This is a genomic window from Paenibacillus sp. sgz302164, from assembly GCF_056120505.1.
Genome location: NZ_JBVYOL010000022.1, coordinates 57,672 through 115,342, shown reverse-complemented (window position 1 = coordinate 115,342; position 57,671 = coordinate 57,672). Strand labels below are relative to the sequence as shown.

Below are 57,671 nucleotides of genomic sequence, written 5' to 3'. Positions count from 1 at the left end.
GATTTTGCTATGGATCGTTGTACATACGGAAGAAACGAATGTTTCGGGTACGTCGCTTCTCAGAGATCGGGAGGAAACGATTAATAACGTCGCCATTACGACCAGATACGACGAAAGTCATTTTTATATTTCAAAAATGGATCCGGCCAACGTGCAGGTTGTGCTGCGCGGCAAAGATGCCGCCGTGAAGAAAGTGACGACAAGCAACAATTACAAGATCGAGCTTGATCTTACGCAGGTTGGCGACGGCGATCACAATCTTGCGCTCAAGCCGATAGGATTTCCTTCGGACGTCGATGTGGAAGTCATTCCGAAGACCGTAAACGTCGTCATAGAAGAGAAGCAAATGAAGGAAGTTCCTGTCGTCATCAATGTCAAAGGCACGCCGGCTTCGGGGCTCAAAGCGGGGCAGCCGATTGTGAAGCCCAACAAAGTCTACATTACCGCGCCGACGAGCAAGCTGGAGCAGATCGAGAATGTCCGCGGCGACGTTTCCGTGGATAAGGCCCAATCTGCGGTTACGAAGCAGGTCAGGTTGCAGGCTTTTGACAAGGAGGGCAAGGAAGCTGCGGTTGACATGAATCCGCCGGTCGTCGATGTGGAGATACCGATTACGAGCCCGTTCCAGACGGTTCCTCTGCAGTTGAAGGCAAGCGGAGAGCCTGCCAAAGGCTTCGCCATCGCCTCGATCACGCAGACGCCGGATAAGGTAACCATTTATGGCTCGCAGGACGTCGTCGACCACCTTGAGTTCTACCAGGGACCGCAATTCAGTGTGCAGGATATGAATGAGACCAAAGAATATTCACTTGATATCCCGCTCAGGAATAAAGTAACTCAGGTAGACCCGGCTAAAGTAACGGTGCATGTAGAGATTGTACCGTCGGTTACGAAACCGATATCGAACATACCGTTGACCATCATCGGCCAAAACGAGAATTACAATACGAAGGTGGTCGTACCGGAACCAGGGCAAATCGAATTGACGGTGGAAGGGGCTCCCGCCATTATCGATCTGATCAAGACCCAGGATATTCAGGCGATTGTCGATGTCAGCAATTTGCCGCCTGGAAAGCATGAGCTGAACGTATCGCTCAACCTTCCGACCTTTGTGAAGAAGGGTGCTCCGCAAGATATTAAGGCGACTGTCGAAATTAGTGAAAAAACGCCGCCTAAAACAACAACAAATCCATAATGCTCGCAGATGAAGAGGGGAAAACATTTCATGGGGAAATATTTTGGTACAGACGGTGTCCGCGGTGTAGCTAACCAGGAATTGACGCCGGAATTAGCTTATAAAATCGGCCGCTGCGGCGGCTATGTGCTGACGCGTCAAGCTCAGCATCCGAAGGTGGTCATCGGCAGAGACACCCGTATTTCGGGTCCGATGCTGGAAGCCGCGCTCGTCGCAGGGCTGCTTTCCATCGGCGTTCAAGTCATACGAATCGGCATTGTAAGCACCCCTGCGGTCGCTTATTTGACCAAGAAGCTGGGCGCGGATGCGGGCGTCATGATCTCCGCTTCGCATAATCCGGTTGAGGATAACGGAATCAAGTTTTTTGGCGGTGACGGCTTTAAGCTGTTGGATGAAACCGAGCAGGAGATCGAACAATTGATCGATGCCGGAACAGATGAGCTGCCAAGACCGGTAGGCGGAGAAATCGGAACGGTTACGGACGATATGGAAGCGAAATTTGCTTACCTGGAGTTTTTGAAATCGACGGTTTCCAGCACGTTCAAAGGGTTCAAAGTTGTATTGGATTGCGCGAACGGTTCTGCTTTTGAATTGGCTCCCAAAGTGTTCCGCGACCTCGGAGCGGAAGTTGTGACCATCGGCGCGGCTCCGAACGGCAAGAACATCAACGATCATTGCGGGTCCACGCACCCTGAGCAGTTGAAAGAGGAAGTTGTAAAACACGGCGCCGCCATCGGTTTGGCTTTCGACGGCGATGCGGATCGCCTGATCGCGATCGATGAAACGGGCGCCGAAGTGGACGGCGACTATATTCTCAGCATTTGCGGCGATGCGTTGAACCGCGCCGGCAAGCTGAACAACAGCACGATCGTTACGACGGTCATGGCGAACATCGGCTTTTTTAAAGGCGTTGAGAAGCTCGGTCTGACGGCGAAGCAGACTGCGGTCGGCGACAGATACGTGATGGAAGAGATGCGCAAAGGCGGGTACAATCTCGGCGGCGAGCAGTCCGGCCATGTAATTTTCCTTGATTATATTTCGACCGGTGACGGCATTCTTACTGCGCTTCAATTGATGGATACGATCGTGCAGTCGGGGCAAAAGCTTAGCGAATTGAAAACGATTATGCGCAAATATCCGCAAATTCTGGTTAACGTCCGGGTAGCGGATAAAAGCAAGCTGAAAAACAACGCGATCATCGATCAGGCGATCCGTAAAGTGGAAGACGAGCTGGGCGACAACGGCCGCGTGCTCGTTCGCCCATCCGGGACAGAGTCGTTGATCCGCGTTATGGCCGAAGGGCCGGATAAAGCGCAGGTTGAAGCTTACGTCAACGATATCGCCAAAGTCATTCAAGAGCAGTTAGTGTAGGTCTTGAGGAAGCTCCCCTTTTCGGAGCAGTTGCCGGGAAGGGGATTTTCATCATTTTTTCAAAACAGGTCTGCTTGTTTGTAAAAATCTGTTGCATTGAGACATGAAAATGAATAAGATGTAATTATGTTTTCTGAAAGTTTTTCATTACCTTTTACTCAAGAAGGAAAGGCAGGGCAGAGGTCGGCATAAAGATTTACAAGCGCCAGAACTCGGGAGCGGGACGGAAACAGGTTATAAAACTGCGCAAACGAGTTGACGAGGTGAAGGTGTTCGAAACATTCGGCGGGGACCTTCCGGTATTGTTGAGTACCGTAAAGTTGGAAGGCAAAAACGCTTGGGCGACCAGGCTGACAAGATTCCAACATCACCATAAAAGTTGAATTGAACTTATTCGATGATTGTATAGATTTTTTTGGTATGGGCAAAAAACGTCGTTCTTTGAAAAAAAAAAGTCCTTGATGAAGGGCTTATTAAACTATGGAGGTTTAACACACTATGTGCGGAATTGTTGGATATATCGGAAAGCGTAACTCTCAGGAAATATTGTTGGAAGGTCTCAAGAAACTTGAGTACCGCGGCTATGATTCGGCAGGAGTGGCTGTTTATACGACAAGCGGTCTTCAGATTCAGAAAGCAAAGGGGCGCATTGCGAACCTCGAGTCGAAGCTGGAGGAAGCTCCTTTGAACGGAAGCGTAGGAATCGGGCATACGCGTTGGGCAACGCACGGCAAACCGTCCGACATTAATTCTCACCCGCATACGGACAATTCTTTGAAATTTTCCGTTGTGCACAACGGCATTATTGAGAACTATCTTAGCTTGAAGGAAGAGTTGATCGCCAAAGGTCATGTGTTCGTTTCGGAAACCGATACGGAGGTTATTTCCCATTTGATCGCCGATTTGTACGAAGGCGACATCCTCAAAGCGGTGCAAAAGGCGGTCAAACGGATAACTGGAGCTTTTGCGCTGGGCGTTCTTACCGAGTATGAACCGGATCGGCTGGTAGCTGTTCGACAAGCCAGTCCTTTGATCATTGGAATTGGCGAAGGAGAAAACTTTATCGGTTCGGATATCCCGGCTATTTTGGAATATACGCGCAATGTGTTTATTTTGAATGATGGCGAAATGGCGCTTTTAACGCGTGATGGTGTCGAATTAATGACGTTGGAGGGGAATTTTATTTCCCGAGAAATGTTTCATGTCGATTGGGACATTATTACTGCGGAAAAAGCCGGATTTGATCACTTCATGCTGAAAGAAATCCACGAGCAGCCTAAAGCGTACCGTGATACTATGGGAAGCCGGATTGCATCGGATAACTCGCAAGTCGCTTTGAAGGAATTGACGATAACCGCTGAAGAAATTCGCAATATTAGCCGCGTTCATATTGTTGCCTGCGGAACGGCGTATCATGCAGGGATGGTCGGCAAATACGTGATCGAGAAGCTGGCGCGCATTCCGGTTGAAACGGATGTCGCTTCAGAGTATCGTTACCGCTCCCCGATCATTACGAAAGATACGCTAGTGATCGTTGTCAGCCAATCCGGCGAAACGGCGGATACGCTTGCCGCCCTTCGCGAAGCCAAACGCTGCGGAGCACACGTGCTTGCCATCACCAACGTTGTAGGCAGCTCGGTTGCCCGCGAAGCGGACGACGTTATCGTGACTTGGGCGGGGCCCGAGATTGCGGTAGCATCCACGAAGGCGTATACGTCGCAGTTGATCGCATTTTATTTGTTCGGCATGCATCTAGCTCAAACTTTGGGCACCCAAACGGCTGATGAAATCAAACAATTGATCGCGGCCATGAAGGAACTGCCTGAGCAAGTGGAAGCCATTTTGGGGCAATCCGAGGCGCTGAAAGCCGTTGCCGAAGATATGGCGAAGCACGATAATCTTTTCTTCATCGGAAGAGGATTGGATTATGCCGTTGCTCTGGAAGGTTCGTTGAAATTGAAGGAAATTTCTTACATTCACTCGGAAGCTTACGCTGCAGGCGAACTTAAACACGGCACGCTGGCGCTGATCGAAGAAGGCGTTCCGGTAATCGCGCTTGCCACCCAGCACGAACTGCTTGAGAAAACCGTGAGCAACATTAAAGAGGTCAAAGCTCGCGGAGCGAACGTGCTAGGCATCGCCGTGGAAGGCGAGGAAGAACTGCAAAAATCAGTCGACAGCACGTTCGTGATTCCTAAGACTTTGGATTTGCTCGCACCGGCCCTGGCAGTTGTGCCGCTGCAATTGCTGTCATACTACGCATCGCTCTCCCGCGGCAACGATGTTGACAAACCACGCAACTTGGCGAAAAGCGTGACGGTGGAGTAAGAGGCTTGTGTGGTTTTGGTGAAATGTCTGGTGATAAAAAAGTCGTGAACCAGTAAAAAAAGTCATGAACCAGTAAAGAATGTCGTGAACCAGTAAAAAATGTCGTGAACCGCTAAGTCAGTCCCGGTGACCTAAAATCATCGGGACTTTTTTATTAAGGGGTGATACATATCGAAACGATCGGCAGTTGAATTAGGACGATCAGGAAGCTAGATAAAATAAATCAAGTTGATTTCGCAAATCGAATTGGGATTTCGCAGGCGACACTTAGTGAATTGGAACAGGATAAGTATAAAACCATCAACTGATACCGTCCTCTCAATTGTCGAAGGATATGGAACAAATGTTGAATGGCTTCTTGTTGGAGAGAAAAGCTACGAAGAAGACAAAGCATTTGAGGTCAAAGGCGTAAATGAAAAAGAAGCTGATTTACTGATTCTTTTTGATAAATTAAAGGCATTCGATCAGGATGAAATAATTGAATTCATAAAACTGAAAATAAGGCGGTATTAACGTTTTCGATATCTACCTCGATCTCCCCATCGGTTTGTGATGGGTTTTTTTGGCGAAACAGGAGTTTTCATTTTGTTTATAGAATAAGTCTTATGTATTATACGACTTTACGTTTGAAATATGGAAGGCAGGGCTAAGTAGATGTTGACAGGAGAAGTACGGAATAAAGTTCAGAGACATTTAAGTTTGTGTCTGAACATTATAGTCGGTACCTGAACATTATAGTTAGTGCCTTGTCATTAAAGATAGTGACTGGTGAGTTGAATACCTCATTAAGAGCCCCGGAGATTTCGATTTCCGGGTGTATTATTTTTTTGGGGGGTTACAACACGAAATTTGGCCTATGAATAATGGAAATGGTATTTTGCTTGTTTCCTACGAGAACAGGATGAGCACGGAGAGAAGATCTATCCTTTGGGGGGAAGATGCCACCGGCTATCTCATGTATGCTGATGATGGACACATGTCCATTGTGCTTATGACTGCCTTTCGTCTTCACGCAGCACAGGTATTTGATCCTATGTCCAGGTGAATTGAGTTCACGAAGCGGGACGAACTGATGAACTGTGGAGATCAGAAGGGGGAACCACCAGAATATATTTTACAAAATAAGGAAAAATATAAGCATCATGATGTTACGCACTGAATCCGAAATAATCAATTATTTTGCGAATATAACGAGGATGATCTGTTTTTGGGAAAGCTTTTATACAAACAAAGATCGATCCTTTCTTTCACAAAGTTCGGAAAAAAGGAATTTCTTTGACTAACTATCCACCAATCAGACATACTGATGGTTTGAAGTACGAACGAAAGGTATACGTAGTTTATGGCCACATAGGGAAAAGCTAACGAACCCAATTGAATAAAGGAATGTGATTCATAGTGAAGCGAGACTATAACTTAAATAAAAATTTCCCCATACATATTTCGCGCTGGATGCCTAGTATCTTTCTTGAACCATTCCATTGGCACACTTCGTTTGAGGTCGGATACTGCATTGAGGGAAAAGGACTATTTTACTTTGAGGATAGGCGTTATGAGATTAATACAGGTGATGTATTCATTGTTAGCCATATGGAAAAGCATCGGGCGCAATCCGATCCTTTAAAACCGAGCCAATTTCACTTCTTAAAATTTGAAGGGTCTTTAATTGATGGAGGGGATAATGAGTTGTTAGCCCCGTTTTTTATGAAGTCAAAATATTTTATGAATAAAATTGATGGGAATCTGCAGATAGCTATACAGATTGGAAAGCTTCTTAGTGACATTTGGAATGAAACTAAGGAACAGGATCGAGCGTATACGAGCATGATTCGAGGATTGTTGATGCAGGTGTGTACACACCTTTTCCGCCATTATGCAAAAGAAATACCAACGGAAGAGTGGAACCGCTCGTTGCAGGCATATAAGAAACTGCAGCCGGCTCTGTGGCTGATTCATAATCAGTATCATGAAAATATACAGCTTAAGGACATAGCTGCAAGTTTATCTTTAAGCCCATCCCGGGCCTATCATTTATTTAAAGAAACGATGGGAGAAGGCTTTAAAGAATATCTAACAAAAATCCGTATTCACGAGTCCAAAAAAAAATTGAGCGACCCCAATGTATCGATTACCGAGATTTATTTGACTTGCGGCTTTCAAGGTCATGCCTCTTTCTACAGGTCCTTTAAGCAAATTGTTGGAATGACCCCTAAAGAATTCAGAAAATACATGATAACTTCATAGCCATAGCTATTTTTGAGAATAAATTAAACAAATTGAGGAGGACTCATTAAAGTGAATGGATTAAAATTTAATTGTAGAAATGTTGTACAACCATTCCTATAAACGCTTTCAAGTTGAAACGTTAAGGTAGTTTATCTTATTGAAATCAACTTAGAATTTACTAGACAAGAGGTGAGAATTTAAAAGTGTACACCAAAATGAAGCGATTGAGGGCGGATAAAACATTGTATTTCATGCTGTTGCCTTGCCTTGTATTTTTTATCCTTTTTCATGTATGGCCGATCATTGGTATGAAATTGGCTTTTTATGATTACCACATTCTAGGCGACAATGTGTACGTAGGGCTCAAATACTTCAAGCAGCTATTTAGCACTCCGGTTTTTTTTAATGTTTTACAAAACACACTAATTATTAGTGCGATGAAATTGTTTCTAATTTTCCCGCTTCCGATTACATTCGCATTGATGCTTAATGAATTTAATAACGGGAAGTTCCGGAAGGCAATACAAGTTGTGTCGTACTTGCCACACTTTTTGTCATGGGTCGTTATAGCGGGGATTTGGTTTGAATTTTTATCTCCATCTACGGGGGCCGTCAATGAATTTTTGAAAGCGCTTGGATTACCGGTTAAAGATTTTCTCTTAGATAATACTAGCATTCGCTGGGTACTGCTCGCAAGCGAGGCTTGGCGTAGTATCGGGTGGGATTCGATTATTTACTTAGCAGCGATTATAGGCATTAGCCCAAGTTTGTATGAAGCTGCTTATGTAGATGGAGCGAGCCGTTGGCATATCGTGACTCGAATCGTGTTGCCTCATTTGTATGTGCCAATGGTCACCATTTTCATTCTGAATGTAGGGTTTATTATGAATGCCGGATTGGATCAGGTGCTGAACTTTACCAACGCTTCTGTCGAGAGTCATATAGATATTATCGATACGTACGTCTATCGTGTCGGTCTGATTAACGGACAATATTCATTTGCGACAGCCGCTAATTTGTTCAAAAGCTTGATCGGTGTCATTCTTATACTTTCCACCCATTTTATCTCAAAGAAATTAACCTCTAAAGGGGCATGGTAAGGAGCTGATTGATCATGCCGGAAAAGCAAATCACTTTTTCTAAAGGGGTTATAGCGCTTATCCTTACGGCCATTACATTAACGATGTTCGTACCGGTTGTGAACTTGTTTGCCAGAGCATTATCGCATCCCGCCAAGGTTCATTTGTTACACGGGTATGAAATATGGCCAAGAGGCTTTTCGCTTATTAACTTTCAAGTGGTTCTGAGCAACCCGATTGTAGGGAAAGCGCTGTATAATTCCCTGTTTATTACGATTGTCGGTACTAGTTTGAGCATTTTCTTTACAACGCTCTCCGCGTACGTATTGACCAGGAAAAATTTTGCTGGAAAAACGCCGATCATGATTTTTCTCATTATTATTATGATCTTCGAGCCGGGGATCGTACAGGAATACATGGTCGTTAAAGATTTGCATTTGCTCGACAGCCTGTGGGCTATGGTCCTGTACCGGATGATTAACGTGTATTACTTGATCATCATGATGCGTTTCCTGGAGGAAATTCCCGACAGCTTGATGGAAGCTGCCAAAATTGACGGCGCGGGGCATATGACGTTATTTTTGAAAATCGTCTTGCCGCTGGCGCGTATTCCTCTTCTGACGATCGGAATGTTTTATGCGGTTGCAAGGTGGAACGAGTTTTTTAAATCGAGTATCTTCCTGCCCAGTCGCGATAAAACGGTACTGCAGGTTCTCCTTAAACAATTCATAGTGGATAGGGATTCGTCAACAATCATAGGTGTATCCGACATATTAAAGAACAACAATATAGCTCAGTTAGATTTCTCGTCATTGAAAGCGGCAACAATAATTATTGCGATGATTCCGATTCTTATGCTCTATCCAGTCATCCTCAAGTATTACACCAAAGGGGTCATGGATGGTGGCGTTAAAGAATAAAACCATTAAAAATTAGGGGGGTCCAAGAAATGAAAAAAATGTTTACCTTGATTGCAGCAATCTTAATCGTTACAACGACCGGTTGCAGCACTGGAAAATCAACTGCTCCGAACGATTCGCCGAAAGGTCAAGCCGATAAGCCAGTAACAATTTCAATTGTCGAAAAAGATTTACTGCCTGATGATAAACTGCTTAAAGGTATTGAAGATGGCATGAAGGCTGAAGGCAAAAATGTTAAATTGCAGCCCGTACAAGTGCAAAATGGCAGCTATGCACAAAGTCTGGGACTACAATTGCAAAGCGGAAACATACCCGATCTCATTTACTTCCAGGGTGGGGATTACCAATATGCCGTTACACAGAAAATTCTTGAGGACTTGACGCCTTATATCGAAAAATCAACATACGTGAAGGCTGCTATGAATCCGTTTAATAAGGAAAGAACGAAGAACTATCCGTACCTTGTCTGGTTATCTCCAACAGATAACGTGGTGCCGGTGATACGTCAAGACTGGCTAAACAAAACCGTTTCGGGTAAAGATTTGCTCGCCAACCCGACGATAGATAACTATTATAACTTCTTTAAGGAAGTTAAGGAAAAAAACAATGCGAAGTTCGCTTATACGACTGCCGGAAACTTGGATGAATTGGATGCGGTATTTGGCCAAGCATTTGGGTTAACATCTACGTGGATCAAAGGATCCGATGGCAAATATGCTTTCGGTAAAACGACATCTTTTGAAAAAAACAAATTGGAATTTTATGCGAAACTGTATAAAGAAGGATTGCTTGATCCCGAATTCCTTACAAAGAAATTTGATACGAAGGAAAAAGCATTTTATGACGGTCAGGCTGCTATTGTCGCAGGGAGACAAGGTGCTTCTATCAATATTATTAATAATAAGATGATTACTCAAAATGGCGACGGCTCAAAAATTATGCCGCTCCCGCCTGCCAAAGGAGTAAGTCAAGGTTACTCTCCAGTTGACGTAACTAAGGAAAACCGCGGTTTCGCGATCGCAAAAACGTCAAAAAATAAAGATGTGGCCTTCGCTGTATTGGAGTTTCTGGCAAGTCCTAAAGGGCAAATGCTTGATAAGTTCGGAGTTGAAGGCGATCAATATAATATTGTGAATAATAAAATTAAATTTACAGATAAAATTGCCGAATGGTTTCCACGCTTTGTAAACAATAATGTTAATTTCAAACCGGAGAAAGAGGTAGATCCATCCACACCCTATTTATCGGAAGCGGCAATCAAATCTTTGGATATGGTGTCTTCATTTGCTACTAATGACAACAGCTTCATTATCCCTGAAGATCTGGCTGCCAAATGGGATGCTTGCAACGCGTTGTATCGGGAATTTGCCGCGAACATGGTATTAGGAAAGAAAACGAGCGCCGACTTCGATGCGTTTGTGCAAGCTTGGAATGCGGCGGGCGGCAAGGAAATCACAGAATTCGCGAATAAAACGATCAAGTAAATAGCTAAGGCGGTGTATGAGGCTTTAGATTCATACACCGCCTTTAAAAATGGGAGTGTGAATCATGGTTTCGTTTGCGGATCGAGTAAAGGGAGTCATCTTCGGTACGGCCTTCGGTGATGCGATGGGGGCGGTAGTGGAGAAAATGACTTACAGCCAGATAAGGGAAACGTACGCTAGAGTCGAGACGACTAGAACAAAATGGTGGAAGGCTGATTGGCCGGACAGCGCCAGGCTTGGTAGAATGCGAGGCCATGGCATCGTTACGGACGATACACTGATGACGCTTGCATTAATGAATGTTTACTGTACAGAGCGCCGACATCTGGATGCCTACGATATGGCTAACGAATTTGTCAAAGAAATAGGGTTTCGTCCACGGTATATTCCGGAATTCGGCAGGGAAGCTCTCATCTTGGATCGATTGTTTTATCCGGAGAAACATATTTATAACCGGCATTTGCTCGCGAATTGCGAGCCTCGTGAAGGCGGTCACGGCAATATGGTCAATTGCGGTGCTGCCATGTATATCTCTCCAATTGGAATTGTGAACGCGTGCAATCCGAAGGCTGCGTATGATGAAGCGATACTCTTCGCCTCCGGTCACCAGATCAGCTATGGGCTGGAAGCGGCAGGAGTTATGGCCTGCTGCGTTGCCAAGGCGTTTGAACCAGGTGCGACCGTTCAGGATATCGTAAATACGGCATTGCATTATGCGAAGGATGGCACGAAGCGGGCCATTCGAGACATTTGTGAGAAAGCGCTGGAACTTCGGTCTGTGAAGAAAGACCGCGACTACGTCGTACGGGCATTTCATGAAATAATCGCACGCTACTCTCCGATGGGAGACGATGTGAATCGCAGCATCGATAAGGTAGGCACTATATCAAATCATTATACTCCTAGCAGATTGCTCTCGATTGAGGAGTTACCTCTGGCACTTGGTTTCATTGTTTTGCACGAAGGAGATTTCCTGGAAGCCGTCAAAGACGGCGTAAGCTCGGGGCGCGACACGGACTCCATCGGCGTCATGATCGGCGCTATTCTCGGAGCGATGCAGGGCGTGCAGGCGATGCCAGGCGACGAAATCAATGCGCTGGAGGAAGCGAGTAAGCAGGATTTCAAGACGCAGTGCGACCGATTCATCGAAGCGGCTTCGGCCATCATTCAAGAAGACATAGAGCTAAGTGAGCGCAGGCAAGAGCAGCTTCGTTCAATACAATAAAGGCGGTGGACTTATTATGATTCCTACTAATTATTTGGAAAAAGTATACTCTGGCTACCTCGGTATGAATATCGGCATCCGATTGGGTGCCCCGGTCGAGCCGACCATCTGGACTTATGAACGTATTCAAAATACTTACGGTGAAATTACCGATTACGTCAAGGAATTTAAAAACTTCGCGGCCGACGACGATGCGAACGGCCCCTATTACTTCCTTCGTGCACTCTATGACGATGCCGTAGATCGGGATGTGACCCCGAACGATGTCGCTCGCGCTTGGCTGAACTATGCCCGTGAAGGCGTCGGCATGTTCTGGTGGGGCGGCTATGGCGTCAGCACCGAGCATACCGCCTTCATTAACTTGAAGAACGGTATCCCGGCTCCGCAAGCCGGTTCTATCGAACAGAATGGACTCATCATCGCCGAACAGATCGGCGGACAAATTTTTATCGACACGTGGGGGCTTGTGAACCCTGGCAACCCTAAGAAAGCCGCTGACTTCGGCGAAGCCGCAGCCCATGTATCTCATGATGGCGAAGGCGTGCTGGGCGCGAGATTCTTCTGCGCGGCGATTGCCCAAGCGTTCCTGACCTCGGATATTAACGAGATTATTGAAGCAGGGCTCGCACAAATTCCTGCGGAGTCACTCTACGCGCAGGTAGCTAGAGCAGTGATGGCGTTCCACGCCGAGCATCCGGGCGACTTCCGCGCCTGCCGGGATATGCTGGAAAGAGACTGGGGCTACGATAAATACAAAGGCGTCTGCCACATCATCCCGAACGCAGGCGTCTGCGTCCTCGCGATGATCTACGGCCAAGGCGATTTCAACCGCACCGTCGAGATTGCAACCATGTGCGGCTGGGATACCGACTGCAACGCAGGCAACGTTGGCACCGTGCTCGGCGTAGCCGTCGGACTGGAAGGCATCGCGGACAAATACCGCGAGCCGATCAACGACTCTATCGTCATGTCGGGTATTTCCGGATATCTCAACATTCTGGACATTCCGAGCTATGCCAAGGAGTTGACGATTCTCGGCTACCGTCTGGCGAAAGAACCTTGCCCGCAGGAGCTTCTGGACAGCTTCAAGGAGAACGAAGTCTACTTCGACTTCGATCTGCCGGGCTCGACCCATAACATCCGCGTGTCCGATCCGTTCTTCTGCCAAGCGCGTCATTCTACGGAAAGAGCGTTCAAGGGAACCGGCTCCCTCGAAGTGGTTTTCGATCGCATGGTCCGCGGGGAGAAATCCAAAGTGTTCTATAAGCCGTTCTATACCCGCGACGATTTCAGCGACGAGCGCTACTCGCCGACCTTTGCGCCGCGTGCATATTCCGGCCAGAAAGTGTCGATGAATATCTACCTCGATCAATGGAGCGGCAACGAAACGATGGGCATCGCCCCTTACGTCCGCTTGGCCAAGAGCAAGAAGGAGCTCGTTCAAGGCTACATCAAGCTCGTTAATCAAGAATGGATTCATGTCGAGTTCGAAATCCCGGATTCCGAAGGCGAGCTAATCGACGAAGTCGGCATCGTGCTTGAGGCTTATTCGAAAATCAAACCGAAAAGTCTAGGGCGCATCTTCATCGACGAATTCTGGATTTATGGCAAAGCAAATTACAGCATCGATTTCAGCAAGCAATCGATGGACTTCGGCTGCGTGACACCATTTGCCCACAACCACGGTGCTTGGAGCCTTGTAGACGGTACGATGTACCTGATGACCGCCGAGCCTAGCGAGGCGTATACAGGCAGCTACTTCGCACGGGATTACTCCGTGTCGGTGAAGATCAACCCGCAGATCGGCGACTCGCATCTCGTAGCCATCCGTGCCCAGGGCACTATGCGCGGTTACCACGCAGGCTTCGACGGGAAGGACCAAGTCGCGATCTATATCAACGACTTCGGATACAAGAAGCTCGTGTCAGCCAGCTATGCTTGGCAGCTCAATCAGGAGTATGATTTGAAGGTAACAGCGCAAGGGAATACGATTACGCTCAGCATTAACGGCGAGCAAGTGCTGACGCATACGGACGATACATGGGGATATGGCATGTATGGGGTAAGTACGCTAGGTGTTGCGAGAGCTTATTATAGCGATATCAGAGTGACGGAGATATAGGCCAATGGGGAATATTATTGTCCTGGGTAGCGCCAATATGGATATGGTGATGCGCACGAGCCGCATCCCCGAAATTGGGGAGACGATGCAGGGAGAGGGCTTCTTCCTCTCCCCCGGCGGCAAGGGAGCCAATCAAGCCGTCGCCTGCGCCAAAATGGGCGCCGACACCTGGTTCATGGGCAAAGTCGGCGATGACCTCTTCGGCCAGTCTTTGCTCGATGGCCTCTCGGGCTATGGCGTTCACACCGACTACCTGATGCGTGAGCCGAACGTCACTACAGGCGTCGCTGCTATTACGGTGTTGAACGGCAACAACAGCATTATCCTGGACGGCGGTGCTAACCATCGCGTCACCCCGGATTACATCCACGGCTACAAGCAGGAACTGCTCTACGCTGCCGCCGTCATGCTTCAGCTGGAGATTCCGATGGAGACGGTATATGAAGCGGTTCGTATGCTGAAAGGCAAGGTGCCGATCTTCCTGAATCCGGCTCCTGCTGTCCCGATAGATGACGAGATTTTATGTGGAGTGGATTATTTCATACCAAATGAAATTGAGTGTCGATTATACACGAATATCGATATTCGAAGCATCAAAGATGCATTCGAGGCTTTGAAAATCTTATGTGACAAAGGAGTTCGGTTCCCTCTTATTACACTCGGAGAAAAGGGAATCGTATACTTTAACGGGACTGAAAATGTTTACAAAGATGCCCTGAAGGTAGTGGCAATTGATACAACCGCAGCCGGTGATACTTTCTCGGGTACGCTGGCTGCGATGATCACAGCAGGTAAAAGCATGGATGAAGCGGTAAATCTGGCACAGAAGGCTGCGGCTATCGCTGTGACTCGTTTAGGAGCGGCAGGAGCAATTCCCAAGCTTGAGGAGATTATAAGTTGAAAGTGCTGCGAAGGGAGGGTTCTGTATAATTTTAGGGAGCATTATGACTAAACGGACACTAAGGGTGATGCGAAATGACATTAACGAATGCTACAATAACCGAAGTTTTTCAACTTCCCAAGCTTGTGCCCAAACCTCGCTCGATGCGTCAGATCTGGCTAAAGGACGTGGGTTTTGACGAGGCACCGCAATATAACGAGCGAATGGGTTTGGTCGAGTTAGCTGACTTCCTTGAAGTAGCAGGTGAGCGGCTGGATTTTGTCAAGATTGCTACAAAACAGGTTCTTGAATCCCCTGTGGACTGGCTTCGACGTAAGATCGAGACATACCAAAAGAACGGGGTTGAGCCCTATCTAGACCATACTTACTTCCTTTATGCCTATAAACATGGCGTTGTTGAGCAAGCGATCGAAATAGGGCGGTCGCTGGGATTTCGAGCCATTGAATTCATGAACACCTTTGGAGATATCTCGCATGAACAGTGGAAAAAGTGGCGACAGCTCGCTTTGGACAATGAGATGAAGATCATCTATGAACATCATCCGGAAAAGAATTGGAACAGCACAAGTGATGATGTACCATCCACGGGGGAAGAAATTATTCGTAATGCAATGCCGTTCTTCGAGCATGGCGCGTTCGCACTTCTGATAGATCACGAGGAGCTTGAGTTACAAGGGAACAGAGCGACGACGGAAATAGGCAAAGTCATCGATGAGTTTGGTCTTGATAAGCTCATTTTTGAGGTCACATCGCCCAAGGAGGGGCCGATGAGGTGGCATGACGATTTGAATAGATATGTCAGCACTTTTGGACCGGACATCAACGTGGCTAACATTATGCCTAGCCAGGCCCTCTATGTGGAACGCATCCGTCAAACAACATCGGCGAGGTAAATGCGGTGACCGCGAGGTCGAATCTGAATGAAGTCGGCAGGGTATAGCCTAAGCCCGGTTCCGTCAAGGGAGATCCCTTGACAAAAATATACTTAGGTTATGCGTAGTCATTAAGCAAGCGTGGATATAAAATAGGCTGGGTCAAAAAACATAAATGGCCCGGCTTAACTTTCTATTTCTACATTATTACTGGGGAACTGAATTCAAGGGACTTGCAAGTTTTCAAAGGAGAGAGGTCGGGCTTTGCCGCCCCCTCCTACTCTATTTTATTTCCGAGCTTCTTTAACTGGGGAAGGTGTTCTATTCTGATATTTATCAAGTTTTCAGTTTGACTATTTCATAATCACTAGTAAGAAGGAGCAACTGTTGTGGAGAGCATTCTATTGATAGGCTTAGTAAAAATCATACTCATAAATATTGTATTAAGTGGAGATAACGTCCTTGTCATTTCTTTGGCGTGCCGCAATCTTAGAGCAGATCAACAAAAAAGGGCTATCTTTTGGGGGAGCTTCGGTGCAATTGCTATTAGAATCTTATTAACCGTTGCTGCTGTTTGGGTATTGCAAATCCCGTTTTTACAAATCGCTGGCGGGATGTTGCTTGTTTATATAGCCATAAAGCTTCTAAAAAACGACGAAAACGAAGATGAATTACATTCAAGCGACCATTTATGGAAAGCAATTAAAACCATTATTTTTGCAGATTTGATTATGAGTCTGGATAACGTTCTGGCAGTGGCGGGAGCAGCCGGAGGGAGTTTCTTGCTAATTGGATTGGGACTTGCTATCAGCGTTCCTTTAATCATATGGGGCAGCCAATTGCTAATGCACTTCATGCAGCGCTTCTCGATTATTGTAGTCCTTGGCACAGGATTGTTAGGTTATACGGCGGGAGAGATGATCGTTGACGACAAGGGAATCAACCAATGGTTTGTATCCATGTTCCCTCAAATGCATTATTTTTTGCCAGCAGTATTAGCGGTAATTGTGATAGTTGTCGGAAAGCTTCAAGCAAAAAAAAAGAAATCACAAAAGAGAACATTGAACAGTCTGCATAATTCAATATAAATATATTGGTCATGAGTGAGTAGTGTCCCGGAGTGCTAAAGGAGTCTGATTAAGGCATCATCTAATGGAAGAGTAACGGTAGTAGTGACATTAAAGGACCCAAGAAGGTAGGTGGACTCTTAGAACAGCTCCATAAAGTGCTTGGAATAAGAAACGAAAGAAGATTAAGCGAGGTATATTACGTAATTCTATTACTACCCCATTCATCGATTGTTAAAAAATTTATTCCCATTGAACATATCGATAAGGTGAATGATGGTAAGCAATATAACATTTATGCTATCTTAACTAAACCTAGAGTTTACATAAAGCAAGGAAGCATAGAAAAACTCGGAGATACCCTAAACTTTGAATTATATATGTTCAAAAATGGAAAAAGGGAACAGATAGTAATTAAGAATTTCTATCTTGGCCGTGACACAGAAGAGATTGAATTTGAAATCTCAGATAATGAAGAACAAATTAATATTACAATTAACGGTAAGAATGAGATTCCTTTTCGTGCTGAATGGTTCTATCAGCAGTACTGCTATCAAAACAATATTATTTATGAATTGGAAGTTCTATATGTTGGTCAAGCTTTTGGGAAGAATGGAGAAAAGACTGCTCAAGAAAGGTTAAAAAATCACTCTACATTACAAAAAATACTAACTGACTACTTTGTAAATAATAGGGATAAAACTTTATTTGCACTTTTAATGGAAATGACTGACCAACATCATCTTTCAATGGACGGCATAACGGACACCTATCAAAAGAGTGATGAAGAAGACTTGGCGCATATGGAGCAGGTCTTGAAAGCCCAACATACATACAGGCAGATTGTTAATATCACAGAAGCTGCGATAATAAACTATTTCAAGCCGGAGTATAATACTAATTTCATTGATAAATTCCCTTCAGATACACATACAGGGTACAAGACATACTTTGACTTAGATTATAATATTCTCGTTGTAGAGCTTGATATGGAACTTAACAATTTTCCGCAAATTGTTTTATATACAAAGTACAATAAAATAAATAATCCATGGGATTTTATTGAGTATAAGCTATATAATGATCCAAATAGAACTGTTATGTATGATATATTTAGTGACTCAAACGAAGTTGAGTAGTAATTTTCCAAGACTTTGAAAAGTAAGTATCCGTTCTGCTTGGAAACGATGACTAATCCTTAATTGTACTATGAAGGATAAGTTGGTTTTCAAAAAACGATAACTAATTCATCATTAGAAAAAAGGAAAATATACTAGTGGAAACTTACTGTTCTTCTCCAATAAATCATTGGTGTTACTTAGTTTTGACTATCACTTGGTTCACAACTTTCTTTACAAGGTAATTCCTGGTGGTTCACGACTTTCTTTTTTTTGCTTTTATCACATGCCGTGGCAAACCCAGTAAAATCAACAAAATTAGTTCACGACTTTTATATCACCTGACATGAAAATTGTCCCGTTATAAAAAACTCGGAAAGTAGTAAAGAAACTCAAAAAAGTCTCGATGATAAATACCTTCATCGGGACTTTTTTCTTTATGAAAGGTAGATGGGGATGGCATCTACATTAAGCGATGTTCTTCAGCGGATCGTTGGTTATAATTGGTACGTATGATCAATTTGAAATTTTGAGAATATTATTTAAACCACGCTGTCTGCTTGCTTCACTTGTTTCATTTGATTCATTTGATTCAACAAGCCCGATTTCTGTCTTTTATGATAATAAACGTAGGAGCCTGCGATTATAATATAGCCGATAATGAAACCCAATCCGCTTGAAAGGCCGTCCACAGCGATGGTTGAATACATAGCGCCCGTCAAATCGAAAACCAATCCGGCATACGCCCATTCCTTGATTCGTGGAAAGCCTGGGACAAGAAGCGCTACGACCCCTAATAATTTGGCAATTCCGAGAAATGGAAGGAGATAAGCAGGGTAACCTAAATGCTTGAAGAGTTCAACCGCATCAGTTGAAGATATAGTATCGGCAATCGCGCCCATACCCATAAATACCACTACCAGCCCGGTAAAAATCCAGTAGGGAATCATAATTTTTTTCATTGAATTTCAGCCTCCTTAGTTTACATCAATCATTTCTCAGAGACGGTCAAGCGTCGATTCGGCCTCCTCGATTGCGCCGTACTCCTTAACCACTTTTTACAGTTCCTCTTGGACTAAACACTTGGCAGGATTACTGCTTAACGGCATCGTTCACTTCCTTTCTTTGTAATCCCGCGATAAGCTTCCAATCGGTCGAATCTCTCCTCCCAGAGGGGGCGATAGGACTCAACCCAGCTCGGCTACTTCCCCTGCAGAAAAGGAGCCTTGACGCAGCAGTTCAACAATACGCAGCCGATTTGGCTCAGCCAGAGCACTCCATGTCGTATTCATGTGTCGAATATACTCTTAAAGGAATATGTCTGTCAAGGAATATTTGAGTAATAATTTTTGCTCCCTTCATTGCTCACCCAAGAAGCAGGTTGTATTACGGCTCCTCGATGAAACGCTTGGCGCTGAATCATGAGCCGGATACAATGTCACCTTTAAATTTTTAAGAGGAGTTCATTTTGAATATTCCTTGACAGGTATATTCCTTGTTGGTTATATTTGAATTGCAGGATGAAAGTTACCCTGAATAACGGAGAAGATTAAACAAGAAACTGTTAACTACAGAGGTGAGCAGCATGTCATGAATAAGTCCGCAATGGACATCACGACACTGAGTGCTTTAGCTGAACCGAATCGTATGAATATCGTTCAATTGCTGCGCGACGGTCCTCTGACCGTTGGCGAAATCACCGATCGGCTGGGGCTTCACCAACCACAAGCGTCGAAGCATTTAAAAGTGCTTAGCGATAGCGGGATTGTGGAAGTACGAATCGATGCGAACCGCCGGATCTACAAGCTCCGGTCTGAGCCCTTCCAAGCGATGGATTTTTGGCTGCAGTCCTTCCAGCCTATTATGGAAGATCGATTTGATAACTTGGACAATTACTTGCATGAACTGCAGAATAAGGAAAAACCATAACATCATTTGATTAGGAGGAGCAGTACCATGTCAAAAAATGAAATGGTCTCGAGCGTAGAGAACGATCGCGTCCTGGTGTTGGAGCTCGTATTCGATGCGCCGCGCGATCTCGTATTCCGGATGTTTAAGGAAGCTTGGGCGAGCTGTTAGAGTCGCTTAAATAAAGTTTAGTTAGAAAGAAAATGTGGGCTTGACCCGTAAATTATTCCATAAGAGGAGTGTTTAAATTATGATTAACAAAATTGGCCAAGTTATGTTGTATGTGAATAACCAAGACGCATCCAGAGATTTTTGGACAGAAAAACTTGGTTTCGAGGTCATCGCGGAAGTAACCAATGGTCCGATGAGATGGATCGAAGTCGCCCCTAAGGGTGCAGCAACGAGCATTGTTCTTCATAGTAAAGAGTTCGTTGCCAAAATGAACCCTGAAATGAATCTTGGAACGCCATCTATCATGTATTTCACAGACAATTTTGATGAGTTGTATAGCGATCTGAAAAACAAAAATATCAACATTGGACAAATTGTGGAACTTCCCTCCGGCAGAGTTTTTAACTTCGCAGATAATGAAGAAAATTACTTTGCTGTATCGGAAAAGAAATAAAATAGTTGAATAAGTTACGACAGCAGCTAATCAAAACGATCAGCTGCTTTTTTCATTGCCGTATCAGGCAAAATGGGTGTTTTAAGAATGGAAATTTACCGCTGGAATAAGTTTCATGGCGGTTCTTGACCATTACGTTACGTAATGGTTTATAGTGAAGATACCGGTGATAAGCTAGCAACCAGGAAAGGGGATGATCATGCAGCGACATTGGAAAGTCGGAGAACTTGCGAAAATGGCGGGAGTAACGATTCGAACTTTGCGTTTTTACGATCAGATCGGCTTGTTTTCACCATCCGGCTATTCGCAATCCGGATACAGGCTCTACACCGAAAAGGACATTTCGCGCCTGCAGCAAATCTTGTCCTTGAAAGAGATGGGGTTGTCACTGGAGCAGATTAAAGCCGCTATGACCGGAGATCAACTTAGTTTTTTAGACATTGTCACTCTTCAAATGGACCGCCTGAAAGAAAATATCCGCTCGCAGCAGAAGCTCTTGCACGAGCTTGAGAACGTATCGAGCCGGATACAGCGGAACGAACCGTTTACCATCGATCATTTCACTGCCATCATGCGGACGATGCGAATAAATCATGAGAAGTTTTTCGCCGAGAGGAAGTCGAACATGAATCATCACCTCGACCGGCTTAGCGAATATTTAGACAAACATCCGGAAGAACCCGGATAAGGAGGATATGACTATGAACGAGCGATCTGCCAAGCATTCCACTTTCGTTATCGAAAAGAACTACAAACATTCCCCATCCCGAGTATTCGCCGCATGGGCCGGCCAGGCCGCCAAAGAATCGTGGTTTCCGCCGGCTAACGAGTTCGACTTCCGCGTCGGAGGACGCGAATTCAACCGCGGAGGTCCGCCCGGGGGCCCGGTTTACACATTCGACGCCTGCTATCAGGAGATCGTTCCGGACAGACGCATTGTCTACTCGTACACTCTCGACATGGAAGACAGGCGAATGTCCGTCTCCGTGACGACGGTAGAATTTGAGTTCACGGACGGCGGCACACGATTGATCTATACCGAACAGGGCGTATTCCTGGACGGTCTCGATACACCTGAACAGCGCGAGCACGGAACGAAGGAGTTGTTGGATCGTCTTGGTCAGGCGCTAGACGGCCAATGAACAATGCTGCGATCGAATCGAATAGTAAGGCCGGACTGAAGGAATGGATCGGACTTGCCGTGCTGCCGTTGCCCGCCTTGCTCGTCTCGATTGACGTGTCCGTGAACGAAAAGCATGCATTGAAAAATAAGATTATGAATCTGGTTAACAGCCAGTGACAGAGAAACCGGTAGTGCGAATTATTGCATTACCGGTTTTTTGCAAGGAAATTCTTAAGTGTATCACCTTCTGGTATTCGCGATTGGGGAGGAAACTTTTTGGATTTATGCAGCGCGCCTACTCCACAACGTACTTGCTGGATACCAGCGGCAGGATCCGGGAAATATATGTCGGTGCCATTAATACTCTTTTTCGCTGAGTTTACTCCTCCCGTTGTATGATTTAGGGAATACCTATCGGGAATACTTGAATTTTAATACATAGCATCTTATAATTCAAATATTCAGTTGAATAAGGAAGGACGGTGGGTTTTATGGAAGACGCTCAATTGGCCGAATTATATAAAGAACAATTATTTTTACAGTACGCCAGAATCGGGAAATGCTTGTCCAGTGAGAGAAGACTTGAAGTGTTGAGTTTGCTGTCAAACGGTCCTAAAGCTGTAGAAACTATAGCCCTTCAGACTGGGATGAGTGTTGCCAACGTGTCGCGTCATCTTCAAATATTATTGGATGCTAATCTGGTGAGATTCACAAAAAAGGGAACCTACGTCATTTACTCATTAGCAAATCCGGTGGTCGCAGAGTTTTTGAAATCCTTATGGAAAGTCTCTGAACATCAGCTTTCTGATGTACCGCGTATCAAGCAAGATATGTTGCAACACTACAAAAATGTTCGTACCATATCCAAGAAGGAAGTATTGGATCGGATGAAAACGGGCACGATTCTTGTATTGGATATTCGGCCTAAAGACGAGTACGAGACGGAGCATATTGATGGAGCGTTATCTGTTCCAATGGAAGAACTTGATGACTATCTTCAAGATTTGCCGCAGGATACCGAAATTGCAGCTTACTGTCGTGGACCATACTGCGTGTTCACCACGCAAGCCGTTGAACAGATGCAGAAAAAAGGTTTCAAAGCCTATCGCATCGAAGAAGGCATCCAGGAATGGCGGACCAGTTAAGGCGGTTCTTCTTAATCAAAAAACGCAGCCAAGATGCTGCGTTTTTGTATGCTCAAAAACTACAATCAGGACTAATAGCAGAAACCGTCTTAGAGAAAGCGACGGATCTATTCGCAGGCAGAGGTTGGATCTTGACGAAAAAAAAGAATTATTATTATAATTCAATTATTCAATTGAATTAATTTGAAAAGAGGTAATTGAAATGGAATGGAGAGAAGTTACAACATTAGAAGATTGGGAGAACATCTTAGAGAAGTCAGCCGAGCGCGGTCAAATCATTTTGAAGCATAGTACAACATGCCCCGTTAGCGCCAATGCGCTTAAGGAGTATGAAGAGTATTTGAAGAAGACACCAAACGGTAATTTGGATTACACGCTTGTTAAGGTAATCGAGTCGCGTCCGGTGTCCAATAAAATTGCGGAAGATTTAAGCGTGAAGCATGAATCCCCCCAAATCATCTTCATAAAGGACAAAGCGAAATACTGGTCTGCTTCACACTGGTCGATCACAACTGAGCATATTACGGCGGTATTGGATTAAAGCACAATGATATGTCAAACACTATGAAAGCGCCACATGCTTATACGATTGGTGTCGCCAGGTGTTTGTCTCTGCTGACATGGTGTTTGTGGACAGCATTAGACTAACAACTACATTATTCAACTATATAATTATATAATTGAATACATTTTTATTTTGTCATATACTAAAATCGTTCCACAACCGAACTGTAGGAGGTAAGATACAATGAAAATGATGAAAGCTATACAAATTCCGTCCAAGGGCGAAAAAATGAAGCTGGTCGAAATCCCGGTGCCTCAACCTGGAGAAGGGCAAGTGCTTCTTCGTGTAGAAGCATGCGGGGTATGTAACGGGGACTCGGTGGCCATTGGAGGGAATGCCCCTGAGTATCCGCGGATTCCGGGTCATGAAGTAGTCGGTATCGTGGAGGAGCTTGGGGCAGGTTCGACGAAATGGAAAATTGGGCAGCGGGTAGGCATTGGATGGCATGGGGGCCACAACCATGTGACGGGTCTAACCATGGACGGCGGCTACGCGGAATACATGGTTGCTTTTGAAGATGGGCTGACTAGCATTCCAAATGAAGTATCCTCCAAAGAAGCAGCTCCGCTGATGTGTGCAGGCGAAACTACGTTTAGCGCACTGCGAAACAGCAAGGCTCGACCAGGTGATCTTGTAGCCATTTCCGGTATTGGAGGACTCGGGCACCTTGCGGTACAGTACGCAAAGAAAGCAGGCTTTCAAACCGTTGCCATCTCTCGTGGCGGGGATAAAGAGAAGTTGGCACGAGAGCTTGGAGCGCATTTTTACATTGATTCCGAAAAAGAAGATCCGGCCCAAGCGCTAAAAGCCTTAGGCGGAGCCAAAGTCATTCTCGCTACTGCGCCAAATGCTAAAGTTATTTCTTCCTTAATCAATGGGCTTGGTACAGATGGCGAACTCATTATTGTAGCGGGTTCTGGGGAACCTTTGGAATTGTCTGCCATGGACTTTTTAAAAGGTCCTAATACAGTGCGGGGTTCGTTTACCGGACAGGCTAAAGAAGTTGAAGCGGCGGTTCGCTTCAGTGTGCTGACTGATGTACGGCCTATGATTGAAGTCTTCCCCTTGGAACGCGCTAGCGAAGCGTATGATAAAATGATGTCGGCAAAGACACGATTTCGAGCCGTGCTGAGCATTTCTGAATGATTCTAAACGAAGGGAATGTGACTTTAGAAACGCGAGAGCTACTGGATATATGGGGTGCTGTCGACCTGATGTACAACTTCGTGGACAAACGAGTCTACTATCCGCGCAATAGCGCATCACTGCGTAATGATTTCGCACGTCCGGGTGTGAAAATTATCTGCCACAGCATGTAGAACTTGCAGCTTATTGTAGAGGACCCTTTTGTGTGAATACAACGGAGGCCGTGGAACATATGCAGAATAAGGGATTTACTGCCTATCGAATCGATGAAGGGGTGCAGGAATGGAATTGGAAATGAATGTGAATGACCCGGTGATCATTATCGGCGCAGGTTTAAGCGGCCTACGTACGGCATCATTGCTCACAGCACGAGGCATCAAGTGCAGCGTGCTAGAAGCACGAGGACGTATCGGTGGAAGAGTCTTAAGCAAAGAGGTTGCAGACAGGCCTGACCTCGGCAGGTTCGATCTAGGCCCGACATGGTTCTGGCCACAGTATGAGCGAACGATTACCAAGCTCGTTAAAGAACTCGGTTTAGGGACATTTGAGCAGTACAATGAAGGATTCATGCTTTCTGAGCGATCTCGAAATAAACCCGCACAACAATATGTGTTGCCGGAAGGAGCTGTTGAAAGATCGGTTCGGTTCATTGGAGGTGTTCAGTCCCTCATCGACGCCGTAGCAGCCACACTTCCTCCAGGGACGATCCAGCTTAACACGCGAGTGACTTCGATCCGTCAGGAAGGAAACGGAACCATCACACTTGAAGCAGATGACAAGAGGGACAGTATCCGTGCAAGTGCAGTCATTATCACCTTACCGCCCCGGATCGTAGCACGAACCATCACCTTTTGGCCTGGGCTCTCTCCCGAACTAATGGCTAGCTTAGTCAACAAACCCACGTGGATGGCAGCACAGGCTAAAGCAGTTGCGATTTACGATCGTCCATTTTGGCGCGAAAAAGGGCTTTCTGGTCTCGTATCCAGTTGGGTAGGACCTTTGCAGGAAATCCATGATGCATCGCCTGATACAGGCGCAGGTGCACTTTTTGGTTTCTTTGGGATGCCGGCGAAGTCGCGGCAAGAGCTAGGGGAGGAAAAAGTCCTCAAACTCGTCGTGGAACAGTTGACCCGGCTCTTCGGGCCGTCCGCTGAAAACATGAGTGCCCTTCTTTATAAGGATTGGTCCATTGACCCGGAGACGGCGGTTGATGAAGACGCCGAACCACTTCGCGACTACCCAAGCTATGGTCCGCCTGTAGGCACGCAGAATTGGGGAAAGAAGATCATTTTTGCAGGCACAGAAACTGCTTATGAACAGGGCGGACACCTTGAAGGCGCGCTTCAATCAGCCGAGCGAGCGGTATCTGAACTCATTGAGCTGTACAAAACGAATCGATGACATGCTCGATCCAACGAATTCAAGGTGGAAAGTTTACGCTTGACGAAAGGGATGTTTGATACTATAATTCAATTAATCAATTGAATAAGAGATGATTTCTACAACGAATGGAGGAATGAAACATGTATAGATCGGTTATCGTAGGAACAGGCCCTGCAGGATTGACAGCAGCCATTTACCTGGCTCGTGCCAATATGAACCCACTTGTCATTGAAGGGCCAGAACCTGGCGGGCAATTAACCACAACGACGGAAATTGAAAATTACCCCGGATTTTCGGAGGGGATTCTGGGTCCTGAATTGATGGACAACATGCGAAAACAGGCCGAACGATTTGGGGCCGAATTTTATACAGGTTGGGTAAATAAAGCGGATCTGTCCGAACGTCCGTTTAAATTGCAAGTGGAAGGAAAAGGTGAGATTGTAACCGAAACACTCATTATTTCTACCGGTGCGAGTGCCAAGTACCTTGGAATTCCAAATGAACAAGAGAATGTCGGTCGTGGTGTCAGCACATGTGCCACATGTGACGGGTTCTTTTTTCGGAACAAAGAATTGATTGTTGTCGGTGGTGGTGACACCGCGCTGGAAGAAGCGAACTTCTTGACACGCTTCGCTTCTAAAGTCATTTTGGTACATCGGCGTGACGAACTGAGAGCTTCTAAGATCATGCAAGACCGTGCGCATGCCAACGAAAAAATCGAATGGGCACTTAACAAGACGCCAGTTGAAGTCATCGCCGGCGACCGTGGGGTAACCGGATTGAAAGTCCGAAATAACGCAACGGGTGAAGAAGAAGTGATTCATGCCAACGGGGTGTTTGTGGCTATTGGGCATCATCCGAATACCGGCTTTCTGGATGGGCAGATTACAACGGATGCGAATGGCTACATTATCACTGCTCCAGGTACGACGGAGACCAATATACCCGGCGTATTCGCTTGTGGGGACGTACAGGATAGCCGCTATCGTCAAGCCATCACTGCGGCCGGCAGCGGCGCTATGGCAGCCATCGACAGCGAAAAATTCGTTGAATCCCACGGATACTAAGAGCAGTGAATATTATGGTCACTCTATATATCCTGCTTGCGGTTGTTCTCATATGGATTATTCGTCAAGTTGGGCCGGTTCATTACCTGTCGTGTCTAAAAACGAATCTAAGGGATAGCTTAAACAAATTACCCTCCTCAATTAAGCTGCTTGATGTAAGGGATGTTACGGATTTCGATAAGGCGCATATTCCGAACTCAATCAATATTTCATTAGGCCGGCTGCCCTTTGTATGGCAAAAAGAATTATCCCTTGAGGATGAGGTTATGGTCTTGGCTGATGGTTGTTTCGAAAGCAAGAAGGCCGCCCGGCTTCTTCAACGAAAAGGGTTCCGCAAATTATATACGGTGCATGGGCCGGTTTTGAATCAGCTTAAGTTGTTTCAACTTGAAGATTAATATACGCGCTTGGTTGAAACTCCAATTCGGGGGTGGACGAACATGGGGGTGACAACATGAAAGAGCTTCATGAATTAACTTCGCTGGATATGGTAGAAGCGTTTCTGGAGCAGCATAAGTTGAGTTTCCTATACGTATCCAGGCCGGAGTGTAATGTGTGTCACGCCATTTTGCCTAAGCTAAGGGAGCTGCTCGAGCATTATCCGCAGATACACCTGGGCCATATTAACGCCAATCAGGTCGAGGAGGTAGCGGCAAGATTTTTGATTTTTGCAGTCCCTGCAATGCTTTTGATGATCGAACAAAAAGAATATGCAAGAGCGGATCGGTTTGTTCGCTTTGACCATTTAAATGAACAAATTGAACAAATTTATGAAATAGTTACTCAAGATGATAAAGTGAAGTAATTTTCAAGCAACAGCAGCAACCTTGGAATTAAAACTTTGGCTGCTGCTGTTTTTTTACTCGTACCCGCTAAATGAGTGTTTTGGTCATTATAAAATCTATTTGTTCTTCATCACCCATATAGAAAGAGTGGGCTCCTGTTTGAACAAACTCCATTTTTTTATAAAAGGCAATCGCGCTCTCATTTTTTTCCCAAACCCCTAGCCAGATCTTCTCTTTATTCCGTTCTATCGCTACTTCTATAGCTTTATTTATTAGATATTTCCCAAGCCCCTGTTTATGGAATTTTCCCCTTATATAAATCCTCTCGATTTCAAGCGAATCATTGCCCATTATTTCGGATTGAGCATCATTGGCGTTTATCTTTAAATACCCGGCAATTTCCTCATTAGAATAAATAAAATAGAATTCCGAAGAAATATTTGATAATTCTTTTTCTAATTGGTTTAAGTTAAATGCTCTTTCCAAGTAGGCTTTCATATTTTCTGGTGAATTTTGATTCTTGAATGTCTCATCAAATGTTTCTACACTAATTTCTTGAAGTAAGCCCAGATCTTTAAACGTGCACTTTTTTATAGTTACAGTCATTTTATTTGGCCTCCTTTTAAAAAATCAATAATTTCTCTTGTTTCCCTTTTTTACAAACTCCCAGTCTTTTTCTACATTTTTTCTGACTCTTTGCAGCAGGTTAAAAATGGTTTCTACTTCGCTTTCGGAGAATCCGGATAGTGCGACCGTATTGGAATAATCGTTTTCCCTTTTTATTGCAGGGTAAACAGCCTTCCCTTTCTCCGTAGGAAACAGTTTTTTTATCTTTTGGTTATAGGGATCATCATTCTTTTCAATAAATCCAGTAATCTCAAGTTTCTTTATAGCACGAGCGGCTGTCGTTCGATCTACCTTTATCATTTCGGCTACCTTTTCTTGAATAATTCCCGGATTTTCACATATTCGCACGAGGTACAAGTACTGTCCTTTTGTAAGGTCATATTGTTTAAATTCAATATTACTTATAGAATCCAATGACCTGGCAATCATTCCAACCTCACGTAGAATTTCCTTCATAATTTGCAACTCCACTACAATTGTATTTTTCAAATGACGTAAGAAAATAGTACATCATTTTTGTTGTATTTACAACAAAAAAATAGTCGCAGAGTACCGGCGTCATGCCGATGCCCTGCGACTTTTCGGTGTGTCTTAGTTCAGTTGGCTGCCTCGTCGGCCGAGGGACCGTAGAGGCCCGGCACCGGAATATCGAGAAGCCGCAAATAAACCCCGAGCTGCGCCCGGTGGTGGACCATGTGGCTTAATCCGAAGGTGCGAAGCGCGATCGCCCGCGGTTGGCGCAGGATGATATGATCGCCGTTCCGCAAGGTCCATTCCTCGCCGAGCGTTTTCTCGTCGCACTCGGCTAACAGCTTTTCAAGCTTGACGACGTTCGCGTCGAATTCCTCCAGCACGTCTTCGCGTCTTTCCAAAGGTTCCCGCCGAAGCGGCACGGTCGAAAGATCGAATTCCGGGTACTGAAAAATCGCGACTTGCCAGTTCAGCAGGTTGATCAGGTGCGTAGTCAGCCCGCCTAACGTCATCGATTTCACGTGCGGCTTCCACGTCATATGCTCCTCGGGCAAGCGTTCCAGAATGCGGCGCGTAATGGCCAGCTCATGCATAGCATCTCCGATGATTAGTTGTTTCACCATAGATTCCCTCTCCTCCCTTATATGACTAGCATACTATAAACCCGGTCGAGTGGAAAGGCTTGTCTCGGTCGAACCGAAATGCATGTTACATTCGTTCGTCCCGTGTATCCGTTTATTTTCTGAATTCATCTTCATTGGTGCCGGCTGTCCTATCGGGTCTTTTCATTTCGGCGGGCGGGGCCATAGGAACGTTTTTACAAACAGACGTTTTGTTTCGGATATCATATCTTTTTTCCAGGTATAGAAAAAGTAAATAGGGGGAAAAGCCTTTGAAGAGTTTAGGAGGATATCCATAGTATTCCTCGAATAATTAAATCATTGACCTTTGGGTTGTTGAGAATCAGCCATTATAAGTATTTTCGGGAGGTGCTAGGGAAATGAGCCAATTACAGCGATTGACTCCGCTGCTTAAGAGCTTCATGGAGAAAGGCGGACCGGCCGGGTGTGCCTGCACCATCGTACGACGCGGGGAAGTTTTATATCAGGAGAGGTTCGGATATGCTGATTTGGAGAAGAACATAAGGATACAGCCGGATACAATTTACCGGATCTATTCGATGACCAAAGTGGTTACTTGTGTCGCTGCTCTTATGCTATATGAGAAGGGACTGTACTTGCTGAACGATCCGCTGGATGAATATCTGCCAGAATTCAAAAATCCACAAGTGTACCGGTATAATGAACTCGGTACTGTGTCCGTCTCTCCCGCAGCGGCCCCGATACGGGTCAAGGATTTGTTCACTATGTCGTCCGGGCTTACTTATGGCGGCGACGGTACGGAAACTGAAAGGCAGACCCGAAAAATCTTTGAGAACAATGTAGCGACTTTGGACCCCCGGGCGCTGTCCAAAGCACTGGCGGCCATTCCATTGGCTTTCGATCCCGGCACGAGCTGGAAATACGGTACAAGCCACGATGTCTTGGCTGCATTGATTGAAGTGCTGTCCGGTCAAACGTTCGGAGAGTTTCTGCAGAAGGAAATTTTCGAGCCGCTGGGAATGGCAGACACCTCATTCCGGATACAGGAAGAGAAGCGGGAACGCTTATGTGTGATGTACGATCGTTCCGAAGATGGGACGCTGACTCCAAATACCCGCATGGACACTCCTTATCAGCCAGGCTGCCGCCATGAAAGCGGTGGAAGCGGGCTGTTGTCAACGATCGGCGACTATAGCAGGTTTGCGCAAGCGTTGGCAAGAGGGGGCGAACTGGACGGGATTCGGATTGTTAGCCCGAATACGGTTCGATTGATGGGGACCAATCATTTAAGTCCGCGGCAGCTTACAGATTTCAATTGGTCGCATATGAGCGGTTACGGCTATGGTTTAGGGGTCCGTGTCATGATCGATCGGGCAGCCGGCGGCAGCAACGGCTCGATCGGCGAATACGGCTGGGCCGGTTTGGCTGGTTCGTGGTTATTGATCGATCCGGCAGAGGAGTTGTCCGTCGTGTACATGCAACAGATGCTGCCGAGCCTCGAACCCTACATTGTTAACCGGATGCGGGCCGTTGTTTACGGGGCTCTGGAGTAGAGTTACTAAACATTGTTGACTTTTAATCGAATAAACGTTTATCATAAATTTATGAGACATAAAGATATGAATAAGAGCGAAGCGATATTTCAAGCAACGATACAACTTCTGAATGAGATTGGCTTTTCCGATATATCCATGTCAAAGATCGCGAAGCGAGCCAACGTATCCCCGTCGACTATTTATGTTTATTTCGAAAACAAGGAGGACATGCTCGCTAAGCTGTATTTGAATGTTAAACAAAGAATGAGCTCGTGTATGTTTGCGGGAATAGATGAATCTATGCCTGTCAAAGCTGGATTCGAACTAGTGATTCGGAATTATATTAAGTTTATTACTGATCGTACAGAAGATTTTCTATTCCTCGAGCAGTTTAGCAATTCACCGCTTGTTGAGAATTTGAACCTTGAAGATACCAGTCAGATGTTCCAGCCGTACGATAAATTAGTTGAGAAAGGCAGGGAACAGCAGCTGCTCAAAGACTGCGATAACAAGCTGTTGTACGTACATCTTCAACATCCGATAGCAGCATTGGCGAAGCAGCATTTCAAGGGAGAGTTTGAATTTACTGAGAAAAATATGAAGGACTTGGTTCAAATGAGTTGGGATGCGATTAAATCTTAAGCGCGTCCCATTTTATTTTGCCTCATAATGAACGAACATTCTATTATTTTAATAAAAATTGAAAAAGAAGAAATGCTACTGACATACAGTTGTCATTAGCGTGTTTGTATAGTTAGATTAAAATAAACGAAGGCGGATAAGAGCAAAGGGGAGAGGGGGAGCAGCGCTTGAAAAAAACAGAACGTTTGTTAGCGATTGTGTTGGAACTGCAGCGGAGCAATGTGCGGAGAGCGGAGGATTTGGCTGAAACATTTGAGACCAGTGTTAGAACGATCTATCGTGATATTCAGGCGCTTTGTGAGGCCGGCGTACCTATCGTAGGGTCACCCGGAATAGGCTATTCCTTAATCGAGGGCTACTTTCTACCGCCTGTCAGTTTTACTTTGGATGAAGCAGTCACCTTGTTGATCGGCGCTGATTTTATCGAACAGCGCTTTGATCATCATTACATCAGAAATGCTCGGTCTTCGCGGAGGAAAATTGAAGCGATTTTGCCTGGGCCAATCAAGGAGGAAACTGAACGGGTCCGCAGCGGTATCCGCCTTCTCAATACGAAGGAACGGAATGTGGGGCGTGAGAAATTAAACATTGAAACGATCCGCTCCGCCATATTAGATGGAAAAAAAATCCATTTCGGATACCATAAAAGATTGACTGATACCGATGGGAGCCGTGAAACTGCTCGAACAGTTGCACCTTATGGTTTGATACTCGTTGACGGGTCTTGGATGTTAATAGCTCATTGTGACTTGCGCCAGGACCTACGTCATTTCCGAGTCTCGCGGATAAAAGATCCTGTCATCACGGATGAAAGGTTTCAGCTCCCAAGCAGCTTTAATTTGCACGATTATCGGCAAACGGATGACCGCAACGTCAAGATTCGTGTGCTCTTTGATGCAAGCATCGCGGATAAAGTGCAGAACACGGACAACTACTATATGGAGGATGGCGAACTTCATGCGGATGGATACTATGTGAATTATCGCGTACGTCACCCCGAGGAACTGCTGCATTGGATACTCGGATGGGGGGCAGGTGTCGTAGTTATTGAGCCGGAATCGTTCAAAAATCGAGTGAGAGAAGAAATTGAAAAAATGACAAAACGCTACTGACATGATGTTGTCAGTAGCGTTGTTGTATGCTTGGATATATCAAAACGAAAGGAGGTTGCAAGAAATTGATCGATAGAGCAACTGATTTTGTGTTTGATGAGAGCGACATGACTTGTTCCAAGCGGAGTCGTTATTGGATCGGTATAGTCTCTGCATCGCATGTCAACTATGGGGTAGAAGAAGGGATCGCGCAGACTTGCAACGGGAAGGCTGGTTCGCTCGGAAGAATGCGGTCGGGGGATTGGCTCATCTACTACTCCCCGCGAACGGATATGAAGGGAGGAGAATTCCTGCAGGCATTTACGGCTATTGGCCGGGTCGCTGACGATATCGTATATCAATTTAAAATGAGCGACGACTTTATTCCATATCGTCGGAATATGGGTTATTTGCCTTGCCGCACTGTTAAAATCGCCGGTTTGTTGGACAAGCTGACGTTCACCAGAGGGAGACGCAACTGGGGATACTCATTTCGCTTCGGGCAATTCGAAATTAATCGGGAAGATTTCATGACCATAGCGAATGAGATGCTGGGGGCCGGCTGGGAAGAAACAACTTCGGAAGAATCAACGAACTTATTACTTGGAGGGAAACCATAATGAAAACCGTATTGTATATTACTGCTCACCCGCTCGATCAACATGCTTCGTACAGCCTGGCTGTCGGTAAGGAGTTTATCGATACTTATCGCGAAGCGCACCCCGAGGACGAAGTCATCCATCTCGACTTATTTCAAATGGACATCCCGCCCTTGGACGCCGATATCCTAAATGCAAAAGCGAAATTATTTGAATGGAGAAAGTCCGGCTCCGGCACCCCGTTCGATCAGTTGCTGTCTGATGCTGAACGAACAAAGCTCGCCCGGCTTGATGAACTCTGTGATCAATTCATCGCAGCGGATAAATACGTCTTCGTCTCGCCGATGTGGAACCTTACGATCCCGTATGTGCTGAACCATTATATCAATTGTTTTGTTATTCCCGGAAAGACATACCGTTACACCGAGACCGGCCCTGTCGGACTTATAACCGGCAAGAAGGCGATTCACATCCAGGCCAGCGGCGGAGTCTACTCGGAAGGCCCTGCCACATTCATGGAGTTTGGACATAGTTACTTGCGAACAATCTTGCAGTTCGTCGGAGTCACTGATACTCAAAGCATTTTTGTCGAGGGAATGGCAGAAATGCCGGATCGAGCCGGAGTCATCAAGGAAGAGGCTATCGTGAAAGCCCGGGAAGCTGCGAAGAGCTTCTAATACGTTGCAAGAAGCACCACAAAAATAGCTGCAATCCCGGGTTTCTGGGGATATGCAGCTTTTTTTATTCTAAGCCGCTGTCAGCATTTAAATCCCGAGACTTTCTTTCAAGATCTCCAAGCCTTTTTTCAATTTCTCCAAAGAATTTGTAGACGAAAGCGCTATTCTCAAATAATGATCATGCGTACCGGCCCCACTTAAAAAGCGATCGGATTGAAAAACCTGAATTCCTTTGTTCATAAAGTAACTCTCCGTGTGTGTTGCACGAATATGGTTCGATAAGGGAAGCCACCTATAGAAGCTTAATGGATGGCCGGTGTGAAGAGACTGAGGGAAAAACTCTGTAAATATATCGTTAGCACACTGCGCCAGCTCCTTCTTTTTCGCGACAATTGCATTTGCTTTTCCGGATAAAATAAGTTCGGTTATGATCTCGGCATCTAACGAAGAGGTCTTGACATTAATGTTAAAAATCGCCTTCATTATCTTCTCTTTGTATGCATCGCTAAACACCATATATGCCACTCGGAGGCCGGAACAGATGGACTTGGAGGTACTACAAATATAAACGGTTTGTTCTTGGAGAAGTTGAAACATAGGCTGACCATAATCATCCATAACACCGGCTGTCAAAAAGGCATGAATATCGTCTTCAATTAAAATTAAATTATGCTTTCGAATAATGGCAGCTAATTCTTTTTTACGGTTTTCCGGAATCATTACAGTCGTGGGATTAGAACAAGAAGGCATCAAAAATACGCCGTGGACATTCAGTTGAAGGCATTGATTTTCAAGCTCGTCAGGGAGCATTCCGTGCTCGTCACCGGGAACCGGAACTAGCTTAATACGAAACATTTTCGAAATCTCAATAAAGTTTGAATAGGTATAAATATCGACTGCGATCCGTTTTCCCGGTTCAAATAGAGCTAACAACGTAATTGCCAGCGCATTCTGTGCTCCAGAAACGATGGCCATATTTTCTGTGTCCGCATGGATGCCAAAAGCTTTCATCCAATTTTGAGCCGCTACTTTTTGATGTGGAATTCCTGTAGGATCATTGTAATTAAAGAGCAGCTCCAAATAACGTTTCTCCATCACTTTTTTTGCAGCTTCAGCGACAGTCGTATTCGTTTGCTCAAATGATTCGACAAAACCAAGATCAATACATTCATTTGAAATTTTACCTTTTGAAATTGTGATGGAGCGTGCCGCGTTGGGCGAAACAAATGTACCGCTCCCTGTAACAGCATAAATTAAGCCTTTAAGTTCGCATAATTTGTAAGCGCGTGTAATGGTCGTAAAATTTACATCTAAAAAATCGGCCAACTCCCTTTGCGGCGGTAATTTTGTACCGGGAGCTAAAAATCCGTTTGTAATGTCATGTTCCAGTAATAAGGCCAGCGAAAGATAGATCGGACGGTTCAATGCGCCTTTGTCGGGTTTCCACGACATTGGGTAATCAGTAAAGGAGTTTATCGGCATACTGTACCTCGCAAAATTGTAATTCATACAATTATACTATTGATTATGAGCCTGCTTATTTTTGCCGGTTCGATGGAATTCGTTGCTGTCAATCTGCTGCTTGGGGCCTTTCATCCGTTAGGTGCACTGTTCCTCACTTTAGCGGTAAACGCGCGCCATCTTTTTTATGGGATATCCATGCTTGAAAAGTACAGGGGGACCGGGCTGAAAAAGCTCTATCTGATTTTTGGTTTATGCGATGAAACGTTCTCCATCAATTACACAGCAAATATAGCGCAAGAAGTGAATAAAGGATGGTATATGTTCTTCGTCACCGTGCTTAATCATAGCTATTGGGTCCTTGGGGCTACAATTGGCGGGCTGTTTGGTTCGCTAGTGCAAGTAAATATGGAAGGGCTTGAGTTTGTTATGACGGCTCTATTTGTTGTCATCTTTATCGAACAATGGATGAAAGAGACAGCGCATCGCAGCGCGTTATTGGGTCTGGGATTATCGCTTTTATGCCTTTTTATTTTTAATAGCGGCAGCTTTGTCATTCCTTCCATGATCATCATTCTCTTCGTACTTACTTTGATGAGGAAGCAACTGGAGAAGAAACCAGGTGAACGTACATGTCAATGACTTTATTAGAGCAAATGATTACGATTGGAATGGTTGTTTTGGGAACGATGATGACGAGATTTATTCCGTTTATTATTTTTCCTTCAGGCAAGCCTACTCCAAGCTATGTGCAGTATCTCGGCAAAGTATTGCCCTCGGCAGCTTTGGGGCTGCTGGTTGTCTATAGCATTAAAGATGTCAAATTTTTATCCGGCAATTATGGAGCGCCCGAATTGATTTCAATTGCTGTCGTTGTTTTTCTCCATATTTGGAAAAAGAATATGTTTTTATCCATTGCAAGCGGCACTCTATTCTATATGATTTTGGTTCAATTTTTATTTTAGCTGGCTGCTATAGTTAAAAGAGACAAGGAGCAGTTTGCCGCGGCAAGCTGCTTTTTATTTTGTATGCGAAAAATCAGACGGAATTGTGCAAAAGGGGCTGGAATAGGCCGTCTCATGCCAATTGAATTCATAAAATGTACACATTTTGTTCATGATTTGGAATAATATGTTTGAAATAAGTGATTTTATTTTTTTGAAACGTGTCTACATATAGGAGGGGGGAATTTATGAAGGAGAGTGTTTTATGAAAGACGAGGAAGAAATATTTAAAACAATCCAACCTTTTTTCGTCGAGAGATCCATATTCCCGAACCTGTCGAAAAGAGAAAAAGAAATTTTGCTTTACTGGATTTCCGACTATAACTACAAACAAATTAGCAAAATGCTTTATATCAGCGAAAGTACGGTACGCACTCATATTCAAAATATCAATAACAAGCTAAATGCAAACTCCAAGGCTTCAATTACGATCAGTATACTGCTGGAAATAATAAATAATTTCCTTTAGCGATAGTGCCGCAGCTCGATAATACTGCATGTGTAGTATACCGAATTGGCTTTGAAACAGTTATTCTTTAGATAGTCCTTTTCAAATAGACGAAGTTAGGATCGGATACAGAGAGGAATTGATTCCCTGGTTGCCCAGGCGCTTAATTCCTATTTTTCTTATGCACTTTTAAGAGTATTTTCGTCCATCTCTTGATTGATAACAGTATATTTTATGTTAAAAAACATTACATTGAATTCATTCGGGAGCATGAATTCAAAAGCATTCATGTCAGGATTTCTCGAAAAAAATCCAGGGGAATTGCTCTAAAAAACGAATATTAAAAGCTGGATATCATTGAAATATCCGCTTATTTAACGGGTTTTGTTGTAAACACCAACGAGATCGTTATTTTCTTGTTGAAAAATACAGCCCTATGGGTTACATTATTTATATGTTAGATTAATTTACGTAATTTCGAGATCGGAAGTGTTTTTGCTAAATATAAAGAAAAACATAACATCATAAGTGATGTTATAGTCGGAACAGGAGCGTGAATTTCAATGAAGAAGAAAATTGTCTTGGTAGGAAACGGGATGGCTGGAGTCAGCTGTATCGAGCAATTGCTGAAGCTGGCGCCCAGTCAATATCAAATTACTGTTTTTGGGAAAGAGCCGTATCCGAACTATAACCGCATCCTGCTCTCTTCTGTGCTGGCCGGCGACGCAGGTATGAAAGATATCGTCATCAACGACTGGTCCTGGTACGAAGAAAATAACATTACGCTGCATACAGGCCATACCGTTAGTCATATCGATGCGAACCGCAAGCTCGTCAGCACGGACGGCGGAATAACGGTTCCCTACGATGAACTGATTCTTGCGACCGGATCGCTGCCTTTCATGCTTCCGCTCCCCGGCGCGGATAAAGAAGGCGTTATTGCTTTCCGGGATATTAAAGATTGCGAAGCGATGATTGCAGCCGCCAAGCAATACAAGAAAGCGGTCGTCATCGGTGGCGGTTTGCTCGGTCTGGAGGCGGCTCGGGGTTTGCTGAACCTGGGCATGGAAGTGTCGGTCGTTCATATTAATGAATACCTGATGAATCTCCAGCTTGACCGGACCGCTTCACTCTTGCTGCAGCAGGAGCTGGAACGCCAGGGTATGAAGTTCCTGCTTAAGAAAAACAGCGAATCGATCCTTGGGAAAAAGCGCGCGACAGGCCTTCGTTTTACCGACGGGTCGGAAATCGAAACCGATCTGATCGTGATGGCGGTAGGCATTCGTCCGAATACTGCGCTGGCGAAAAACAGCGGTATCGAGATTAACCGGGGCATCGTCGTCAACGATTTCATGGAGACGAACGTCCCTCATATTTACTCCGTCGGCGAATGCGCTGAACATCGCGGGGTCGCTTACGGGCTGGTCGCTCCGCTTTACGAGCAGGGCGCTGTGCTGGCCAAGCGGCTTGCAGGCGTTGAGACAGCCGGCTATCAAGGCTCCGTCGTATCGACGAAGCTGAAGGTGTCGGGCGTGGACGTATTTTCGGCCGGAGAATATGCCGACAAACCGGGTACGCGCGCCGTTCGCGTTCAGGACGATTTCGAAGGGATATATAAGAAAGCCGTCATTCGGGACGGCAAAGTGATCGGCGCCGTCCTGTTCGGCGACATCAGCGACAGCTCCCGCCTGTTTGCCATGATCCGCAACGGCGAGGATGTAACCGGCAAGGAAAAGACGGTGCTTCTTGGCGAAGGAGGCGGCAAGGCGAAATCCGGCGCGGATTTGATTGCGGGGATGAATGACGAGGAGATCGTATGCGGCTGCAACGGCGTATCCAAAGGCGCCATCGTGAAGGCGATCCGGGAGAAGGGCTGTTCCAGCGTCAATGAGATCAAAGCATGCACCAAAGCGTCCGCTTCCTGCGGCGGCTGCAAACCGCTTGTGGCCGATGTGCTCACCTATGTGCTCGGAGCGGACGGCGTAAAGACGGTAAAGGAAGGCATTTGCGGCTGTACGCCGCTGGGGCGCGACGAGGTCGTGGAGGCGATTCGCAGCATGAGATTGACAACCTCGAAAGAAGTCATGAACGTGCTGGAATGGTCGAACGCGGAGGGGTGCTCCAAATGCCGTCCGGCGCTTAACTATTACCTCGGCATGGTATGGCCGGAAGAGCATGAGGATGAAAGAGAGTCCCGGTTCGTGAATGAACGCAATCATGCGAATATTCAGAAGGACGGCACGTACTCGGTTGTGCCGAGAATGTATGGCGGCGTAACGACGCCGAAGGATTTGAAGAAAATCGCGGAAATCGCGGAAAAATACGAAGTGCCGCTCGTTAAAATGACAGGCGGACAGCGAATCGACTTGCTTGGCGTGAAGAAGGAAGACTTGCCCGCCATGTGGGCCGAGCTGGATATGCCTTCAGGCTACGCTTACGGCAAATCGCTTCGCACTGTGAAAACGTGCGTAGGCTCGACATTTTGCCGGTTCGGCACGCAGGATGCCATCGGCATGGGCATACAGCTTGAGAAAAAATACGAGCGGCTGTACACGCCGGCCAAAGTGAAAATGGCTGTCTCGGGTTGCCCGCGCAACTGTGCGGAAGCGACGATCAAGGACTTCGGCGTTGTCGCGATCGACGGCGGTTGGGAACTGCATGTCGGTGGAAACGGCGGGACGAAGCTTCGCGGAACCGACCTGCTGTGCAAAGTCAAGACCGAAGAGGAAGTGCTGGAATGGTCGGGTGCTTACCTGCAGTACTACCGTGAAACCGGGAAGTACAACGAACGGACTTCCGAGTGGGTGGAACGCGTAGGCCTGGATACGATCAAGGCGGCGTTGGAAACGAAAGAAGACCGCGCTAAGCTAGTGGAGCGAATCGAGAAGACGCTGAAATTGATGAAAGATCCATGGAAAGAAATCATTGAGGAGCAATCGCTGCACAAGACGTTCGTACCGCTGGAGGAGCAATCGGCAGAGTCGATTTTGAAATAGAGGAGATGATGGGGATGAAGCGGATCCATATTGGAAATATATCGGAAATCGTTGAAAAAAGGTCGAGAATTGTCCGCATCGGGACGTTGGAAATCGCCGTGTTCAAGCTTTCGGACGGCACTGTCAAGGCTATTGAAAACCGTTGTCCGCACAAAGCGGGCAAGCTGTCCGAAGGCATAGTGTGCGATCACCACGTATTTTGTCCGCTCCATGACTGGAAAATCGATCTGCACGACGGGCTCGTTCAAGCACCCGACGAAGGCTGCGTAACGACCTTCCGGGTGGAGATCGACGCTGCCGGCGGCGAGTTGTATCTTCACATTGCGGAAGAAAGTATCCTGGCCTCCTAGCCTGGAAAAAGGTGCCGAATCATGCGACGAAACGAATCTGCCCTTGCCCTGGGACTTTCGACAATGGCGATGATGGCCTCGTTCGTCATCTGGAGCGTATTTTCTCCGATTGCCGGACAAATTCAAGAAATGTTTCATCTTAGTACGGTTCAAAAAAGCGTATTGATCGCTGCGCCGGTGCTGCTCGGATCGATTCTGCGAATTCCGATGGGGGTTTATACGGATCGTTTTGGAGGCAAACGGGTATTTGCGGCAACGATGCTGTTTCTTGTTATTCCGCTGCTGGCAGCCGGATGGGCGCAATCCTACCTGCTGCTGCTGATCTGCGCGCTGTTTGTCGGGATGGCCGGAACGACGTTCGCCATTTCGCTGACTTATGTTTCGAGGTGGTTTCCCGCCGAGAGGCAAGGTCTAGTGCTCGGATTGGCCGGGCTCGGCAACCTGGGCGGAGCGGCGGCAAGTTATGCGCTGCCTTTTGTGTTTAACAGCTTCGGCTTGCCCTGGGTATTTTGGAGCCTGGCGATCATGATTATAATCGTAACCGCAGTCTTTTGGAGCGGGACGAAGGACTTGCCGGCTCCGGCCCGCGCGAAGACGTTCAAACAATCGATGGCGGTGCTTAAGGAACAATCGACATGGTATTTATCCGTATTTTATTTTTTGACATTCGGCGGTTTTGTAGCTTTCGGGGCGTACTTACCCACGCTGCTTCAAGATTTGTTTCAATTGTCGGCAACAAGCGCCGGTATGAAAACAGCGGGATTCGTCGTCATTGCCACGCTGATCCGCCCGTTGGGCGGATATGCGGCGGACCGCGTCGGGTCGCGTAAAGTTCTGGCGGTTGTGTTTGCGGGAATTATGCTAACCTCGCTTGCTATGGCGGCGACCTTGCAGCAATTTGCCGGGTTCAGCGCCAGCTGCCTGATTGCAGCCGCTTTGCTTGGTATAGGGAATGGTGCCGTGTTTAAAATGGTGCCGGAGGCAGCGCCTTTCAATACGGGGGCGGTAACCGGAATCGTCGGCGCAGCGGGAGGTATAGGCGGATTTTTCCCGCCGATCGCCCTCGGTTTCATTAAAGATTGGTCCGGCTCCTACACGCTGGGGTTTGTGCTGCTTATGCTCTTTGCCTTAGGTTGCCTTTGGATGAACCGTGCGACGATTCGCATGAATACGGCCAAACCGGGTGCGGCGGCTTGAGCGGGGCGAAAAGCGGCGATGGGAATGAGTCGTCTTCAGTCTGGGATGTGGAGGTCAAGCAGACATGGGGAAACAAAAGCTTGTTGTAATAGGCAATGGCATGGCCGGCGTGCGCTGCGTGGAAGAAATTCTGGGGCTCGCTCCGGAGCGGTTCGAGATCGTCATCTTCGGCGGCGAGCCGCATCCGAATTATAACCGGATTATGCTGTCCAAGGTGCTTCAAGGCGACACGACCGTGAAGGACATTACCATCAATGACTGGCAGTGGTACCTGGATAACGGCATAACGCTTTATGCGGGCGACCCCGTTATTCACATCGATAAAGCGAAACGCGTCGTGATCAGCCGGGAAGGGCGTACGGTTCCGTACGATCAATTGATTCTGGCTACGGGCTCTTCGCCGTTCATGCTTCCGCTGCCTGGAGCCGACAAACCGGGAGTTACCGCTTTTCGGGATATTAACGATTGCAACACGATGATGGAAACCGCCAAGTCGTATAAAAAGGCTGTCGTCATCGGCGGCGGTTTGCTCGGCCTGGAAGCGGCCCGCGGATTGTTGAACCTGGGCATGGACGTTCACGTCGTGCACCTTAACGGTTTTTTGATGGAACGGCAGCTGGACGCTGCGGCGGCGAACATGTTAAAAAAAGATCTGGAAAAGCAGGGGATGCGGTTTCTGCTTGAAAAACAGACGGAGAGAATTATCGGGAAAAAACGGGTGGAAGGTCTCCAATTCAAGGACGGAAGCAAAGTAGAAGCGGATCTGGTCGTTATCGCGGTCGGCGTGCGCCCGAACATCAGGCTGGCGGCAGACAGCGGAATAGAGACGAACCGTGCGATCGTCGTCAACGATTATATGGAAACGAATGTGCCGGGTATTTATGCGGTCGGAGAATGCGCGGAGCATCGCGGGACGGTCTACGGTCTCGTAGCGCCGTTATACGAGCAGGGCAAAGTTCTGGCTAGAACAATCTGCGGCATCGGCGGCGAAGGCTACCACGGTTCGATCCTGTATTCGCAGTTGAAAGTATCCGGCGTGGAGGTATTTTCTGCGGGAGATATCCGTGATTCGGACATCGATACTTCCCTGAAAGTGTATGACGGCATTCGGCATACGTACAAAAAGGTTTCAGTCCGCAACAACAAAATTGTCGGCGCTGTATTGTACGGCGACGCCAGCGAGGGCAACAAGCTGCTAGGCTATATCAAGCAGCAGGCGGATGTGTCCGTGCTGGACGAAGAAGAGGCGAAGGGAAGCGGCGCGGATGAGGCATATGCAGCTTCGCTGGCGCTGAACGCGACCGTGTGCTCCTGCAACGGCGTATCGAAGGGCGCGATTCTGGAGGCGGTCCGCGAGCAAGGCTGCGAAAGTGTCGAAGACGTTCGCGCTTGTACACGGGCATCGAGCACATGCGGCGGCTGCAAGCCGCTTGTGTCCGCGATGCTCGGGCTTGCGCTGCAGAGCAAGGCAGCGCCGAAGGAAACGGTGTGCGGCTGCACCGGCTGCACCCATGACGAACTGCGCGAGGCTGTCCGCGCAGGCGGGTTTGCGACAGCGCGGGAAGCGATGACCGCGCTGGGCTGGAGCAAGCCGGCCGGCTGCGCAGTTTGCCGGCCGGCCTTGCGGTATTATGTCGGCCAGGCACTGGCGGCCGACATCGAAGCCGGAGCGGCCGCGGCGGCTCCGGGGGCGGGCTTGCTCGCCGACGGCACGTACGGCGTCACGCCGCGCATGTACGGCGGCGTCACGACCGCCGAACAGCTAAGGCGGATTGCGGATGTGATCGACAAGTACAACATCCCGTTAGTGAAGCTGAGCGGCGGCGCGCATCTGGACCTGCTGGGCATCGACGCCGGGTATATCGGTTCGGTTGGCATGGAGCTCGGTCAGCCGCTTGAGGCAGCTCCTGTCTACGGCAAAACGATCGCCTCTGTGGCCACATGCGCCGGTATCGGCTACGATCCCGGCGCGCTGCAGGACTCCGTCCGGCTGGGGGCCCGTCTCGAACGCCGATTGGAGCATCTGCAAATGCCGGCGCAAGCAGCTGTGGCCGTCTCGGCAAGCCCATTGCACCGGGCGGGGACGCTTGGCAAAGATCTGGGTATTGTCGGCGTGCCGGGAGGCTGGGAGATCTACGTTGGCGGCAGTTCCGGCGCGAAGTTCCGTAAGGGAGAGCTGCTGACGGTGGAATCTTCGGAGGATACGGTGCTGGAAATATCGGCCGCATTTTTGCAGTGGTACCGCGAAGAGGCGAAGTACGGCGAAACGACAGGACAATGGGTGGAACGCCTCGGCATCACGAAGCTGCGGGAAGGTTTGTTTCATCTGCTATTCCGGGCGGAATTGATAGCGAGAATGAACGCAGAGCGGCAACGGACGGAGCAACGGCAAGTAAATCTGCAGCCGACGGCTGCTTTGATAAGGTGAGCTGAGTGCATATGAGTCAGTTGGCAGAGCAAGAACAAGCCGGGAACGGTTTTCTCCATGTGATGGATACACAATGCCCTTTTTGCAGCGTTCAATGCAAGATGCAGGTGATCGAGGAAAGGGGCCGGGCGGAGGGGCGTCCGACCTATACAGTCGTTCCGAAGCCGAATCTAGCTTCGGAAGGACGGCTCTGCATCAAAGGCATGAACGCGTACCAGCACGTGCTGACCGGCGAACGCATCCTGCATCCGCTGATGAAGAAGGATGGCCGGTTCGTCCGCGTATCGTGGGAAGAAGCTTATGAACGGATAGCGGCAACGTTCGAGGAGCTTCGCGGACAATACGGGAACCATACTGTCGGCCTTTACGGCGGTGGCTCGTTAACGAATGAAACCGCCTATTTGCTGGGCAAGTTCGCACGCGTGGCTCTGCAGACGAAGTACATCGACTATAACGGCAGATTTTGCATGTCGTCGGCTGCTTCCGCGGGCGTTAAGGTGTTCGGGATTGATCGCGGCTTAACGAACCAACTGTCGGATATCGAGCTTGCCGATTGCATCATCCTGGCCGGGACGAATATCGCGGAGTGCCAGCCGACGCTCATGCCCTATTTTACAAGGGCTAAAGAGAAGAAAGCCTACATCATTGCGATCGATCCAAGGGAAACCGGCACGACCCGTATCGCCGATCTGCATTTGCGGGTGAAGCCGGGGATGGATGCGGCGTTGGCTAACGGTATGCTGAAGGTTGTAATGGAAGAGGGGCTGGTCGATTCGGCATTCGTCCGGCAGCGCACGAAAGGATTTGCCGAGCTGCAAGCGCATCTGGATTCGCTCGATATGGCGGAGATTGCCGGGTTAACCGGAGTTCCGGCCGAACTGATCCGCAAAGCGGCGCTGGCTTACGGCAAGGCGGCGACAGGCATGGTTTTCACGGCAAGAGGGGTGGAACAGCAGACGGACGGGCATATGGCGGTTCGCAACTTTCTTAATCTCGTGCTGTTGACCGGCAAAATCGGCAAGCCGGGCTGCGGCTACGGCGCCGTCACCGGCCAAGGGAACGGGCAGGGCGGCAGGGAGCACGGGCAAAAGGCCGACCAGCTTCCGGGCTACCGGCTGATCGAGAACCCCGAAGATCGCGCCTATGTCGCGGGCGTATGGGGGATTGACCCGGACGAACTTCCAGGCAAGGGTGTCTCCGCTTACGAAATGATGGAGAAGGTGTACGAGCAGGAGATTCGCGCTTTGTTCGTGATGGGCTCCAATCCGATCGTATCCAGCCCAAATGCCAATTTCGTAGAAGAAGGACTGAAGAAACTCGATTTCCTTGTCGTTGCCGACTTCCTCATGTCCGAGACGGCACAGTTGGCCGATCTGGTCTTGCCGGTATCCGCGTATTTGGAAAATGCGGGAACGTTGACCAACCTCGAAGGACGCGTACTGCTCAGGGAAGCCGGCCGTGAGACGCCGGGCGAAGTCAAGCATGACTGGCAGGTCCTTTGCGATTTGGCGGAAAGGTTCGGGCGAGGCCGGTATTTCGGCTTTGCCGGGGTTGAGGATATTTTTAACGAGCTTCGTTTGGCCAGCCGTGGCGGTACGGCGGACTACTACGGCATCACGTACGAACGCTTGCGGAAGGAAGAGGGTGTGTACTGGCCTTGTCCGGAGCCGGGCCATCCGGGGGCAAGACGGTTGTTTGAAGCGTCATTCCCGCTGCCGGACGGCAGGGCGCTGCTGACTGCTGTGGACAATCATTTGCCGAAGGAGCAGGTCAGCGAAGAGTTCCCGCTGTATTTGACGACCGGCCGTGTCGTTGCTCACTATTTGACCGGCGTGCAAACGAGAAAAAGCCATTCCCTGGCTGCGCAGGATGTGGAATCTTTCGTGGCAATTCATCCGAAAACCGCGAAGAAACACCGGATCGAAGACGCATCGCTTGTGAAGCTGGAGTCCAAACGCGGAGCTATCTATGTGCGAAGCCGGTACAGCAGCGATATCCGCGAAGACACGGTATTCGTGCCGATGCATTGGAGCGGTACGCAGAACGTCAACAAAATTACGCATGATGAGCTCGATCCGACCTGCAAAATGCCGGGATTTAAGGTATGTGCGGTAAAGGTGAGCCCGTTGGTTGCGGAATACGGGTAATCATATTGAAACCTGCAGCCTCTCTCAAGGATTGGTAATCAGTCAAGTTATCTTGACGATTTCCGATCCTTTTTTGCATGGACGGCAAGTATCGGTTTACAGGAAGGCCATGATAGTTTATTTTTGGGCATATACGCGAAAGAATCTCATTTGCTACGATAATTATGATAAGTGAAGCAGAATGAGAGAGAGGGGAAGTATATGAAGAGACACAAGTTGGCTTCGATGATGACGAGTCTTATCCTGGCAAGCGCGGTTGCAGCGGGCTGCGGCTCAAATACGGGAAGTCAGCCATCACCGACTCCGCAAGGACAAGAAACTGCCCCAAGAGCGGCGAACGGCAAGTTTGAACCGCCCGTTACAATCACAACGGCCCGTGTCGTTGGATCGGACTACGTATTTATCAATGGCGAGACAATCGCGAATAATGTTCATAACAAGTGGGCTAAAGAGAAATTAGGCATTGAGATCAAGGACCTGTGGGATACGCCGGATAATGCGGCATACCATACGAAAATCAGGCTTTCGCTGACTTCGCAAAATCAGCTTCCCGACGTGTTCATCGTGCAGGATCCGAATCTGATTGCCGATCTTATGCAATCCGGAAAAGTGATGGACATCCAGCAGGCTTTTGACCAATATGCATCGGAGCGGATTAAGAAGCTTTATTCGGATAACAAAACTGCGCTAAATCAGGTGAAAGAAAAAGGCAAGCTGCTCGGATTGCCGATTTTCTCCGCAGGCGACGGAACGAATCCCGTGATGTGGGTCCGGCAGGATTGGCTGGATCGCCTGAATTTGAAAGCGCCTACGACGATCGAAGAGTTTGAAAAGGTGATGGACGCTTTTACGAACCAAGACCCTGACGGTAACGGCAAGAAGGATACCTTCGGGTTCAGTTTTTCGTCCAAGAACGCATTCGCGAACTGGATGTCGGATGCCAGCTTCGTTTTCGGCGCCTACACGGGGAAATTCCTTCCTGGAGCCTGGCAGAAAGCGAGCGACGGGACGCTCAAATACGGCTCGGTTCAACCGGGTATCAAAGACGCTTTGGGGAAACTGCGGTCGTGGTATGAAAAAGGATATCTCGATCCGGAATTAGCTGCTCTTGATGAAATGAAAGCGACCGAAAGCTTTATTCAAGGTAAATCGGGGATCATCGCAGCGCCGTTTTGGGCGAATGGCTGGCCGCTCGGCGATGTCGCCAAGAGCAATCCGGGCGCGGTTGTCAGAGCCTATCCTCTGCCTGTCGGACCGAACGGCCTGACGGCGCGCTTCACCGGTGCGATCAACGAAAATAAAGTCATGATGTTCAACAAAGACTTTAAGCACATGGACGCCTTTTTCCTGTATATGGACGAAATTTATGACAGCCAATTTGGAACCGGCGACTTTAAAAACGGTTTCTTTGAGGGATACGACTATGCGATCGTAAACGGGGAACCTGTGTATGATCCGAAAAAGTTTCCAAAGCCGCTCGAAAAAGCCGCAACTTCAAGCAAGTATAATTTGTTCTGGAACGTGCCGAGGATTCCTTTCATGGAATCGAAGGATTGGGACTATATTTTCCAGGGGAACAAGCCGGAGACCGCAGCGCAAAAGGGAATTGCCGTGGCGGACAAGGAGCAGATTCGCGCCGGGTCGCTCAACTACCAGATGAGAAACAGCAATGCGCCGGGAGAATTCCTGGGAGCTCCGACGGAAACGCAGCGAAGCAAAGGCGAGAACTTGAAAACGATGGAGCTGGAGACTTTCGCCAAAATCATTTACGGCAAAGAGCCGCTGGATAAATTCGATACGTTCGTCGCGGATTGGAAAAGTAAAGGCGGGACTCAAATCGAAAAAGAAGTCAACGATTGGTACAAAAGCGTGAATCAATGAGAACGAGGGGCCTCGGGTATGAGGCTCTCTTCTTTTTTAGCGAATATGTTACTGATTCCGATATCCTTGCGGGGTGTGATGGTAGTACTCTTTAAACAAGCGGATGAAGTACTGCGTTTTCAGGTATCCGACTTCCTGGGCGATATCCGACACTTTTTTATTCGTTTGGGTCAGCAATCGGGCTGCTTTCTCCATTCTGATACGGGTAATATAGGCGGAAATGCTTTCGCCGGTTTCCTTTTTGTACAAACGAGACAAATATACCGGATGCAGATAAACGTGCTGGCCTATTTTGGTCAGGCTGACATCCTCATGCAGATACGTTTGAATAAATTCCTGAATTTGACGGATGATATGGCTTCGGCCGGTTATGGAATCGTTGAGCGTTCGTCTGAACTGTTCGATTAACGGGAGCGCCCAATCCCTGATCTGTTCGACAGAGTGAAAATAATAGGGGTTGGAAATCAAGGAGAGGCTGCCGATCATGTCGTTCAAAGGGTCCCCTTGCTTATTTGCCATGTAAGTGAAGCAGGCGTACAAGTAGTTAACGGCCTCGACGATGTGATATTGTGTCCGAAAAGGCGGTTCGTTCAGTTCTTGCAGAATGCTGTGAAACTTCTCCATCACTTCATCCCACCGGTTCGTTTCCATCCCTAGCAGGAGAGTCGGTGCTTCATAAAGCTTCGTTAACGGTTTATACTCCGGTTTGCCGCTTAACGCGCCATTATGTAAAATAACGCCTTCCTGAAATCCGATCCGCCACCCAAAATCGTTCACAGCTTGCAAATACGAACTGTTTATGTGAGTCCTAAGGGGAAACGGCTCCGTGAACAGCACGGAAATATGTCTCTTTAAAAAAGTCCGGACAGCTTGATACAGCTCGGCGATCCGCTCCTCCCGCATGTCCCGTTCGCCCAAGGCAGCCGCGGAAAGGACAATGGAAATAAACTGATACGAGTCTTTGCACCACCAGAGGGAGGAGCCCGCTTGAATGTCCCGGAACAAAATTTCCTCCGCTATGTTCAGCAGCGCGTAAGAAAAAAGCTCGATATCCTCCCGCGATTCGTTAGGATACGTTTGCAGACGAATGAGGAGCAGCGTACAGTCATCGTTTGGATGCAAGGGCAAATCCAAGGCTTTCATTTGCTGTCTCAGCTCTTCTTCTGCATATTGTTTGCCAAGCAGCAGGTCAAGCAGTAGATGCTCCTTCATCCGGGTGTTCCCCAGTCTGATGACCGCTTCGGCTTTGTTCACCTCCTGTGTCCGCTTGTTTTCCGCCTGGATTTGCGCCATCACTTTGCGAACGGCTGCGGCAACCTCGTCGCCTGTGACCGGTTTTAGCAAATAGTCGGCGGCACCGTTTTGCAGCGCTCTTTTGGCATAATCAAACTCCGAATATCCGGACAGCAGAATGACTTTCGTATCGGGGTGCCGGTTGTGAATCGTTTCCAGCAAATCCAGGCCGCTTTTTTCGGGCATCCGGATATCCGTAACGAGCAGCGGGATCTGATATTTCATGACAATGTCGAGCGCTTCATCCGTCGAGCTTGCCCGGTATACATCCGCAATCCCGCACTGTGCCCATTCCACACTTTCCTGCAAGTAATCAAGCACATATTCCTCATCATCCACCAACAATACGTTCATAAGGGATAACCTCCTGTCTCATCGAGGGGATCTTAATGGTAACGCTGAAGCCTCCCCATGAATTGTTAGCAAAATGCAAGCCCGATTTCGGACCGAACTTGTTCGTAAGCCGATGATGAATGTTCCATAAACCGCAGCCGATCTCTTCCGAATTGCGCTGATGATATACCTGTACCGCCAGTTCGCGAATGGCTTGTTCCGACATGCCTGCGCCGTCGTCTTCGACGGTAATGGTGTAGTCGTCATGACTCCAGGAGCCGCGAATGCGAATGATTCCGGATTCTCTTTTGCTCTCCAGTCCATGTACGACGGCATTCTCGACCAGCGGTTGAAGCAGAAGGGTCGGAACGGATAACTCCAGCATCGACGGCAAAATGTCGATTTCGTAAGTCAGCCGCTTGTTTCTGAGCGATTGGACTTGCAGATAGCTATCGACAAGACTTATTTCGTCTGCCAGCGTAGAATCCGTTCCGGCTTTGCGGGTAATGAAGCGATAAAACTGGGCCAGGTTTTTGGCCATGGAAGTGACGGCTTCCGGAGATTTATGCGCCATACTCACAATATAAAACATGCAGTTGTAAAGAAAATGAGGATTGATTTGCGACTGCAAATGCTTGTATTCCGCTTCGCGCGTTCGAACCCGCTCCTCATACACATTTTCGATCAGAGCTTGAATCCGCGATGCCATTTCGTTAAATTTGGCAAATAAATAATCAAATTCGTTGTTTGTTTTGACGGCCGCTCTGCTGTTATAATCGCCTGAACCCAGGCTCTCGATTTTGCGGACCATGTAGCCGAACGGAATCCGAAAGTGCCGGTAAAGCAAATAGGACATGACTACGCCGGAAACAAAGAGCAGGAGCAGGCTAGTATTCACGAGCTGCTTTACCTTCTTGAGAGGATTCAAAAATTCGTTCAACTGAATGCAGCTGACAAGCATACCGTCCAAAGAAGGAATACGGATCGTTTGCACCATGTATTCCGTACCGTCTATCTTGAGAATGGAGAACTGCGGCCTTGCGGCGGAAGCATCGTCATGGAGCGCATCTACCTGATTCAACAGCGATAAGAACTTCCCGTTAATCGTCTGATTGGCAATTGTCGTGGAATCGGACAAATAGATGAAAGACGTTCCGTTACCCGACGCATCAAGACCCTTGAGAACCGACTTCAAATAGTCGCCTGGAATGGAAGTTTCAACAATGGAGGTTACATGGCTCAAATCCGAATTTGAAGTATACGGATTCGTGAACAGCAAATGGAACGAAGCCGTTCCTTGCTCATCTTTGCGGATGAACCACTTGTTTTTCGGCGCGGAGACCAGTTGGGCGTCATCGTAGGCAAACTTCCCTTGGGTGGAAAGCGCTTCCTTAATATGCGGCCAGTAAACGCTTATATCGTGATTGAGCGAACCCGCCTGGCTTTGGAGAATCAGCTTTTCCTCGACATATTTCCGCATCAGCAAATGGTCGACATACTCGGGGAAATCCCACGAGCTCGAATATGCCTTGATGCTGGAATCGTTCACGAGCAGCTGCGTCTGCGTTTCGAGCTGTCTTATGGACTGCTCGAGCTGAAGCATCGTGAACTCCAGCTGTTTGGCAGCCGAATTTTCAAGCGTTTCCCGGACCAAGTCCTCGCCGGCTTTGTTGGAATAATAGAAAAGCAAGGTAGCCGGAAGGAGCAGGACGACCAGCATGATCAGCATGTTGCGGAATATTTTATATTTTACCATGTGTTCACCGCCTGGAGAATAATCGTGGGCAAGAGGTTATGGCAAGGGACATAGAAGTTAAGAACGTGCCATAGGTAGCGAAAGATCGCGTTGATATAATAGTAGCAGAAGCAGTCGAAAGTGCAATGACTTGGTTGCGGGAAGGGGAAAACATATGAAAAGCACTCAGGATGCTATTGTTCTAGGCAAAATATCCTCAAGTTCAACGAAGAGCAAATGGATCCGCGGATTGAAAAAAACATGGCCGCTTCACCTGTTGATATTTCCGGCGTTAGTGATCGCCGTCATCTTTCACTACATTCCAATCGGCGGGCTTGTGATGGCATTTCAGAACTATAAGCCTTGGCTCGGTTTTTTTAAATCCGAATGGGTCGGCTTCAAGCATTTTCATTCTTTGTTTATGTTTGAAGAATCTGCTCAAGTCATATGGAATACGCTAATTATTTCCGTATTGAAAATTGGTTTCGGAACGCTCGTGCCGATCGTATTTGCTTTACTGCTGAATGAGGTGCGAAAAAGCGGGCTCAAACGGAGTATTCAAACTTTGGTCTATTTGCCCCACTTTTTGTCATGGGTCATTCTCGGAGGGATTTTGCTCGACCTGCTGTCGGTCAAAGGCGGGCTTGTGAACCGGATGCTGTCGGCCGTATTCGGCACGAAGCCTGTTTTCTTTTTGGGTGACGGGGATTGGTTCCGCTTTGTCGTGGTTGTAAGCGATATTTGGAAGGAATTCGGGTTCGGTATGATCATTTACTTGGCTGCTATAACGGCAGTGAATCCCTCTTTGTATGAAGCTGCTGAAGTGGACGGTGCGACGAGGCTGCAGCAGACCTTGCATGTGACACTGCCTGCCATGATGCCGATTATTGTCGTTGTCGCTACGCTGCAGCTCGGGAACGTGTTGAATGCGGGGTTTGATCAAATTTTCAACTTGTACAACCCGCTCGTGTATAACAAAGGGGACGTGATCGATACCTTCGTTTACAGGTCGGCTATGCTCAAGGGGGATTTCAGTTTCGCGACGGCAGTCGGGTTGTTCAAATCGGTAACCAGTCTCGTTCTGATTGTCATCTCGTACAGGCTGGCCTATAAATTTGCCAATTATCGGATTTTTTAGTTGAAAAAAGGGGGTGTCGCGACAGATGTACCATAAAACGACAGCTTATCGATGGTTTAATGCCGTGAACCAACTGTTTCTCATCGGTATATCGCTGCTGTGCATACTGCCGCTTATACATGTACTGGCTGTTTCTTTTAGCGGCAAAGCTGCGGCAACCGCCAATATGATCAACCTATGGCCGGTCGACTTTACGCTGGAGTCCTATATGAAGACGTTGAACAACCCGAATTTTGTCCAATCGCTGCTTTATTCGGTGTACCGGGCCGTCCTGGGTACCGGGATCGGCATGGCCGTTACTGTATTGGCAGGCTGCGCATTATCGAAAACGTATACGGAATTTAAAAGCCGGAATGCTTATATGTGGTTTTTCGTATTTACGATGCTGTTTTCCGGCGGGCTGGTTCCCAGCTACATTCTTATAACGAATCTTGGCTTGATCAATACGATATGGGCGCTTGTCTTGCCTTCGGCGCTAAGCGTTTATAATATGATTCTGCTGATGAATTTTTTTCGAACGATACCTGCCGAACTGGAGGAAGCCGCGCTCATGGACGGGGCGGGGATCATCCGAATTTTGTTCAAGATCCATTTGCCGATCTCGACACCGGCGCTTGCGACGATTACGCTGTTCACGCTGGTGTTTCATTGGAACTCCTGGTTCGACGGGTTAATTTATATGATGGACACGGATAAATATCCGCTGGCGACCTTCCTTCAAACGATCGTCGTACAGCAGGATTTCAGCAAGATAAGCATTGATCCCAAGGATTTGGAAAATTTATCCCAGCGCACCGTGAAATCGGCGCAAATCTTTATCGGGGCGCTGCCCATTCTGCTTATTTATCCGTTTTTGCAAAAGTTTTTTATAAAAGGCATCGTGGTCGGAGCTGTGAAAGAGTGACGTTAGCATAATAAAAAAGCGGCAGTCCGGGATTGTATCCTACGTCCCTCTCTGCCGCTATTTTTTGCAACCGGGAAATCTTCCGGCTATGGGGTATCGTTTCAAGCCCGCGGTCCAACCTTCTCGCGATCAAGCAGGGGGCCGGGGGCTCTGACCGAGCAGATTAAGTTCTTTGGCTTGTGCGATTGCTTTTGTGCGCCGATTAACCTTTAATTTGGCGAAAATATTTTTGACATGAACTTTCACTGTACCTATGGCAATAATCAGGTGATCGGCAATTTCCTTATTGGACAGCCCTGCCGATAATAACGCAAGCACCTCCAGCTCACGTTCGGTGAGCGGTTCCTCTATCATGCCGGGCGACGGCTGCGCCTCTTCTTCCATGCCTGGTTCTGCATATGATGGTTCCGTCGAGCTTTGCAGCACGCACATCAATATGCCATGCGACGCCATAGCGAGAAGAACAGCCATGCGATCGTGCGCGAACACGCCGCTTGCAAGCTTGTTTTCAAGGTAAAGTACGCCGAGCAGAGCGCCATGGACAGTTACGGGGATGCACAGGGCCGATTGAGGCCGGTGCTTCGCTATATACGGGTTATGGATCAGCCAGCTTTCCTCTCCCCCGGTATAATGAACCTCCTCCTGTGTACGAAAGACATATCTGACGATCCCTTCCGGCAAGAGGGCGCTGTCATTCATTTCTAAAGGAGAAGGGATAGCTTGCGCCTCCGAATCCGCATATACCTGAATAAAAAGCGCGTCATTGCTGCCCGTCAGCAGAGCGCCTTTGCTTGCGCCCGCATATTTCATGATGGTATTCATGATTTCCGCAAGCATGGCATCCATGTCCATCTGATTCGATATCGCCTGAGTTGTTTTAAGGATCGCCGCGAGATCGACGCTGTCCAAGGAATTGTGCTCATTCCGAAAGCCGGATGTTCCGGCCGCTTGCTCCGCATCGTTCCGGCGTATCGGGCTCTGTGCGCTTTCAGACGTTGGACCGGTTTCCTCTTGCCGCTGCCAATGCGCCAGCAGCTCCTCCAATTGTATTACCTTCACATGCACTTCCCATTGCTTGTACCCCTCAATAGCCAATTGCAAATAAAATATAGCTGACTTTCTTTTGTCCTGCCGCCAATAGTGGCCGGCTGCGAGCTCGCCTACAAGGCTTGTCACGTGCACATCGCCTTGCTCCCTTGCCTCGCGGATGGCTTTGTCATACAGCTCCTCAGCCATTGTGAATTCGCCGGAGACACGCGCATATTCAGCTTGAAGGAGATACTGCCTGGATTGGAAATTAGCCGGGCTGTATTCCGCCCATTTGCTGAAACGGCGAAGACTGCGAGTCAGGTTTTTTTTCAGATTGGGCCATTTCGGTGACTGTGTACAAGCCAATACGGCCAGCGTTTCATAAAATAGGCATTCCGGCAAATGAGGCAAATGAGTGGCATATGCCTCATAAGATCCCGCTTGCCGGGCCCAGCGGACGGCTTCCTCATAATTGCCCAACAAATAGTAAATCTGAGTCTTATACGTGCTGTATTGAAATAAGGTGGTGGCCGAAGTCTCCCCCTTGCGAATCAGGTTTAAAAATTCCTCTTCGTCAAAGCCGGCGCCGCTGAACGAGTCCGGCGCCGCCGTCCCGCCCTGCAGGGCGAGAATATATTGCTGATACAGGTAACAGTTCTGCTTCACGAATTCATCGTTTGTCGTATCGAGCACCGTCATATATTCCGCTATCGTTCTTGCCAATTCGCTTAACGACGCCCTTGTGTACAATGAATTGATATGCGCGCCGATGGCATAACTGGCAAATACATAGTCCCCCGAATCCATGCCGAAACGAAGCGCCTTTGTCAAGTAAGCGTCCCCTTCGCGGGCATTTCCGGCAAATAGGCACAGTACTCCGCCGAATACGGTATAGGTTATACTTTTAATGGAAGTGACGTTGTAGCGCTCGGATAGCTCCAGGCCTACTTTGCAAATGGCGTAGCCCTTATCGATTTTGCCTGATGCAATCCCCAGCAGCATCCCGTATGAGGAGTAGATCGCCGCGGAAACGGGGGTGTTGCCATATTGAAGCGAAAGCTGAATGGCTCTGCACGTCAACAGAAAAAAGACCTTTTTATTCGTGAAAAAGGTGGAAGGAATAATCGCGGCAATCAGGTTCATCGCGGCAATCCGATCTTTATCCGACATTTCCTCCAAATGGGCGAGTCTGTCATACCGATTGCGCAGCAGCGCCTCAATGCGTTTCCCTTCAATCAGCAGCGTGAAGCTTCCCGGGTTGGGCGAAATGATAATCTGATACTCTCTCAGGCTTTCGAGACCGAGGGCAGTGCCTTCCAAATATTTGCCTTGGTTGATGTACTGCATGATTCTGATCATTTGCACTCTGCTTCGCTCAACCCGGTTGCGCGCACGGCCGAGCAAGAAATCGATGTCCTGATCGGACTTCCGGTAGTGGCCGCATAAATATTCGCATTCCGCTTTTTGCGCATGCAATTCGAAGCAAAGTTCGAACTTATCGCCCCAATCCTCCGCAGGCAGCATCTCCACTCCTTTGCCGAAATAACCTAATGCGACATCGTAGGCGGAAGAGGCTTTGGCGCGGTTTCCCGCATCCAGGTTCAGCTTGATGAGCTGCAGGATGTCCTGCTCGTCCGTTATTTGTTTGGAGCCCCGATTAAGATGGTTGACAACGTCAAACGAGTTCTCTCCATGTCCGCTGTCTTCCCCATTCAGGCATCTGCCTATTCGGATATGGATGGCCTGTTTCGATTCGTCATCGATCCGACTGTAAATCAGCCTCTGGATGTTGTCGTGAGCAAAGCGGAATTCATCGGTTTCGAACGGCACAATCATTCCTTCGGCTTCAATTGCGGACCATTCTGCAAGCATGTCTTCCATCGCCCGGTTCGCAACGCAAGCTATCAAATGCGGGTGAAACGTGCTTCCTACGCAGGCCGCAATCCGAAGAAGCTCCTGAGCGTCGCTCGAAAGGCGAAGCAGCTTGTGCTCCATCAAATCATGGATGGCATAGCTTGGCTCCTGCTCGATAATTTGCCCCAAATTCCACTGCCAGCACCGCTTCCCGTGGTTGTACAGCAGAGTGCCGTCGTCCTGCAGCCGGAGTAAGATTTGATTGAAATGAAACGGATTGCCGCCTGATCTATGATACAGCAGTTCCGTCAAGGACATCGTAGTGTCCGCGGGGCTGTTAAGCGTCTCCATAACGATGCGGTTCATTTGCGAAAGGTTCAGCGGCGACAGATGAATATGGCGGACAACCGCTTGCTCTGCGACGCTTCCATCCGTTTCGTACCCCGGCAGCTTGCTTCGGTCCGTTTCCGTATGGCGATAAGCGCAGACGAACATCAAATACTGGCATTCCGGGTCGCATAGCAGCGCATGAATGAGCTGGAGGGACGATGAGTCCGCCCATTGCAAATCATCGATAAACAGGACGAGAGGATGTTCCTTAGATGCCAATGCTTGTACAAATTTGCGAAAAACATAAATGAACCGTTTTTTCGATTCATTGGCCGGAAGCTCTTCCGCAGCCGGCACAGCGCCCAATATCAGCTCGACTTCAGGAATAATCGCTGTAATGACGTTGGCGCTGGCGCCCAAAGCTGCTTGCAGCTTTTGTTTCCACAGCTCGGACTGATCCTTTCGTTCTCCCAGCAAATGACGCATTAACCCGCGAAATGCCTGAATAATCGGATGATAAGGGCTTTCTTTCGATATTTGTTCGAATTTTCCGGTAATATAGAAAAAATCTCGCGAATGCTCTTGTTTTCGAAACATTTCATTCATCAAGCTTGTTTTACCGATGCCGGCTTCGCCCGAAATATAAACCATTTCCGTTGACCCCAAGCAAGCGGAATAAAAGGCTTGCGTAAGCATGGCAAGCTCATGCTCTCTGCCGTGAAACCCCGCCTCCATGAAGAACGTATCATGAGGGCGTCCTATTTTGTCCAAATCCGCTATGAGAAACCCGGCATTTTGGTAGCGCTTATTCGGATTTTTTTCCAGCAGCTTCATGATGATAGATTCCAGACCTTCGGGCAAATCCGTTCTATGATTCGTCAGCGGCGGCGGGCTTTGCGCCAAATGCATATACACCCATTCGAGCGGATCCCCGGCAAGAAAAGGCAGGCGGCCAGCCAGCATTTCGTAGTAAATGACGCCAATCGAATACAGATCGCTGCGCTCGTCTGCGGAACGCATCATCCTGCCCGTGTTTTCGGGTGAGCAGTAGGGCAGACTTGTTTCGGATATGCCGCTGCCGGCCGGACGGACATAGCGGTCATCCGAACGCTGCACCGCATAGCCTGAATCGCTCAAATATGCCTCTTGGCCATTTGCAAGTACAGCTATCCGCTCAGGCCGCAAATCGAGATGAATGGTCTGCTGCTGGTGAAGATTCCCGACACAGGCCGCAATTGCTCTGG

Annotated in this window: 51 protein-coding genes and 4 pseudogenes (2 of these 55 cut by a window edge); 46 read left to right on the top strand and 9 right to left on the bottom strand. The window is 47.6% G+C overall.

What is annotated here, in order from left to right; translation table 11 throughout:
• The 16 genes from AC0LWT_RS29435 to AC0LWT_RS29360 form a co-directional block, all read left to right on the top strand.
• Positions 1 to 1,195, top strand: the 3' portion of a protein-coding gene (locus AC0LWT_RS29435) for a CdaR family protein (protein WP_474684856.1). Its footprint begins 56 nt before the window's first position; 1,195 of the gene's 1,251 nt are visible here — the last part of the coding sequence; the start codon falls outside the window, past its left edge; it ends in the stop codon at positions 1,193 to 1,195.
• A 30-nt stretch (positions 1,196 to 1,225) separates the two neighbouring features.
• Positions 1,226 to 2,566, top strand: a complete 1,341-nt coding sequence (gene glmM, locus AC0LWT_RS29430) for a phosphoglucosamine mutase (RefSeq protein ID WP_474684855.1) — start codon at positions 1,226 to 1,228, stop codon at positions 2,564 to 2,566.
• 498 nt (positions 2,567 to 3,064) lie between these two features.
• Complete coding sequence (gene glmS / locus AC0LWT_RS29425; RefSeq protein ID WP_474684854.1) at positions 3,065 to 4,894, top strand: glutamine--fructose-6-phosphate transaminase (isomerizing); 1,830 nt, start codon at positions 3,065 to 3,067, stop codon at positions 4,892 to 4,894.
• Between the two features lie 191 nt (positions 4,895 to 5,085).
• Complete coding sequence (locus AC0LWT_RS29420) at positions 5,086 to 5,202, top strand: helix-turn-helix domain-containing protein (protein WP_474684868.1); 117 nt, start codon at positions 5,086 to 5,088, stop codon at positions 5,200 to 5,202.
• Positions 5,165 to 5,407: a hypothetical protein gene (locus AC0LWT_RS29415; protein ID WP_474684853.1), complete on the top strand. Its 243-nt coding sequence runs from the start codon at positions 5,165 to 5,167 to the stop codon at positions 5,405 to 5,407. The genes AC0LWT_RS29420 and AC0LWT_RS29415 overlap by 38 nt, the downstream gene beginning before the upstream one ends.
• Positions 5,408 to 5,750: 343 nt before the next feature.
• Positions 5,751 to 5,939: a lipocalin-like domain-containing protein gene (locus tag AC0LWT_RS29410; protein WP_474684852.1), complete on the top strand. Its 189-nt coding sequence runs from the start codon at positions 5,751 to 5,753 to the stop codon at positions 5,937 to 5,939.
• A gap of 353 nt (positions 5,940 to 6,292) precedes the next feature.
• Positions 6,293 to 7,138 carry an AraC family transcriptional regulator gene (locus AC0LWT_RS29405; RefSeq protein ID WP_474684851.1) on the top strand — a complete coding sequence of 282 codons (846 nt, stop codon included), beginning with the start codon at positions 6,293 to 6,295 and terminating at the stop codon, positions 7,136 to 7,138.
• A gap of 197 nt (positions 7,139 to 7,335) precedes the next feature.
• Positions 7,336 to 8,220 carry an ABC transporter permease gene (locus tag AC0LWT_RS29400; protein WP_474684867.1) on the top strand — a complete coding sequence of 295 codons (885 nt, stop codon included), beginning with the start codon at positions 7,336 to 7,338 and terminating at the stop codon, positions 8,218 to 8,220.
• A 14-nt stretch (positions 8,221 to 8,234) separates the two neighbouring features.
• Entirely contained in the window at positions 8,235 to 9,119 is an 885-nt protein-coding gene (locus AC0LWT_RS29395; protein ID WP_474684850.1) for a carbohydrate ABC transporter permease, read from the top strand.
• A 29-nt stretch (positions 9,120 to 9,148) separates the two neighbouring features.
• A complete protein-coding gene (locus AC0LWT_RS29390; RefSeq protein ID WP_474684849.1) occupies positions 9,149 to 10,603 on the top strand; it encodes an extracellular solute-binding protein in 1,455 nt (484 codons plus the stop codon).
• A 64-nt stretch (positions 10,604 to 10,667) separates the two neighbouring features.
• A complete protein-coding gene (locus AC0LWT_RS29385; RefSeq protein WP_474684848.1) occupies positions 10,668 to 11,828 on the top strand; it encodes an ADP-ribosylglycohydrolase family protein in 1,161 nt (386 codons plus the stop codon).
• Positions 11,829 to 11,844: 16 nt separating this feature from the next.
• Positions 11,845 to 13,950, top strand: coding sequence for an ADP-ribosylglycohydrolase family protein (locus AC0LWT_RS29380; RefSeq protein ID WP_474684847.1), 2,106 nt, complete (start codon positions 11,845 to 11,847; stop codon positions 13,948 to 13,950).
• A 4-nt stretch (positions 13,951 to 13,954) separates the two neighbouring features.
• Positions 13,955 to 14,851: a ribokinase gene (gene rbsK, locus AC0LWT_RS29375; protein ID WP_474684846.1), complete on the top strand. Its 897-nt coding sequence runs from the start codon at positions 13,955 to 13,957 to the stop codon at positions 14,849 to 14,851.
• Between the two features lie 74 nt (positions 14,852 to 14,925).
• Positions 14,926 to 15,744 (top strand): phosphosulfolactate synthase, encoded by an 819-nt coding sequence (locus AC0LWT_RS29370; RefSeq protein ID WP_474684845.1) that lies wholly within the window; start codon positions 14,926 to 14,928, stop codon positions 15,742 to 15,744.
• 368 nt (positions 15,745 to 16,112) lie between these two features.
• Positions 16,113 to 16,811, top strand: a complete 699-nt coding sequence (locus AC0LWT_RS29365) for a TerC family protein (RefSeq protein ID WP_474684844.1) — start codon at positions 16,113 to 16,115, stop codon at positions 16,809 to 16,811.
• 137 nt (positions 16,812 to 16,948) lie between these two features.
• Entirely contained in the window at positions 16,949 to 17,929 is a 981-nt protein-coding gene (locus tag AC0LWT_RS29360; RefSeq protein ID WP_474684843.1) for a hypothetical protein, read from the top strand.
• Positions 17,930 to 18,450: 521 nt separating this feature from the next.
• Here the strand turns inward: AC0LWT_RS29360 and AC0LWT_RS29355 are convergent.
• Both AC0LWT_RS29355 and AC0LWT_RS29350 read right to left on the bottom strand, forming a co-directional pair.
• On the bottom strand, positions 18,451 to 18,870 hold the full coding sequence (locus AC0LWT_RS29355; RefSeq protein WP_474684842.1) for a DoxX family protein: 420 nt from the start codon (positions 18,868 to 18,870) through the stop codon (positions 18,451 to 18,453).
• 234 nt (positions 18,871 to 19,104) lie between these two features.
• Positions 19,105 to 19,200: pseudogene (locus AC0LWT_RS29350) on the bottom strand (ArsR/SmtB family transcription factor); the annotation flags it as partial.
• A 298-nt stretch (positions 19,201 to 19,498) separates the two neighbouring features.
• On the opposite strand from AC0LWT_RS29350, the gene AC0LWT_RS29345 reads away from it, so the two are divergent.
• The 14 genes and pseudogenes from AC0LWT_RS29345 (at position 19,499) to AC0LWT_RS29280 (ending at position 27,675) form a co-directional block, all read left to right on the top strand.
• A complete protein-coding gene (locus AC0LWT_RS29345) occupies positions 19,499 to 19,837 on the top strand; it encodes an ArsR/SmtB family transcription factor (protein ID WP_474684841.1) in 339 nt (112 codons plus the stop codon).
• 27 nt (positions 19,838 to 19,864) lie between these two features.
• Positions 19,865 to 19,972, top strand: a pseudogene (locus AC0LWT_RS29340) (SRPBCC domain-containing protein); the annotation flags it as partial.
• Between the two features lie 94 nt (positions 19,973 to 20,066).
• Entirely contained in the window at positions 20,067 to 20,441 is a 375-nt protein-coding gene (locus tag AC0LWT_RS29335) for a VOC family protein (protein ID WP_474684840.1), read from the top strand.
• A 199-nt stretch (positions 20,442 to 20,640) separates the two neighbouring features.
• Positions 20,641 to 21,129: a MerR family transcriptional regulator gene (locus AC0LWT_RS29330; RefSeq protein ID WP_474684839.1), complete on the top strand. Its 489-nt coding sequence runs from the start codon at positions 20,641 to 20,643 to the stop codon at positions 21,127 to 21,129.
• A gap of 13 nt (positions 21,130 to 21,142) precedes the next feature.
• Positions 21,143 to 21,583 (top strand): SRPBCC family protein, encoded by a 441-nt coding sequence (locus AC0LWT_RS29325; protein WP_474684838.1) that lies wholly within the window; start codon positions 21,143 to 21,145, stop codon positions 21,581 to 21,583.
• A complete protein-coding gene (locus AC0LWT_RS29320) occupies positions 21,580 to 21,741 on the top strand; it encodes a hypothetical protein (RefSeq protein ID WP_474684837.1) in 162 nt (53 codons plus the stop codon). Before AC0LWT_RS29325 ends, AC0LWT_RS29320 begins: the two co-directional genes overlap by 4 nt.
• 314 nt (positions 21,742 to 22,055) lie before the next feature.
• The gene (locus tag AC0LWT_RS29315) at positions 22,056 to 22,709 is read left to right on the top strand and encodes an ArsR/SmtB family transcription factor (protein WP_474684836.1); all 654 of its coding nucleotides are present in this window, start codon (positions 22,056 to 22,058) and stop codon (positions 22,707 to 22,709) included.
• Positions 22,710 to 22,911: 202 nt separating this feature from the next.
• Positions 22,912 to 23,250 carry a bacillithiol system redox-active protein YtxJ gene (ytxJ, locus tag AC0LWT_RS29310; RefSeq protein WP_474684835.1) on the top strand — a complete coding sequence of 113 codons (339 nt, stop codon included), beginning with the start codon at positions 22,912 to 22,914 and terminating at the stop codon, positions 23,248 to 23,250.
• Positions 23,251 to 23,457: 207 nt separating this feature from the next.
• Complete coding sequence (locus AC0LWT_RS29305; RefSeq protein WP_474684834.1) at positions 23,458 to 24,420, top strand: zinc-binding dehydrogenase; 963 nt, start codon at positions 23,458 to 23,460, stop codon at positions 24,418 to 24,420.
• A gap of 26 nt (positions 24,421 to 24,446) precedes the next feature.
• Positions 24,447 to 24,584: pseudogene (locus AC0LWT_RS29300) on the top strand (N-acetyl-alpha-D-glucosaminyl L-malate synthase BshA); the annotation flags it as partial.
• Positions 24,585 to 24,702: 118 nt separating this feature from the next.
• A complete protein-coding gene (locus AC0LWT_RS29295) occupies positions 24,703 to 25,821 on the top strand; it encodes a flavin monoamine oxidase family protein (protein ID WP_474684833.1) in 1,119 nt (372 codons plus the stop codon).
• Between the two features lie 122 nt (positions 25,822 to 25,943).
• A complete protein-coding gene (gene trxB, locus AC0LWT_RS29290) occupies positions 25,944 to 26,870 on the top strand; it encodes a thioredoxin-disulfide reductase (RefSeq protein ID WP_474684832.1) in 927 nt (308 codons plus the stop codon).
• A 14-nt stretch (positions 26,871 to 26,884) separates the two neighbouring features.
• A complete protein-coding gene (locus tag AC0LWT_RS29285; protein WP_474684866.1) occupies positions 26,885 to 27,268 on the top strand; it encodes a rhodanese-like domain-containing protein in 384 nt (127 codons plus the stop codon).
• Between the two features lie 56 nt (positions 27,269 to 27,324).
• On the top strand, positions 27,325 to 27,675 hold the full coding sequence (locus AC0LWT_RS29280) for a thioredoxin family protein (protein WP_474684831.1): 351 nt from the start codon (positions 27,325 to 27,327) through the stop codon (positions 27,673 to 27,675).
• A 67-nt stretch (positions 27,676 to 27,742) separates the two neighbouring features.
• On the opposite strand, the gene paiA is transcribed toward AC0LWT_RS29280, so the two are convergent.
• The 3 genes from paiA to AC0LWT_RS29265 all read right to left on the bottom strand — a co-directional run bounded on the left by paiA (position 27,743) and on the right by AC0LWT_RS29265 (position 29,376).
• Positions 27,743 to 28,261 carry a spermidine/spermine N(1)-acetyltransferase gene (paiA, locus tag AC0LWT_RS29275; RefSeq protein WP_474684830.1) on the bottom strand — a complete coding sequence of 173 codons (519 nt, stop codon included), beginning with the start codon at positions 28,259 to 28,261 and terminating at the stop codon, positions 27,743 to 27,745.
• Between the two features lie 24 nt (positions 28,262 to 28,285).
• Positions 28,286 to 28,738 carry a MarR family winged helix-turn-helix transcriptional regulator gene (locus tag AC0LWT_RS29270; RefSeq protein WP_474684829.1) on the bottom strand — a complete coding sequence of 151 codons (453 nt, stop codon included), beginning with the start codon at positions 28,736 to 28,738 and terminating at the stop codon, positions 28,286 to 28,288.
• 140 nt (positions 28,739 to 28,878) lie between these two features.
• The gene (locus AC0LWT_RS29265) at positions 28,879 to 29,376 is read right to left on the bottom strand and encodes a DinB family protein (protein ID WP_474684828.1); all 498 of its coding nucleotides are present in this window, start codon (positions 29,374 to 29,376) and stop codon (positions 28,879 to 28,881) included.
• Positions 29,377 to 29,753: 377 nt separating this feature from the next.
• Between AC0LWT_RS29265 and AC0LWT_RS29260 the strand changes: the two genes are divergently transcribed.
• The 5 genes from AC0LWT_RS29260 to AC0LWT_RS29240 all read left to right on the top strand — a co-directional run bounded on the left by AC0LWT_RS29260 (position 29,754) and on the right by AC0LWT_RS29240 (position 33,899).
• Complete coding sequence (locus AC0LWT_RS29260) at positions 29,754 to 30,908, top strand: serine hydrolase domain-containing protein (protein WP_474684827.1); 1,155 nt, start codon at positions 29,754 to 29,756, stop codon at positions 30,906 to 30,908.
• Between the two features lie 66 nt (positions 30,909 to 30,974).
• Positions 30,975 to 31,532, top strand: a complete 558-nt coding sequence (locus AC0LWT_RS29255; protein ID WP_474684826.1) for a TetR/AcrR family transcriptional regulator — start codon at positions 30,975 to 30,977, stop codon at positions 31,530 to 31,532.
• Between the two features lie 167 nt (positions 31,533 to 31,699).
• The gene (locus tag AC0LWT_RS29250; protein WP_474684825.1) at positions 31,700 to 32,644 is read left to right on the top strand and encodes a helix-turn-helix transcriptional regulator; all 945 of its coding nucleotides are present in this window, start codon (positions 31,700 to 31,702) and stop codon (positions 32,642 to 32,644) included.
• A gap of 107 nt (positions 32,645 to 32,751) precedes the next feature.
• Entirely contained in the window at positions 32,752 to 33,243 is a 492-nt protein-coding gene (locus AC0LWT_RS29245) for an EVE domain-containing protein (protein ID WP_474684865.1), read from the top strand.
• Positions 33,243 to 33,899: an FMN-dependent NADH-azoreductase gene (locus AC0LWT_RS29240; RefSeq protein WP_474684824.1), complete on the top strand. Its 657-nt coding sequence runs from the start codon at positions 33,243 to 33,245 to the stop codon at positions 33,897 to 33,899. The genes AC0LWT_RS29245 and AC0LWT_RS29240 overlap by 1 nt, the downstream gene beginning before the upstream one ends.
• Positions 33,900 to 33,986: 87 nt before the next feature.
• Here the strand turns inward: AC0LWT_RS29240 and AC0LWT_RS29235 are convergent, their stop codons facing one another.
• Positions 33,987 to 35,381: an aminotransferase-like domain-containing protein gene (locus AC0LWT_RS29235; RefSeq protein ID WP_474684823.1), complete on the bottom strand. Its 1,395-nt coding sequence runs from the start codon at positions 35,379 to 35,381 to the stop codon at positions 33,987 to 33,989.
• Between the two features lie 36 nt (positions 35,382 to 35,417).
• Here AC0LWT_RS29235 and AC0LWT_RS29230 point away from each other — a divergent pair.
• The 9 genes and pseudogenes from AC0LWT_RS29230 to AC0LWT_RS29190 form a co-directional block, all read left to right on the top strand.
• Positions 35,418 to 36,002 (top strand): annotated as a pseudogene (locus tag AC0LWT_RS29230) (AzlC family ABC transporter permease); the annotation flags it as partial.
• Entirely contained in the window at positions 35,993 to 36,325 is a 333-nt protein-coding gene (locus tag AC0LWT_RS29225) for a branched-chain amino acid transporter permease (protein WP_474684822.1), read from the top strand. The pseudogene AC0LWT_RS29230 and the gene AC0LWT_RS29225, both read left to right, overlap by 10 nt.
• A 244-nt stretch (positions 36,326 to 36,569) precedes the next feature.
• Positions 36,570 to 36,833 (top strand): helix-turn-helix transcriptional regulator, encoded by a 264-nt coding sequence (locus tag AC0LWT_RS29220; protein ID WP_474684821.1) that lies wholly within the window; start codon positions 36,570 to 36,572, stop codon positions 36,831 to 36,833.
• A gap of 542 nt (positions 36,834 to 37,375) precedes the next feature.
• Positions 37,376 to 39,808, top strand: a complete 2,433-nt coding sequence (gene nirB, locus AC0LWT_RS29215; protein WP_474684820.1) for a nitrite reductase large subunit NirB — start codon at positions 37,376 to 37,378, stop codon at positions 39,806 to 39,808.
• 14 nt (positions 39,809 to 39,822) lie between these two features.
• Positions 39,823 to 40,158 (top strand): nitrite reductase small subunit NirD, encoded by a 336-nt coding sequence (gene nirD / locus AC0LWT_RS29210; RefSeq protein WP_474684819.1) that lies wholly within the window; start codon positions 39,823 to 39,825, stop codon positions 40,156 to 40,158.
• A gap of 21 nt (positions 40,159 to 40,179) precedes the next feature.
• Positions 40,180 to 41,355, top strand: coding sequence for an MFS transporter (locus AC0LWT_RS29205; protein ID WP_474684818.1), 1,176 nt, complete (start codon positions 40,180 to 40,182; stop codon positions 41,353 to 41,355).
• A 64-nt stretch (positions 41,356 to 41,419) separates the two neighbouring features.
• Positions 41,420 to 43,783: a nitrite reductase large subunit NirB gene (gene nirB / locus AC0LWT_RS29200; RefSeq protein ID WP_474684817.1), complete on the top strand. Its 2,364-nt coding sequence runs from the start codon at positions 41,420 to 41,422 to the stop codon at positions 43,781 to 43,783.
• A gap of 11 nt (positions 43,784 to 43,794) precedes the next feature.
• Entirely contained in the window at positions 43,795 to 45,930 is a 2,136-nt protein-coding gene (gene nasC / locus AC0LWT_RS29195) for an assimilatory nitrate reductase catalytic subunit NasC (protein ID WP_474684816.1), read from the top strand.
• Between the two features lie 201 nt (positions 45,931 to 46,131).
• Entirely contained in the window at positions 46,132 to 47,811 is a 1,680-nt protein-coding gene (locus tag AC0LWT_RS29190; protein WP_474684815.1) for an extracellular solute-binding protein, read from the top strand.
• Positions 47,812 to 47,859: 48 nt separating this feature from the next.
• Here the strand turns inward: AC0LWT_RS29190 and AC0LWT_RS29185 are convergent, their stop codons facing one another.
• Positions 47,860 to 49,458, bottom strand: a complete 1,599-nt coding sequence (locus AC0LWT_RS29185) for a response regulator (RefSeq protein ID WP_474684814.1) — start codon at positions 49,456 to 49,458, stop codon at positions 47,860 to 47,862.
• Positions 49,436 to 51,193 (bottom strand): cache domain-containing sensor histidine kinase, encoded by a 1,758-nt coding sequence (locus AC0LWT_RS29180; protein WP_474684813.1) that lies wholly within the window; start codon positions 51,191 to 51,193, stop codon positions 49,436 to 49,438. The genes AC0LWT_RS29185 and AC0LWT_RS29180 overlap by 23 nt, the downstream gene beginning before the upstream one ends.
• Before the next feature lie 154 nt (positions 51,194 to 51,347).
• Here AC0LWT_RS29180 and AC0LWT_RS29175 point away from each other — a divergent pair, with 154 nt between their 5' ends.
• Both AC0LWT_RS29175 and AC0LWT_RS29170 read left to right on the top strand, forming a co-directional pair.
• A complete protein-coding gene (locus AC0LWT_RS29175) occupies positions 51,348 to 52,310 on the top strand; it encodes an ABC transporter permease (protein WP_474684812.1) in 963 nt (320 codons plus the stop codon).
• A 25-nt stretch (positions 52,311 to 52,335) separates the two neighbouring features.
• Entirely contained in the window at positions 52,336 to 53,214 is an 879-nt protein-coding gene (locus AC0LWT_RS29170) for a carbohydrate ABC transporter permease (protein WP_474684811.1), read from the top strand.
• A 129-nt stretch (positions 53,215 to 53,343) separates the two neighbouring features.
• Here the strand turns inward: AC0LWT_RS29170 and AC0LWT_RS29165 are convergent, their stop codons facing one another.
• On the bottom strand, positions 53,344 to 57,671 hold the 3' portion of the coding sequence (locus tag AC0LWT_RS29165; RefSeq protein ID WP_474684810.1) for an AAA family ATPase. Its footprint extends 64 nt past the window's final position; 4,328 of the gene's 4,392 nt are visible here — the last part of the coding sequence; its start codon lies off the right edge, out of view; it ends in the stop codon at positions 53,344 to 53,346.

Excerpts from the sequence above, each read along its gene's own strand:
- glmM (WP_474684855.1), top strand. The coding sequence starts at position 1,226 with ATGGGGAAATATTTTGGTACAGACGGTGTCCGCGGTGTAGCTAACCAG.
- AC0LWT_RS29400 (WP_474684867.1), top strand. The coding sequence starts at position 7,336 with ATGAAGCGATTGAGGGCGGATAAAACATTGTATTTCATGCTGTTGCCT.
- AC0LWT_RS29315 (WP_474684836.1), top strand. The coding sequence starts at position 22,056 with ATGGAAGACGCTCAATTGGCCGAATTATATAAAGAACAATTATTTTTA.
- AC0LWT_RS29355 (WP_474684842.1), bottom strand. The coding sequence starts at position 18,870 with ATGAAAAAAATTATGATTCCCTACTGGATTTTTACCGGGCTGGTAGTG.
- AC0LWT_RS29180 (WP_474684813.1), bottom strand. The coding sequence starts at position 51,193 with ATGGTAAAATATAAAATATTCCGCAACATGCTGATCATGCTGGTCGTC.
- AC0LWT_RS29285 (WP_474684866.1), top strand. The coding sequence starts at position 26,885 with ATGGTCACTCTATATATCCTGCTTGCGGTTGTTCTCATATGGATTATT.
- nirB (WP_474684817.1), top strand. The coding sequence starts at position 41,420 with ATGGGGAAACAAAAGCTTGTTGTAATAGGCAATGGCATGGCCGGCGTG.
- AC0LWT_RS29345 (WP_474684841.1), top strand. The coding sequence starts at position 19,499 with ATGAATAAGTCCGCAATGGACATCACGACACTGAGTGCTTTAGCTGAA.
- AC0LWT_RS29370 (WP_474684845.1), top strand. The coding sequence starts at position 14,926 with ATGACATTAACGAATGCTACAATAACCGAAGTTTTTCAACTTCCCAAG.
- AC0LWT_RS29280 (WP_474684831.1), top strand. The coding sequence starts at position 27,325 with ATGAAAGAGCTTCATGAATTAACTTCGCTGGATATGGTAGAAGCGTTT.
- paiA (WP_474684830.1), bottom strand. The coding sequence starts at position 28,261 with ATGACTGTAACTATAAAAAAGTGCACGTTTAAAGATCTGGGCTTACTT.
- AC0LWT_RS29240 (WP_474684824.1), top strand. The coding sequence starts at position 33,243 with ATGAAAACCGTATTGTATATTACTGCTCACCCGCTCGATCAACATGCT.
- ytxJ (WP_474684835.1), top strand. The coding sequence starts at position 22,912 with ATGGAATGGAGAGAAGTTACAACATTAGAAGATTGGGAGAACATCTTA.
- AC0LWT_RS29395 (WP_474684850.1), top strand. The coding sequence starts at position 8,235 with ATGCCGGAAAAGCAAATCACTTTTTCTAAAGGGGTTATAGCGCTTATC.
- AC0LWT_RS29270 (WP_474684829.1), bottom strand. The coding sequence starts at position 28,738 with ATGAAGGAAATTCTACGTGAGGTTGGAATGATTGCCAGGTCATTGGAT.
- AC0LWT_RS29170 (WP_474684811.1), top strand. The coding sequence starts at position 52,336 with ATGTACCATAAAACGACAGCTTATCGATGGTTTAATGCCGTGAACCAA.
- nasC (WP_474684816.1), top strand. The coding sequence starts at position 43,795 with ATGAGTCAGTTGGCAGAGCAAGAACAAGCCGGGAACGGTTTTCTCCAT.
- glmS (WP_474684854.1), top strand. The coding sequence starts at position 3,065 with ATGTGCGGAATTGTTGGATATATCGGAAAGCGTAACTCTCAGGAAATA.
- AC0LWT_RS29320 (WP_474684837.1), top strand. The coding sequence starts at position 21,580 with ATGAACAATGCTGCGATCGAATCGAATAGTAAGGCCGGACTGAAGGAA.
- AC0LWT_RS29410 (WP_474684852.1), top strand. The coding sequence starts at position 5,751 with ATGAATAATGGAAATGGTATTTTGCTTGTTTCCTACGAGAACAGGATG.
- AC0LWT_RS29205 (WP_474684818.1), top strand. The coding sequence starts at position 40,180 with ATGCGACGAAACGAATCTGCCCTTGCCCTGGGACTTTCGACAATGGCG.
- nirB (WP_474684820.1), top strand. The coding sequence starts at position 37,376 with ATGAAGAAGAAAATTGTCTTGGTAGGAAACGGGATGGCTGGAGTCAGC.
- AC0LWT_RS29220 (WP_474684821.1), top strand. The coding sequence starts at position 36,570 with ATGAAAGACGAGGAAGAAATATTTAAAACAATCCAACCTTTTTTCGTC.
- trxB (WP_474684832.1), top strand. The coding sequence starts at position 25,944 with ATGTATAGATCGGTTATCGTAGGAACAGGCCCTGCAGGATTGACAGCA.
- AC0LWT_RS29185 (WP_474684814.1), bottom strand. The coding sequence starts at position 49,458 with ATGAACGTATTGTTGGTGGATGATGAGGAATATGTGCTTGATTACTTG.
- AC0LWT_RS29305 (WP_474684834.1), top strand. The coding sequence starts at position 23,458 with ATGAAAATGATGAAAGCTATACAAATTCCGTCCAAGGGCGAAAAAATG.
- AC0LWT_RS29260 (WP_474684827.1), top strand. The coding sequence starts at position 29,754 with ATGAGCCAATTACAGCGATTGACTCCGCTGCTTAAGAGCTTCATGGAG.
- AC0LWT_RS29235 (WP_474684823.1), bottom strand. The coding sequence starts at position 35,381 with ATGCCGATAAACTCCTTTACTGATTACCCAATGTCGTGGAAACCCGAC.
- AC0LWT_RS29380 (WP_474684847.1), top strand. The coding sequence starts at position 11,845 with ATGATTCCTACTAATTATTTGGAAAAAGTATACTCTGGCTACCTCGGT.
- rbsK (WP_474684846.1), top strand. The coding sequence starts at position 13,955 with ATGGGGAATATTATTGTCCTGGGTAGCGCCAATATGGATATGGTGATG.
- AC0LWT_RS29335 (WP_474684840.1), top strand. The coding sequence starts at position 20,067 with ATGATTAACAAAATTGGCCAAGTTATGTTGTATGTGAATAACCAAGAC.
- AC0LWT_RS29255 (WP_474684826.1), top strand. The coding sequence starts at position 30,975 with ATGAATAAGAGCGAAGCGATATTTCAAGCAACGATACAACTTCTGAAT.
- AC0LWT_RS29295 (WP_474684833.1), top strand. The coding sequence starts at position 24,703 with ATGGAATTGGAAATGAATGTGAATGACCCGGTGATCATTATCGGCGCA.
- AC0LWT_RS29175 (WP_474684812.1), top strand. The coding sequence starts at position 51,348 with ATGAAAAGCACTCAGGATGCTATTGTTCTAGGCAAAATATCCTCAAGT.
- AC0LWT_RS29385 (WP_474684848.1), top strand. The coding sequence starts at position 10,668 with ATGGTTTCGTTTGCGGATCGAGTAAAGGGAGTCATCTTCGGTACGGCC.
- AC0LWT_RS29225 (WP_474684822.1), top strand. The coding sequence starts at position 35,993 with ATGTCAATGACTTTATTAGAGCAAATGATTACGATTGGAATGGTTGTT.
- nirD (WP_474684819.1), top strand. The coding sequence starts at position 39,823 with ATGAAGCGGATCCATATTGGAAATATATCGGAAATCGTTGAAAAAAGG.
- AC0LWT_RS29325 (WP_474684838.1), top strand. The coding sequence starts at position 21,143 with ATGAACGAGCGATCTGCCAAGCATTCCACTTTCGTTATCGAAAAGAAC.
- AC0LWT_RS29330 (WP_474684839.1), top strand. The coding sequence starts at position 20,641 with ATGCAGCGACATTGGAAAGTCGGAGAACTTGCGAAAATGGCGGGAGTA.
- AC0LWT_RS29390 (WP_474684849.1), top strand. The coding sequence starts at position 9,149 with ATGAAAAAAATGTTTACCTTGATTGCAGCAATCTTAATCGTTACAACG.
- AC0LWT_RS29265 (WP_474684828.1), bottom strand. The coding sequence starts at position 29,376 with ATGGTGAAACAACTAATCATCGGAGATGCTATGCATGAGCTGGCCATT.
- AC0LWT_RS29190 (WP_474684815.1), top strand. The coding sequence starts at position 46,132 with ATGAAGAGACACAAGTTGGCTTCGATGATGACGAGTCTTATCCTGGCA.
- AC0LWT_RS29245 (WP_474684865.1), top strand. The coding sequence starts at position 32,752 with ATGACTTGTTCCAAGCGGAGTCGTTATTGGATCGGTATAGTCTCTGCA.